We start from the raw sequence: 57,428 nt of genomic DNA on the forward strand, positions 1-57,428 counted from the left end.
AACAATTCGAAGAGGAGCTGCCGTCGAACAATGACTATATTAATGCGGTGATGAATCCGCTGAAACCAATCTTCACCCCTTCGAATATTGGAGCGCTGACGACGAAGATATTAGGAGACTTGCAGCAGAATCGCGTATCGTTGTCCATTATGGAAGAGAAGATTAAGAGCCAGATCAATCTTGTGTTCAAGCTATGTGAGGAAGATGCGACGATTATCGAATATCAGCAGAATCAATTTGCTCTTATCGCAGCGTGTGGAAGATGTGGTGATCGTAGATAGTATCATCAAAAATTCTCTGCGGATCTTCGTTGGACCTGAGGATACGGGTCGTACGGCTACAGCATTAACGTGGGCGGGCGTAGTATCGCGCCGTCAGAATACACTGTTGCTCGACCTCACTGGGGATTCAAAGTTACGGCAGTATGGCGTGGAGCCGATGGCACTGGATACATTCTTGGAGCAGCGGCTGGAGCAGCAATTGGTCTGTGTTGAAGGGAATCTGAATCAGACGTTGGAGCGTGTCGATGAGGTCGTCGCTGAATTGAAGACGCGATTGAATTATTATGCGCATATTCATGTAATTCTAGATGCAGGACAATCGGAGTTACTCAGTCATCTTGCACCTTCCGCACTGTCTGTTCATTTCATCACAGATGGCACGACACGGGGAACGAAGTTATTGAAGCAGACCATCGAATCTTTCACGGAAGAGAATATTGCGAAGAAAGTGATTCTCATCGATCCGCCGATTGATCCGGTACGCATGATGTACGACCTATCAATCGATCCGTTACTTGCGAAACTAATTATTATTCCGCATATCCCGCATATTCGCGCATGTGCATACAATCATACAAAGCCTTATGAGAACAAAGAAGTCATGGCCGTATTCGAAGAAGTATTTCGGTAAATTAGCAATAGATCAAAACGTCTAAAAGGAGATGTGATAAATATGTTTAAGAAAACGTTGATGGCAATTATTGTTGGTACCACCGTATTTACCTCTGTTGGTGTGGCGAGTGCAGCGACTTTGCCGCCTGTACAAAAGCCTTCTTTGGCTATTGATCTTATCGTAGATGGTAAGAGGGTTACTCTACCAGATACAGAGCCGTATATCGACAATGCTGGTAACACAATGGTTCCTATTCGTTTCGTTAGTGAGAAGCTAGGGGCCGATGTTAAGTGGGATAATGAGAAACAGATCGTAACTATCATTCATAAGGGAAATACGATTGTTATGCCGGTTGGCTCGAAGAAGGTTACGGTGAACGGTAGTGAAATCATCCTCGATACGATGGCTATTAAAAAAGAAGGACGTGTAGTAGTTCCTCTTCGCTTTGTGAGTGAAACTCTCAATGCTGAAGTTAAGTGGGACGGTGCATGGAGTGCGGTGAATATCACTAGCCCAGATTATCAAAGTAAGATTGATAATGGCACTGTGACACTAGATCGCTGGGGCCGAGAGTTGCGTGCTAATCAAAACTCTGACGAATGGATTCTTATGAGTGATACTCCTGATAATGTGTATAAGATTGGAAAGTATAAGATCTATCATATGACAAGTACTTCGCCAGCTACAGAGTTTGGAGACAGATTTACAAAAGACGAGTTAGATCGAATTGTGAAGAATGTAAAAGAGTATTACAAGCTAGCTCTTAATGTTGATTATAGAACTTTTAACTATAGCATATATTTCAATAATCTATTTAAGTTGCTTGGACACAATGGTTACATTAACCCTGCAGGTTCTCAAAAATATACGAGTTTTGTAAAAGAAAATAAATTAATTGTTGAAGGGTATGCATTCCCAGACCCTACAACAATCTATGATTATTATGGTACCAGTTTCATCAGAACTAAATTTAAGTTCCGGGTATTAAATGCCACAGATCCCAGTCAGTTTAGCAGGGATAGCTTCGATCCTTCCGAAGTGTCAGAATCCCCCGAATGGGTGAAAGTGGGTCAGTGGTATGAGACCTATTCTGACGTATCCCTATTTACAAATAGTCAAGATTACCGTGCTACACTTAAGACTGGTAATACAGAAAATATGTTTCGGAAAGGGTTTTATGTGCATAAGGAGTTGACCATAATTGTATAAGAAAATAGTAAACGTATTGCTATGGAGTATCTACTAACTGTAGTCCAATGTCAGGTACGAAAGATGTAGTTAGATTTAGAGCAGATGCTTAAAGAAAAGAACCGATATTTTTGACTGGGACGTGATAGAAATGGAACAAATCAAAGCGATAAAAACCGAATTAGGTGAAATCTATGGTAGAGACGCAATCTACCTTGATGATATTCAATTTAATTATCCAAAGAATGAGGTTACATTAATTGGAGAAATTAATGGACTATTATGTACGGAATCAGATGATGATGAGTTTATAGGATATGAGCTGCTATTCAAGAAAGTTTATTATTTTAATATGATTGAGTTAGATGTAAGTTTAGAAATGTTTGATACCTCATACAATGAAAGTAGCAGCTTTGCGGAGATATCCAATACAAAAATACTTAAAGATATAAAGAAGGCAAGAGGTCTGGAGTTAAAGCAATATGTCATATATACATATGACGAGGTTTTCGTTATCGCATGTCAAGAATTTGAATTAAGTTTGGGATCGAAGAAATGAAGTCGAGAAAGTTGCATCTTAGCGATATTCTCGCTAAATATTAATCTGGACGACATGATAGGGTATTCTTGTTGTGGAGGTGCTAGATTATGAGCAATATCCTGGGACAACTTTATTTTGGAGATATCAGACCTGAAGAAGTATCTAACGCCGTAGAACATCTCAAAAAAGGACTTACTTCTCCCAGTTTCAAGTTGTATAATCATGGAAGAAGCTCACATAACAAAAAGCCTCAGTCTAAGATAAAGAGCGATCTCAGGCTGGGGCTTTTCGCGAAGATAAGGATATCTTCATATCTTACTCTACTCATTTGTAGAAGGCACTTTAAAATAAGATCTAGATTGGCGTTTTCTAGTTTCTGGAGAAGGCAATTCAATGAGTTCAATAAATTCATTTCCGGTATAGAACACATAGATTTCTCGGGCAGGATCTGATGAATGGAATTTCCTGTAGGAGGACCACGCGTGTATGGGGTTGCCGTATTCGGCGATTAGAGACATTTCGTCAATAGTTCTCTTTTGATTATTTGATTGAGTAGCCAGAGCTTCCACTAGAACCCAACGGTTGGGACAGATCTCACGGATATTAGTCCATTTCATGTATGCACACCTCCGGAAAAGAACTTATAAATTTATTGTACAACCCTGCTGAAAAACAAGCAATGATGATGAATTTCATGAAAGTAGGCGAAAGTGTGAACACTGATGTCATTATTGTCCACGGATCACCTGGGACTGGAAAGACAACATTATCCAGGAAAATGCATGATTATTTTAAATCACCTTATTTTGAATTTGGCTGGATTCCGGAATTTCGTTCTTTAACACCTTCCATTGAGATTATACAAAGACAGGAAGAGCAGTTGACTTTCGAGAACCTAATCTTGGTAGCGAAGAACTATAATCGACATGGTTTTAAGAATCTTATAATTACGGACCTTGACGATGTTCGAATGCGCTCATTCGAAGACGGAGCACACTTCCAAACGAGTATCGTGTATTGAATTCTACGGATGACGTTGAAGCTACATTCCAAGAGTTATTAAGGCTACTAGAGTGTCATGTTCCGTGGGTGAGCTTATGAATACGACAGATATCCGCTACGAACGGTTCAATGAAAGGGATTTTACCACTGTCAAAGAACTATTAAGCTATGATGTTGTTGCGGGGGAAGACCTTCTTCGGGTTCTTGCTCAAGCTCCGGAATTGTTCATTACCGCATATATGGAGGATAAACTGGTTGGACTTGCCCAAGTGAACGAGCCTGTACCTCAGTCATACCTGAATGTGTATGTAGCTCCACAGTTTCGAAGGCAGGGCATCGGTTCTGCAATTGTAGAGTATGCGGAAGGCGAATTAAGGGCGGGCGGAACCCAAAAAGTCAGAAGTTCCTTTCGCGCCGATCACCCATCCTCTTTAGCATTTGCGCGCAAGCTGGGTTATGGGGAATACTTTTCATCAGCTTTAATGCAGCGGAGTGGTGAGCTGTTCCCTGTAGAGGAGCTTCCAGTGAGGACGTATACGGATGAAGATTATTTGGCTAGTCATCCTTTGTATGCTACGGCTTTTCATGAAATGAGGGTTCGTGTTGGATGTTTCCCAGACTCTGTGATTGCCCAGCCCAGCGAAAAAGAGCGAAAAGAATGGCAAAAGGATGCGGAAGATCGCTTTGTCTATGAAATAAACGGGGAAATCGTTGCCTATAGCCATCTCTCTGGGAATGAACTCAGCAGCATATCTGTCCGTACAGACCTTCAGGGACGCGGGATTGGCAGGAAAATGGTTATGCACTTATGCAACCTTATCTATCAGCGTGGTAATGAAACCGTTGAACTGTCGTGTGTTGTTGGGAATGAAGCCAGAAAGCTATATGACAGTCTTGGCTTTGAAGAGAAGTATATCAGGGATTTTGTGCGGAAAACACTATAGTGATTCTGTGCCAAGTACGGACGCTGTAGCACTAAGAGAAACTGCTAGATCGAAAAAAGAGTACGGTCTTTAGTCAATTCAATAATCTGGAGGGGATAGTATGTCATGGAAAGCGAAGCTAATAGCAATTATGATTGCGTTTTTGATCTGCTTTGCAGGCTATGGTTTGATCTTTAGATTCAAATCAGATTATTTGATTTATGCCATCTTATTCTCCATCATTCCAATACTAAGCATACTGGCATTCGATTCCGGGACAAAAGTGGAAGAGAAACGGTACAATGACAAGAATAATTATTGGAATACATAGCTAAATCAAAAAGGATATAGGTTTCCTTAGAGAAGAAAATTCTACATCCTTTATTACTTCATTTATTGACAGTTAAAATTCTCTCCACTGATCAAATACTTCTCAGTTAGTGTAGTAAGCAGTTGAATGCCAACTTCATTATGTCCACCCTCGGGGATGATGAGGTCAGCGTACTTTTTGGAAGGTTCGATGAAGGCTTCATGCATAGGTTTAACGGTTCTTAAGTATTGGTCATATACCGACCGAATGGAACGATCACGTTCTTCTATATCTCGGAGTACCCGTCGCAGTATGCGTACATCAGGATCTGTATCGACGAACACTTTAATGTCCAGCAAGGCTCGAAGATTTTCATCGTAGAGGACGTGGAGACCTTCAAGAATAATAATATTGTTCGGTTTCAACTCAAGCGATTGTGAAGTAGAACGTGCATGAACCGTGAAGTCATATACAGGGGCGTGGACGGTCTTGCCTTCCACTAAATTTTGAATATGTTCGACTAAGAGCTCATTGTCAAAAGCAAAAGGATGATCATAGTTAATCTTCTCCCGCTCGGCAAAGCTAAGATGGGAATGATCTTTATAATAGTTATCTTGAGATATAAAGGTGACTTTGTCTGAACCAAGCCGGTCAATGACGGAATGGGCGACGGTGGTTTTACCTGATCCGGTACCGCCGGAAATACCAATAATCAGCATATTGATCCAAAATCCTTCCTAGTCTGATAGTGTATACAATTTTAATATTGTAGCATAGAGGTCGTCTTTTTTCACCATGAAACAATAGTATAGTTTAGCAATAATTAAGATTTCCCTTCATTTTTTGTCGGAATATGGGTAAGGTTTATGTAGGAACTATTCCGAGCGAGAGCCTGGATAACCAGAAAGGGAGTATTTATGATTACACTAAAAGAGATCGATCGAGACAATTTCTACGATATCATTGACCTGAGTGTGGCTAAGGAGCAAAAAGAGTTTGTAGCGTCGAATATGTATTCGCTGGCGCAGGCTAAGGCATTTCCAGAGTGCATCTGCTTAGCTATTTATCATGATGAAATTCCAGTCGGATTTACGATGTATTGTATAGATGAAGAGGATCGCGAGTATTGGATTTACCGCTTAATGATAGATGCTAAATATCAGTCGATGGGATACGGAAAGGCTGCGATGGAACTGCTTATTAACAGGATTAAAGAAGACCCTGGGCATCGGATGATCTACATCAGCTTTGAACCGGAGAATATCGGGGCTAAACATTTATATGAACAATTGGGCTTTAAAGCAGACGGCCGGGTGATTGAAGGGGAAGTGGTGTATAAGCTGGAATATTAATTCAGAAACGGTTCTTGAACGGTAAAAAAGGACATAGAGCTTTCCCAGGGGGAGAAAACGCTATATCCTTTGTCGATTCCACTTGTGATGGTTGGTCAACAGTTATTCATTTTCATGACTAAATTGCCACTCAATTCCGAATTTGTCCTGCAGGTTGCCGTAACATTTGCTCCAGAACGTTTCTTGCAGCTCCATTTTAACCGTGCCGCCATCCTTCAGCTTGTTAAAACAGCTTGTGATGTGATCGAGGTCCTTGCTTACATAAGCGAGGCCGATGTTATTTCCTTGAATAAATGGCGAACCCAGAAACATATCAGAGAACATGATATTGCTGTCATTGATGTTAAGTCGCGAGTGCATGACTAAATTTTTGGCTTCTTCAGGAAGAGGGTATTCAGGATTAGGCGGGGTATCCCCGTATGTCATAATTTGCGGTTGCTCTGTTCCGAATACTTCTGCATAATACGTTACAGCCTCACGACAGTTTCCATTAAAGTACAGATATACATCAACAGCCACTAACCTCACTCCTCATCGTGGTTTTATCCGTTGCTTCAAAATTATATCATGTAAATTTGAAGGATCAAAATGTGGTGAAATTTAGCCTGAAATACACTTATTTTTCGCAAAACTTAGCTTGAAGTCAGGAATAGATGTGCATATACAACTATTTCCTTACTAAATCGTGGGATTGAAGGACAAATCATGCAAATAGTTGCACAACTGCAATTATATCTCCTGTTGAGGGCATAAAGAGGGCAAATAGTTGCAGATATGCACTTAAGGATTAGATTTAAATGTATAAGGTTACTAGATAGATATATTTTGGTGTGCTGAGAACTGCTTTTGGTCATACTTTGAAACCGAAGGGGGAGGCAGAATGGAGCAAGGTATAAGAAAGCCTTGGAAGTCATCAGTGCTTTTAATTGTATTGTTTATTTTCATGATTGCAGGATGCTCTCCTTCACAAGAGGCTCAACAGCTCGGGAGAGAGAAGGATCAGGAATTTGACCAAGGAAGTGGAATGGAATTTACCAGCCTGTCTGAACAAAAAATCACGGATCTTGCCAAGCTCAGTAAGGTATGGGGTGTGGTGAAATATTATCATCCCAAGGTGGTATCTGGAGATGTAAATTGGGATTATGAGCTGTTTCGGGTGATGCCCTCTATTTTAGAAGAAGATTCGGATGCTAATTCAATTCTATATAGTTGGGTTCATTCATTAGGCAGCGAGTCTATTCCTGGAGAGCTTGAGCAGCAATTCCAATTTTCCGAAGAGTCCATACAGTTTAGGTCATCAACAGATTGGTGCAAGGATGCGGAATATCTCGGAACGGATTTGAGTCTCGAGTTATCGAAGCTTCTGGATTCCAATATTTCCGCACGAGATAATGCATATGTCAATTTTAAGTCTGATCCAATTTTACCGTCTATGGACAATGAAAATCCATACCCAAATATGAATTTCAATGATACGGGCTACAGATTGTTAAGTTTATTCCGCTACTGGAATATTATCGAATATTATTATCCATATAAAGATGTGATCGGTGAGGATTGGGATCAGGTGCTGCTGGAGTTTATCCCCAAGATGATCGAAGGATCGGATTATGATTCCTATTTCACGACCTTAGCAGAGCTGACTACTAGAATCCATGATTCCCATGCTTTTTTGATAGGCAAAAATAAAGAGACAATTACCGATGATTTAGGAACTTACCGGCTCCCTGTAAACTTTATCGAGATAGACAATCAGATCGTGATCAGCAAAGTCATTAACCCGTGTGGACTTGAAGTCGGAGACATTGTATTAAAAATAGACGGCAAAAATATAGATGAGTTATTAGAAAGTAGAAGAACATACATCTCGCAGTCTCGAGAAGACACGGCTAGCTTATTTTATTTAGATTTATTTCGAACTCAACAGAAGAATACGGATGTTACTGTAATCCGGCAGGGGAAGACGATGGACATTAGTGCAGTAGGCAGTCAACAGGATATTCAGTTCCAGGTTGATACGAAATCACAAGCCATGGAGAACGATGAGATCTACTATATCAATGCGGGTCTCTTAAAAGATGGCGAGATTGATAAAATCATGAAGAAATGGTGGAACACCAAAGGATTGATTGTAGACCTTAGGAATTACCCCTCTAGCTCACTTACTTATGAATTAGCCCAATATCTGATTCCTTCTGAAAAGGAGTTTGCATTTGTGTCAGCTCCCAATCATGCCATACCGGGTGAATTTTATTATCTTGAGCCCCTTGTCTCAGGAGGATCCAAAGCCACCAATAATGAGGTCTACAAGGGGAAATTAGTGATTCTAATCAATGAACATACGATTAGCCAGGCAGAATTTGCGACGATGTCGCTCAGAAATACAGACAACTCCATCGTTCTTGGCAGACCGTCTGCCGGCACCGATGGTAATATGCGTGTCATTGTACTTCCAGGAAACATAAAGACGGCCATAAGTGGAATCGGCATATTTCATCCGGACAAATCCCCAACGCAAAGAATAGGATTACAGCCGGATATTCGCCTTGATCCGACCCTTGAAGGAATCGTGGAAGGTAGAGACGAGTATATTGAGAGAGCTGTGGAATTGATTAAAGAGGGGGATTAAGTTTACTAAGAAGAGTTACTAACAGAAGGGGAGGATCGTTCGATGAACGGAGTTCTTGGAGCACTGGAAGATTTCAATACTTATATGGAGCAGCAATTGAATGTATGGAAAGTTCCCGGGGCAGCGGTTGCTATCATTAAGGATCAAGAGATCATTCTGGCGAACGGATATGGATATCGGGATAAGGAATCAGGGCTTAAGGTTACGCCCAATACGTTGTTTGCGATTGCGTCGTGTACGAAGGCATTCACGGCTATGGTAGCGGAGCAATTAGCAGATGAGGGTATGTTAGATTTAGATGCGCCAATCAAAAATTATATGCCACATTTTAAAATGTATGATTCTTTTGCGACGGAACGAATTACGATACGAGATATGCTTTGTCATCGTTCAGGGCTGCCAAGACATGATGCCATTTGGTATAATTCTAAGCTTACTCGGGAGGAGATCATAGAACGGCTTGAGTATTTAGAGCCTAATCAGGACTTTCGAGCGAAGGGGCAGTATCAAAATATAATGTACATGGTTGCAGGTTATCTCGTTGGGAAGCTAGCCGGATCCTCATGGGAACAGAGAGTTCAGGAACGAATTTTTGCTCCTTTGCATATGAAGTCCAGTTGTTTTTCAGTAGATGAGATGCAGCTTCGAGATGATTATGCACTGGCTTATATTGATAAAAACGGCGAGACTCAGCAAATCCCTTTTCGGAATATGGATAGTATTGGTCCGGCTGGTTCGATCAATAGTAATATTATCGATATGGCTAACTGGATTATGCTGCATCTTAATAGAGGCATGTTAGATGGAAAGCAGATCGTGTCGGAAGGTAGATTGGACGATATGCATACTCCGCATATCCCATGTGAGCCAAGCTTATGGGGGAAGAAGGAACTGCCATTAAGTTGCTATGGCCTTGGCTGGTGCATTGAACCCTACCGCGGACATCAAATGCTTCATCATAGTGGGGGGATAGACGGATTCACGTCGTTGGTGTCTTTTTTGCCGCATGATAATATCGGTATTGTCATTCTTACTAATAAGCTCGCATCCCATTTGCCTAAGGTCGTTACCTATAATATTGTGGATCGACTATTAGGACTTAAGGAAATCGATTGGAGTGGACAAATACAGAAGGATCAAGAGAAATGGGAAGAACAGCTTAATAAGCAGCATGATAGTAATGAGCCGTCTATTAACAATATTGAATCGAATCCTCCTCATCCTCTGATAGAGTATATTGGAACGTATAAACATCCAGGCTATGGAACAATGTATGTCGAGCTTGAAAAGGAACACCTGCAATTTAGATATAATTCTATGACTTTACCCGTGACCCACATCCAGGGAGATCTGTTCGAAACACTTTATGAATTACCTATGAAACTAAAAGCTTCATTTCATGCAGATTCGAATGGAAATATACATAGTTTATCGTTACCACTCAATATGGAAGTAGGGGCGAAGGAAACAGTATTTGCGAAAATGTTTGCAGATCGTTGAAAGGGATACAAATGACCAAGTATACTCATCTAGGTGTCTATGGAATTCTCATTGAAGCTGGAAAAATATTGCTCATAAAAAAGTCCAGAGGTCCACATAAAGGCAAGTGGGACTTACCCGGGGGAACAATTGAATTCGGAGAAGAACCTTATGAAGCATTAATTAGAGAGTTTCACGAGGAGACGGGACTGACGGTGATGGACAAGATGCATTAGAAGCTAGATGGATACCAATAGGGGAATTAGAAGGCCTCGAGGTAACCCCATTTGTTAATGAGATTTTTAAACAGTTCTAATTACTGTCTACTAAATTTCTCGAAATCTGACTCCAACCGAAATACACGCTTGTTCAGAGCGGCAATCTCGGAATCTTTATCTAAAATATTATTATGAATCCTGTCTAGAAGTGCAGAAATATCTTCTGGCTGGCTATCTCCAATACGCAAAACAGCTTGAAGGATATTGTCAATCTGGAGAGACATATGCTTCTGGTTTTCACTCAATAATAGTTGGTTCTGGTTTAATTGTCGGATATCACTCTTTATAGATTTAATTTCTTGAAGAATCTGGCTTAGCATTTGTTCCAACCTCATCATGAGGATATTATAGCATAATTTCTGGCTTACAAGAGGCGTAAGTCCACCAACAAGGAGGCTTGTTATGAGCAATAATCTTAAACTATCTTTAGTCGAAAAAGAACCCGATGTAACGATCTTTTGGGAGTTATTTAACAATTACATTAATGAGCTATCTCTTAACGTGTCTTTAGGGGATGAGTTTGATTTAGATTACTTCTATTCTGATGAATATAGAGGTGCAATCGAGGAACTAAGAATAAGGAATATAAACCCACTAAGAATATTATTTATACAGGAAGAGGCTATTATTGGCTTTATCATGTATGTTACTTATTTTGATGAAGGCGGAAAGTGTTTTTTAATGGAATACTATATTGAACCGAAATACCGCAACCAGGGCTATGGCAAATCAGCTTATCTAAGGGCCGAACAGTATATTAGGCATGAAGGAGCTCTATACATCGAATTAACACCCACGAACGAAGCTAACGAAAGGTTCTGGAGCAGCGTTGGATTAGAGAAATCAACAGATATGGATGAGGATAACAAGCACTATTACAGAAAATCACTTGAAAGGTCAGGCTGTTGAAAAAGCACCAGCAAGTCTCCCGAGCTCTACGAAACATATTTCGGTAAAAATACGCCATTTAGCCCCTTATGTGCAACAATAACGATACCTAGTTTCGTCAGAGTATGAAATGCCTCCTTTTGACGCAAATAACGATACCTGGTTACATTACAACGTAGAGCTTCCCTTAGAGCATCCTCTCTTTTATATACAGATCAGCCTATACCGACTTCCCAAGCGAGGTGATGAAGATGTCAAAGCGGATATTGTTTACCGGCGGGGGCTCTGCAGGTCATGTGACGGTGAACATGGCTTTAATTCCTAAGTTTATGGAAATGGGCTGGGATGTTAAATATATGGGCTCGAAGCAAGGCATTGAAGCAGAGTTAATTCAGAATATGGATCATGTGGAATACATCGGAATATCAACGGGAAAGCTGAGGCGATATCTGGATTGGGAAAACCTGAAAGACCCTTTTCGTACGATTAAGGGAGTTCTGCAAGCCTATCGATTGATAAGAAGAATGAAGCCGAATGTCGTATTCTCAAAAGGTGGCTTTGTTTCCGTCCCTGTAGTTATAGGAGCTTGGCTAAATCGCATCCCTATTATCATTCATGAATCTGATATCACCCCTGGGTTGGCCAACAAAATTTCTATTCGTTTTGCCTCGAAGATCTGCGTAACATTCCCCGAGACATTAGAACATATCAACAATGACAAGGTATTACATATTGGTGCCATTGTACGTGAACAATTCATGCATGGCAGTGTACTTAGAGGATTGAACCTGTGCCATTTTACAAGACATAAACCGGTAATTGTCTGTATGGGAGGAAGTTTGGGGTCCCAGCGGATTAATGAGGTGCTTCGAAGAAATTTGCATCCATTGATGGATAAGTTCCAGATAGTTCATATATGCGGTAAAGGACAAATCGATCCATCCTATGCTAATTACCGTGGATACAAGCAATTTGAATACGTACATGGAGATTTGGTTGATATTTTGGCCATGGCGGACATCGTAATTTCGCGAGCAGGCTCGAATTCAATATTCGAGTTCCTATCCCTAAAAAAGCCCATGCTACTGATCCCCCTTTCCAAAGAAGCGAGTAGGGGCGATCAAATACTAAATGCTCTATCGTTTAAGTCATCGGGCTACTGCGAGGTTTTATTTGAAGAAGACATGAATGACAATTCTTTTATAGACGCTATTAATAAATTATATGACAATAGACACGAAATTATTGATAAAATGGAAAATAGAAGTAATAAGGGAACTCTCAGAAAAATGATTGATTTGATTGAAAGTACGTCCATATAGGGTTAAGAGGTGTCGCTAGGGGGGGGATGAGTTGAGGAAGTATTTTGTAATTATTGCTCTATCCGTAATGCTTGTTGCTTGCAATTCTGGACCCAATAACAATCATAAACCGACGGATTCATCACACTCCAAATTGTATTTCCTACAGGCCAAAAAACAGGGCTATGTCGTTGCAGGGCCCCCTGGTTTAGCGAATGTGGATAAACTTGAGAAATTCTATGAGGAGTATTTGAATCAGATAAGTAGCACTGTTGCACTTGCTCATTACACTGATGAAGGCGATCCAATATATGTCGATCTTGAATTTAATGGAGAAGAGATTCTATATACGTATGATAACTCTTGGGATGGGTTCGGAGGACAGAATAAAGGAGTACGGAAAACGACCTGTACACAAATGAATAAACGTACCGGGCCGCGAGGAGATCGTAATGGAACAGAATATTACTTAACCTCTTGTAAGGAAGACATTGGTTATAGCGATCCAGACCGTGAAGAGTATTTCCTGATGTTCATCGATGATAAGGAAAGAGAATAATCAAAAAGGTAGAGAACTACGACAGGTGGAGGCCGACATATTGTGATGAATATAAATACTTATGATGTGTTACATGTTTATGACACGATCGATTTATACTTAGCCAGGAGTAAGGTGACGATATGAAAGAATACATGAAAGAAATGAGAAAGCTAGTGGGAACTCGTCCCATCATCATGTGCGGCTCGAGTGTAATTATTAATAATCCAGCTAGGGAAGTTCTAATGATCCATAGAACGGATAATGACACTTGGTGCTTTCCGGGAGGGGCCGTGGAGTTAGGCGAGAAGGTTGAGGATACGGCGGCAAGGGAAGTGTTCGAAGAAACTGGATTAATTCTAGATAGCTTGAATTTGTTCGGTGTCTTTTCCGGAGAAGATCTGCACTATAAATACCCGAACGGAGATGAAGTGTATATCGTGGATATTGTATACCAGAGTGACTCCTATAAAGGTGAAGTAAAATTGAACGATGAAGGAAAGGACATCAGGTTCTTCAAAATAAATGAGCTGCCCGAGAGAATCAGTCCTCCCGTGCGGCCGGTCGTTGAGGCGTTAAGAAACAGAAGAAGCTAGAGAACAAGAAGAATTGAGGTGCTGGTTTGCAGAAACCTTTTGAAGAAATCTTGTCTTCAGAAGCCGAGATCAGAGATCTCCTGGGTTCCCCCAGTGAGATGGTCATGAAAAAAGTCATACATCACTTGGACGCTCATTGTCGAAATTAAAGGATCATGTGAATTCATCTGAATATACGGAAGAGGTTATACGGAAAGGGTTAGAGGAGAGCTACGAGAAGAGATTATATTGAATTAAGTCATTAACCGGAGGAGACATGATTATGATCACATATTCAGATGTCAAAGAACAAAATGCCCACGATGTAGCTGAAGTCTTTAGAAATTCTGGAATCAAGCGACCTTATGAAGATGTTGAGAGAATCCAAAGTATGATCGACCATTCAGATATTATGATTACCGCTTGGTCTGACGGTAAAATGGTTGGGGTTGCCAGAGCGATAACTGACTATTCGTTTTGCTGTTATTTATCTGATCTGGCGGTGGACCAAAGATATCAGAAACAGGGAATTGGAAAAGAACTGGTACAACTTGTACGGACAAAAATAGAGGATCAATGTTCATTAATACTAATTTCCGCCCCAACAGCAGTTGAATATTATCCTAGTTTAGGATTTGAACGATCGGATAAAGCATTTTTGATAAGAAGAGACCGGTGAGCAAATCAAAGTGTTGATATCCAGAAACATATCAAGTGCTCCTACATATTCATGAATTACTGAACGTATCCAACGTTAAGGAAGGGGAAGAGTGATGGAGGCAGGCTTTTTGATTAGACTTGGAGCCACGTTATTAGACGCAATTCTCATTGGAATTGCTATTGCCATTGTTTCTTATATTATTACGGGTGATCCGGATAGTGGGCTAGTAAGAGACATGTTGAGGCTTTTATACGGATTATTGGTTCCTATTCTTTGGGGAGGATATACGGTCGGAAAGCGTATCTGTGGCATTAAAATAAGAAAGGTCGATGATTACTCTCCCCCTGGACTTGGAACCATGCTGTTACGCAACATTGTTGCAGGAGTAGTTTATACCCTGACTCTTGGTATTGGTCTGATCATCAGTGCATTTATGGTGGGTATGCGGGAGGATCGGAGAGCGATCCATGATTTTATTGCGGGAACAGAAGTTGTATATGATAAATAAACCAGATTACACTAAACCATCATGAGCCCCGATTTTAAAAATTATGATGAAGGAGGATGCCCTTTTTGCTGAAACCAAAAAACAATGTAAGAGTCGGGTGGATATGGGTTACTGCTTGCTTAATGATAATAATACTTGGCAGTAATCACTTGTATGGCTACTCATTCATAGACAGCTTCTTGGATGGTATTGGGATTGGAAGCTGGACTAAAGAGGGGAAGCTAGGCTTGCACATATCAGCAGTCATTGCGCTCCCCCTGCTATTGTTTTGCTTCATTCAATCAGTACGCTATATGAAGAAAAGATATCCCAACATCGCTATAACTTTGTTTATTGGTATCTTCGTGCTAAGTAGCATATATCCAAAAATAACAGAACATGTTGTCAGATTCAGTGAATTTTTAATCGGGTAGAATAAGTGGCAAAGAGGGGATGATGATGCAGCACTCCATTTTTAGGCTATTGACGGATCATATACTTTTTACGGGAGATTTACAGCAAGATATCCAATCGTTTTTAACTGCAAATCAGTGTGAAGACATTGCAAAGCACTGTATGGAGGTTGGGAATGAAGCAAAAAGAATTGCATTGATGTTCGGGGCTGATCCTGGTTCAGCAGAAATTGCAGGCTGGTTGCATGATATCAGTGCTGTGTATCCAAACCATGAAAGAATAGAAGTAGCGAAACAATTACAGATTGAAATATATCCCGAAGAGGAGATATTTCCAATGATTATCCATCAGCGACTATCAAAGGTTATGGCTAGTGAAATCTTTAAAATTGATGATCAGGAAATATTAGATGCAATAGGATGCCATACGACGCTGAGATCAGATGCAACATTATTGGATCAAGTATTGTTCGTCGCGGATAAAATTTCATGGGACCAGAATGGAACTCCTCCTTACTTAGAGAAGCTTAATTGTAATCTGGAAGTATCACTAACTCATGGAGCATTTGCTTATGTCCATTTTTTGTGGACACAGAGAGAGAACTTGAAAGTAATTCATCCTTGGTTAAGAGAGGCATATGAAGACTTAAAGGGTAAAGTTCAGTTAGTGTAGAACTAATCTACAACCACTATAATTAAGGAAGATCTCCAGACTGTTTACAAGACAATAGTTTAAGGAGTTGAGCTCCATCCTTTAAGCCTTGTTTATAGATAAAATCCTGAGAAATCGAATGAAGATAATTCACAAGGTCTTCATATTGGAATAACAAATCATGGGCATCTTCCGGTAAGGTTGTTTTTAAGATGTTGAAATAATCCGTACATTTATGGGACAATGTTTTAAATTGATCATGGTGTGATTTTAGGTATGTGCTAATATGATTTGATCGTTCATCAGTAAGTTGTTGAAGTGTATTTTCTAGAGTATTCATCATATTCACCTCTTTAATTTAACTCTATAAGGTTATTATATAACCCTATAGGGTCAAAGTAAAGATTTTTTTAGAATGCAACAATAGAGGAGAGAATAGCATGGTAAAGTGTCATTTGAGAAGGCTTATGGCAGATCACAAAATTGATGATATTACGCAGCTTATGAAGTTATCTGGTCTAAGTCGCAATGCAATTAATAAATTATATAGAGAAGAAAATATAGAAACAATCAAAATGGAAACTCTCTTTAAATTATGCGACACTTTCAATTGCAGTTTATCGGATCTTGTTGAATACATACCGAAATCAGAGGCTAACAAGTGAGGGAGGCTCCCAAGGAATTATTGCTAGTGATTGAGATAACTAAGAATTTTGAGATTATTCAAGGGAGCATTTTGGATCATAGCAGTATGAAGAACGTTTATGCTCCTGCAAGCAGCGTAGACTCACTAAAAAAATAGGTCATCCCCAACCCAGTCGAGATAAAAGCTGTCTAAGGCTGGGTTGTTTTCATAGAATGGGAAGGAGAATATTTCAAAATCGATCACAAAATATAGGAACGTACATTCCCTTTTATGTGGTATAATTTCCCCATGGATTATAGGAGGGAAAATATGAAGCAATCGTTGATTTCTGAATTAGAGGGATTTATCGGCTTTGTCAAAACTTTGGACGCCTTATCAGATGAAATTTGGGATGCGCCACTAAGCAAAGGTAAATGGAGTATTCATGACATGATTACGCACATTATGAGATGGGACGAGTATTTCAATAATTTTACATTTCCGATGCTAACCGAGACTGAGCTTTCTGAACTTCGAGAACACCCGGATTATTTAGCATTCAATGAACAGTCTATTAGATATGGAAAGGGAAGAACCAAGAATGAAATTATCGAGGAAGCCATTAGGAATCGCCAGCTGATGGTATCTAATCTGAGCAAGCTCGAGGACAGTAAGTTTTCCGTGGTCTATCCAGGAGATCGGGGATTCACGATTGAATCCTACTTGACGGAGTTTTTCGTGTCGCATGACAAGCACCATATGGAACAAATCCAAGCTTATCTTATGAAAAAATGATATAGAATCAAGGGAGTAGGGATGAAGAAAATAATTATTGTTTTAGCGAGTGTTTTTCTACTTTCGAATGCGATTTGGGGATTTATGTATTTTAAAGAAGCCAAGGAACCCTTAAACACAAATGTGCAAATTTATAGCTTGAGTGGTGAGGGGGAGAATTGGGATGTGATCAATTACAAAATTATTGTCTCGTCGACTAGCATTCTACGTGGACATGGAAGCTTGGTATATAAAGGGGAGCCCCAGAATATCGAGAATAGCTCTTATTATATGTTCGAAGCTCAAGAAAAAAACAAGGACAATATCTACCAAACGGTCTATGTAAAAGAGGTAATATCCAATAACGGTTCAGTATCCATTCTGAACAATATTAATGATATAGGTTCTATGACAAGTGTGTATTCCTATGATGAATTGGAGAAGGATAGACAGAATTATGCAAGCTCTACCTTAACCATTACCTGGAATGATAATGAAGGCAAGCTTCACTCGGAAACAGTTGATCTTGATATTGATAATGAGATATTTCTAAAATAATGCCGGGATGATCCCTGAAATCAAATGGGCTGGGAAGCAATTAACATAACGGAGTGATTAAAGCTCGAACATATCAACAATAAATGCGTCAGTACGTCTGAGGTTGCAACAAGGAAATTAATTTAAGCCCCCCTTAAATAGGAGGAGACCATGCCAAATCATAGAGTTGTCACGATTGAAGAAATTAATAAGCTAGTTGGTTATCTTGAATATTTTCAGGATCCGAACCGTGTTTTGTTCACTGAGGTCAATGGATATATCCTTGAAAGTGAAGAAGTAAGCAAATTTCGCCGAGATCTGGATGATACAGGATTTCTAGTAGTTTTTGACTGGACTAGCTGGATTAATGACAATGAGGTATTCAGGGATATAGATAACAATATTCAAGAGCATATCAGGAATGCAGATCTGGATACCCTTAGACAATTAATGACTAGTTATATACGCGGAGACAGGTTTAATGAGGGGTTATTTATTCATGTGATTCAAAAGGGACATATATCAAATATATTATTAAGACTTCAGGAATTAGGGAGATATAACGATGAACTCTAAACCAATGACAATTAATGATTATCTGAACAGCGTAGACAAGTATGAGAAGGAGGCATCGATAAGAGATTTTAATGTGAGACCGCTTACACGTAGCAACTGGGAAGAAGCCGTTAAAATAACTCTGGAGGATCAACAGCGACAGTTTGTCCCTTCGGTAATGGAGGGAATCGCCTATGCCTATCTTAAGCCATGGGATGAAGCGCTCGATCCCTATGTATTAGAGCTGGAAGGAGAAATCATCGGATTTTTCTATTTAAGCTATACTCCAGACAGTACAGATAATTATTGGATTGGCGGCTTTCAAATTGATAAGTTCTATCAAGGTAGGGGCTACGGGAAGCAAGCCGTGGGAGCCATGATCGACTTCATCATTGAGCGGCATCCCAAGTGTGAAGTTATTTCATTAACCGTTGAACCGGAAAATATTAAAGCTCAGAATCTGTATAGGAGTATGCTGTTCACGAGTGAGAACGAGACTAATCAGAATAACGAGATCATATACAGACTGCAGGTGAAATGAGGGGCGCCAGAGCGACCGATTTAGTGCTTATATGCAATTATATTCGTCCTTTACGGCCTGTATTGAGAAAATAGCTGCTTTTATACAATTATTCGGATGGTTTTCCGGTAAACGGGGGCTTAGATCAAGGAATAGTTGTATTTTTGCAGCTATTTTCAAATTTCGGGCTATTTTCCTGGGAATAGGTGTATTTCTGCAACTATCGGTCACCAGCCAACTATCGGCCATCCCCCTTCCTCCTAAAAATATATACGGCATGATCCTCGGATGGAGGCAGGATAAGTGACGAGAGTCGCTCGTTATATTCCATCGTGAACTCCTCATTGTCCGCATTTTGATAGGCTTCGAAATCCCCGGTAACTGCCGGGTTCTTCGTTCCAATGACGATGTATAGCTGAACGGAGCTTGTCTTGAAGACATGTTTCTCATATGTATTTTTGGCGACGGGCCAAGAGCAGATTACGACCTCGGGCGAGTATTTTCGCAGGGCTGTTTTGGCGTCCGCTTTTTCTACGAAATCCGGATAAGAGATATAATGCTGCCAGCTATAATCGTCAGTAGCTATACAGTTGCCATCAACCCGGCTCTCATTCAGAAATTTGCTTAATGTACCGTCTCCGGCGGCAATTTCAAGGCACTTCCTTCCGCCAATCAGGCTCGACAGCTCCTGAATCAACGGCTTGGAGTAGAAGCAATAGATCCCTTTCTGATTCACGAGCGGCATTAGCCTGTTCTTATGTCTCACCAACCTCCACCACAGCTTGAAAGCTCTTAAGGATACCGGCTTCCGCTGCAAATCCTGCTGGAATAGCAGCCTCTGCAGGATGGCTCCATCCCAGAGGTTAAGCTTCAACGGCTTGGCCGTATTTTCTGCAGCAGCGGCAATCGCAACTTGTTCCAGTAGATAAATGGCAAATCGCGATTTTATAATCACCGGCAAAAAGGTTTCTATCGTTTTTTCATTCATACCACTCTTATGTATTTTGGTGCTGGCCAGCTTGGCATTGGACGTATACTTTGCGATAATCGCATCGACTAGTTTGCCTTCTTGATTGCTCTTCAGTAAAGCGAGTTCTTTCAGCACTTCATCCTTGTACTCTGGATACCTCTGCAATAGAGATTCTACGTGAATTTCATTCGCAAGAATTTGCTGTGCCTCCCGCTTGGAGAAATAAGCCATGAACATCCCCAACCTATCATGTAATTTAGATAGTATTATATCCCCTAAATAGTTCCAGTAAAGTGATGAAGATTACATTTCGTAGAGGGTTTGCGCAGGCAACAACATGAATTTAACAGGAAAATTAAACAAAACTTAAACTACGCCCTCTTGTAAATTAACCTTTTTACTCTAGAATCAGAAGGGTAGATTGAGGGATGTTCCCATGAATGTCCAATGAATCAGCATGATAGGGGAGACATAAAATGTACAAGCAATCCAATTTCAGCAGGTATAACAAGCATAGACTATGGAAGCAACTGGTGGCCGGGGGGCTCGTCTTCACGATGACGATGGCACCTGTTCTGTATGATGGGGCGGCGGTAGCGTCGGCAGCCTCAGGAACTGGGCAGCTGAACCAGCAGCAGAATAATTCGGCCGCAGCCACAAATCAAGTCAGCCATAGTCCGCTGAAATATGAAATCAAGGCCAGCCTTGATGAGAAAAAGATGATACTCCAAGGGCAAGAGACCGTTATATATAAAAACCGTTCGAATGATCCATTGAAGGAAATCGTATTCCATACGTATGCAGATGCGAATCGTTCTGAAGATACACAGCCGGAAATGTTCAAAAAGACGAACGAACAAATCAAACAAGAGAGTCCGGAGCGGACAGCGCAGGATTTCTTGGGAGGTATTGATGTTAAGGAAGTGCATATTTCCGGGAAATCCGCTTCATTTAACAATCAGAGCCAGGCTCTGACGGTTAAGCTGGACCAAGCACTGGAACCGGGCCAATCGATCACCCTGCAGCTCCAATTTGAGGTGAAGCTTCCTTATGGCTCACAGCGCCTGTCCTATTATAAGGACATTATAAACGGAGCGCATTGGTTCCCGGTGCTGTCTGTCTATGATGCTAACCAACACGTCTGGGATACGAAGCCGTACAGCACGACCTTTGAATCGGACTACTATGAGTCCTCAGATTATCAGGTGACATTGAACGTTCCGGACAATTATACGGTGTCCATGCCAGGTAAATTGACCGAACAGCCGGCGGAATCAGGGCGCAAGACGGTGACAACGACAGCCGATAATACCCGTGAATTCGTCTTCTTTGCCAGTCCGAACCTGAAGTTGGAGAGCGTTACCCGGGATGGTTTAACAGTAGAGTTTTATTATTTTGACGATAGATCAGGCAAGAAGCAGCAAATCGATCAATATATCGATCAGGCCTTTAAAGCGATTGAATTCTTCAGTGAAAAATATGGAAAATACCCGTACCCTGAATTTAGAATTGTGGAGTCCTATGTCAAGGGAGTGGCTGTGGAGTTCTCCCGGGTCATTCAGCTGGGATTACTGGAGGAGAATCGAAGCGCTGGGAGCGACAGCACCTTCATTCATGAGATCGCCCATCAATGGTTCCATGCGCTGATCGGCAATGATTCGGAGACGGAGTCCTTCTTGGATGAAGCCTTTGCTGATTTCTCCATGACGTATTTCTTCGAGCATTCCGAGGATAAATCGAATGGCTTCAAGGCGGTACAGCTGGATGAAGGCAGCATGGATATTGCGATTGATTCTCCTAACGATACCGTTAAGGACTTATGGGATGCCGTCTATTACAAGAAAGGGCGCCAAGTGATCTATGAACTCTATCGCATGCTTGGAGAAGAGAAGTTCGATCAGGCGATGCAGGCCTATTTTCAGGAATTCGTATATAAAAATGCTACCATCGACGGGTTATTGCAGGTGGTCGGAGAGCAGGCAGGGGACGAGGCCAGAGCTTCGCTTGCGAAGAATCTGCGTGAACCGGGCTATACCCTTAAGCCGGAATACGGAATGAGCGACGAAGAGAAGGACGCTTATATGAGAGAGCAGTTCAAGAATATCTATCATGGAATATTCCAGGATAATACGGTAGCTCCCTCCGAGACGATGAGCCGGCTCATCGACAAGGCGCTTCAGGGCGAGCCGCTCGCGATTGTGTTAAGTGATCAGGGCTCCAAGGAAGCGATGAAGCAGCAGGAAGAGCTGGCTACACAGCTGACAGTATACCTGCAAATGCTGGGCGCTGAGCCGACTATACTCAAGGATCGTAAGGACGTAAAGAGCAAGCTGGAGACCGAATTGGCCAAGAGTAATGTAATCGTGCTCGGACGGGCCGCTAACAATCCGTTCGTACAAGCGTTGAAACCAGGGATCATTAAGCAAGCTTCAGCGATTAATTTCCCATGGCAGAAGATGATGGGTATCAAGGATCAATCCGGTGCTTATGTTATCAAGCATCCTTATAATCAGCAGCGTCTGGTGCTCCATTACTATTGGACGGAAGATCAGCTGAACATCAAATCCGCAGATGCATTTAACGGACACATTATGCAGTCTTTATCTTTCAGCAGCAGCTTCTATCAATATTATGTACTGGATGGTAACGGTAAACTGAGCCAAGAGAAGATGGTGAAAAATCCAATCTCCGAAGCATTTGGGGAGTAAATCAGTTTATAGTAGAGGCGCTATACAAAAGCCATAGGCAAAGAGGCAGCCAAGAACATTTCTGTTCTAGCTGCCTCTTTGCTTTGTTCAATGGCCAGGCTCCTATTTGCTCATAGAACTTAACGTACCAGCAATGAGCTGAGCATAAGCCTCGGAACCGGCCTTGGTCAGATGCACACCGTCCTTGGCGAAATATTCATCATGGTTCTCGCTGGCACTGTACCAGTCGATCAATGTGCTGCCAGGCAGCTTTCTAGCGAGCTCGGCCAGCAGCTTATTGACCTGTCCCTCCCACTTGCGAGGGACGCGGGTATTGATTAGAACGATATGATCGACATTCTCTAGCGAGCCCAGACATTTCTCCAACTGTTTCTTGTTGAATGCCCCGTTCGTGCCCAAGCCGACCATGACGGTGCTGCCCAGCTTGTGCCGTCGCTGCAGCTGCGACAATAGCTTGGAGCCCGCGGACATCTGCCGTCCTATTTCGGCATCGACCTTGATGCCGGGCAGCAATTCCTCCAGATAAGGCTTACCATCCAGCATGACGGAGTCTCCAAGAGCTGTAACCTGACTCCAGTCGGACTTGGATGCTCTGACCGTCTTGGTAGTAGGAGCCTTCTGATCGGTCTTGGACTCGGCTGCAGGAGCCTCTTGTTTAGTAGATGTAGACTTATTTCCGGATTCCGCCCCGGCCTTCGCTGTCTCCGTTTTCTTCGCCGGCTTCGAGCTGTCTGCGCCCGCCGCTTCATCTTCCTGCTCCGCCGACTGTCCATCCGAAGCAGAAGAGGACTCAGAGGTGCTAGTCTGCTGCTTGGCAGCAGGAGAAATCGGTAGCTTCTCTTCCTCATGATTCTCAGACTGAGCCAAGGCGGGCTCGGAGACCACTTCCTCTGCTATGGAGGCGGTAGCTGGTACATGCAGCAGCATCCCAGATACGAACAGAATTACAATCGTTGCAGAGAAAGTGCTAATAGCCCAACCTTTTACAGATAGCTGTCGCAGGGACCGAGGATATTTCAGCAGCCGCTTGAGAGCAGAAGCAAGCTGTCCGCGGCGAATCGGTTCCTCGACATATTTATACGACAAGGCTGCAAGAATAACACTAGCAACGACCTGCATCACGGCCAGCTTCCAATTGTAGGCGCCTGTGTTCACCGCTGGCTTGGTCAGTACGATAATCGGATAATGCCATAGATAAATGCCATAGGAGCGCATGCCGATCCAGCGCAAGGGTCTGAGGCTGAACAGCTTGCTGATCCAAGTGAACGGATGAACGAGCGCGATAATGACCATCGCCGTGGCTACAGCCGCCAGTGCGAACCCGCCGCGATAGAGGAAGTCATCGAACTCGCTGATCTGCAGCAGTAAGGTGACTATGATAGCTAGGCCAAGCCAGCCGATCCATTCAATGGCTTGCCGGGTGCGCAGCGTAGGATTCGTGATCACTCCAGTGCTCGGCATAATAAGAGCCAGTGTCGCTCCAATGAGCAAGGCAAAGACACGTGTATCGGTGCCATAATATACTCGGCTCGGATCGCTGCCCGATTGATATAACAGAGCCATGGCCAGCATCGAAGCTAAAGCCAGTAACAGAGTGATCGTGACCATCTGAATCCGTTTGGGTGTGAAGCGCAAGCCCAGAGACAATAATAATGGCCATAGTATGTAGAATTGTCCTTCCACTGACAAGGACCAGAGATGAATCAAAGGTGTCGGTGTACTATACTGCTCGAAGTAGGAGACTTGATGGAAGATAAGCCGCCAGTTATTCGCGTAGACCATCGCGGAACCCACATCGCCGCGCAGGGATTGCAGCAGGCTGCGGTCGAACAGCGTCGTCCAAGCGACGAGAACCATTAACATACAGATGAGAGCGGGAAACAGTCTTCGGAAGCGCCGCAGCCAGAAGCCGGATAAGTCAAGCTTATGCCTGAGCTTGCGTCGTCCGATGAGTAGATTCGTGACCAGATACCCCGATAGGACGAAGAAAATATCGACGCCGAGGAATCCCCCCGAGATCCGGGTAATATCCAAATGATATGCGATTACTGCGATGATAGCCAGGGCGCGTAGTCCGTCCAGCCCGGCGATATAGCGGCCTTTTCCAGCTTCTAGCGGCTTAGACATCATTCAGATCCCCCAAACCGCTTCGCCATAATATGCTCAATCATTAACAGATGCTGCTTGGGATCCTGCTTATATAATAATAACCTTAATATTTGCTGTGAATTTGTACATCTTACTCTGTTTTGCCTCACTTACGACTCATCCTCTCAAGTAGCTGTCACAGTTGCTGTATTGTCATTATAAAACCTTGTGGAACGTGTTTAATTACAATCAGATTACGATTGGAATTCAAAATTTTAACACAATTGCGTGCATTTTTTTACAGGAAAGTTCAGGATAAACTGTGGCGATAATTTGACAGCCGCTACTTGTAGCTCGATCCACACAAATTCCACATAAATGCGCATTACAATTTGAAGTGGAGGTGGAGATGACGATGAAGTCAAAAATAGTGATAGGTTTAGGTGTTGTTGTATTAACACTCGGGATTGGAACGGCGGCGTATGCGGCAGGAGGCGGTCAGAGCTGGGGGTCAACCTTCCGTGACCTGCTTCCTCATATGAGACAGGTCCATCCCGATCTATCCGATCGGCAGTTAGAGCAAATGTATCAGAATTGCCACGGCAACTCGGGACAGAATAACTCAGGCTGGGACGGGCAAGGCATGATGCGCTCGGATAATGGGATGCAGTCCGGCGGAATGATGGGATTCTAATCAAAGGTAGAAGAGAGGTTCTGCAACATGGAATGGTCCTGGTTAATCTTATTGATCTGTCCATTAATGATGATCTTCATGATGTTCGGTATGAAGGGCTCACATGGACATGGCGATGGGCACGGGCATGATTATGGTCACGCTGTGAATGCAATGGATCAGGGAGTACAGCAGCAGTTACGAGAGCTGAGAGCGCAGAATGAACAATTGCGGAGAGAGGTTGACCATCTGTCCCGGAGTGCCAGATAAGAGAGTATTCATCCGATTCGAAGCTCGAAGCCATCCGAACACAGATGAATAGCGCTATACTATAATAGGAATAGCTAGGCGTAAGGGATGGTGAGGCTGATGTCCAAATTACAAGTATTAGTCGTTGACGATGAATGGAATATGCGTAATTTATTGCGGATTTATTTGACGAAGGAGGGCTTTGAGGTCAAGGAGGCATCCAGTGGCCACGAAGCTCTCTCCATGATAGAGAAGCATACTATTGATCTCGTGGTGCTAGATGTGATGATGCCGGATATGGACGGCTGGCAGGTCTGCAAAGAGATTCGCAAGCAGGATAATGTTGCGATATTGATGCTTACAGCCCGCTCCGAGACGAAGGATAAAGTGTATGGCCTGGGGATCGGCGCGGATGACTATTTAACGAAGCCATTTGAGCCGGAGGAGCTGATCGCCAGAGTCTTCTCGTTAATTCGCCGCTCGGTCATTACCCAATCTTCCGCACAACAAGAGCAGGTAATGGATTTTCCTGATTTTCGAATTTTGCCGGATGCTCGTGAGGTCTATATCCATAATCAGTTAGTGGAGTTCACTCCGAAGGAGTTCGATTTGATTATCGCCCTGGCCGGGAATCAGCATCGGGCATACAGCCGCGAGGATCTGGTCAATCTGATCTGGGGCTATGATTATGACGGAGATTACCGCTCGGTCGATACCCATGTGAAGAATATCCGCGAGAAGCTGCAGAAGGCAGGACTATCCTATAGTCCTATTCAGACTGTATGGGGAGTAGGCTATAAATTCAATGCAGCCGGAGCAGTCCATGATAAGAAATAAATTAGGCATGAAGTTAGGGCTAGTCATTATCGCCGTCTTTATCATTGTGCTGAGTACCTTGGGGTTTACGATCGATCGCATGTTTACAAACTTCTATAATACTGAGATGAGCATTGAGGTGGATGAATTAGCGACGCATTTTGCCATGATGGCGGAGTCCCCGGATGCGCCGACAGAACAAATGCTGCTCAAGTTTGCTGATTTCTCGAATGTCAGTATTTTCTATGTGAATGAACAAGGGCAGGTGCAGGCTTATTCCGGCGCGGATGAACTGGCCGGGGCCTCTTTTATAGAACAGACGGATGTATCGGCGATCTTCTCTGGCCAGACCGTGCGGCTGAAATATGAAGCTGCGAGTGGCAATCGGTATATCATTACTGCCAAGCCGATTATCGATCAGCGGACGGAGGACAATCAGATCCAATCAGCGCTCTATGTGCTGTCCTCGTCGAAGCATATGGATGATTCTATCGTAGCGATGCGCAAACTGCTCGTCTTATCGGGAGTCGGCGCCTTTCTGCTTGCGCTGGGAATTACCTGGATCATTGCCCACTTGCTATCGAAGCCGCTCGTCCAAATGCAGCAGGCGACTCGCAAGATTGCCGTCGGCGAATTAGAGACCAGACTGGAAATACCGCGCAATGATGAGATTGGCTCTCTGGCCGCGGCGATTAACAATTTAGCGGAGGAACTGCAGCAGTATAGGGACACAAGACAGGAATTCTTCGCTAATATTTCTCATGAGCTACGCACACCGATTACCTATCTGGAAGGATACTCCAAGGTCATTAAGGAGGGGCTGTACAGCACGGAGGAGGAGCGGGATCAATACCTGGATGTACTCCATCAGGAGGCCAAGCGGCTTCAGCATCTGGTGGACGATCTATTCGAGCTGTCGAAGATGGAGGAGGGCAAGGTCAGTCTTTCACTGGAATGGGTTGATCTGGCCGAGGTGATTGATAATGCGGTCCAGAAGGTCGATTTAAAGGCGCGGGATAAGGGCCTAACCCTGACTGCTTCCTTGAATCGGGGCTCAGCCTGGATATATGGAGATGGGCTGCGGATCGAACAGGTGATCATCAATTTGCTGGAGAACAGTGTCCGTTATACAGAGCAAGGTGGCATTAGCATTACTTTGGATCAGACAGATCGCTTTGTCTATGTGATCGTGCAGGACACCGGCATAGGTATTGCTGAAGAGGAGCTGCCCTATGTTTTTGATCGATTCTATAGAGTAGAGAAATCCCGTTCCAGGCAGTATGGAGGCACCGGGCTAGGACTTTCCATCGCCAAGAAGCTGGTGGAGCTGCAGGGCGGGGAAATATTCGTTCGCAGCAAGCTTGGGGAAGGAACGAGCTTCGAGATCAGGTTTCAGCGTGAGGAAGAGGGGGGAATGGCATGAGGCGGGCGGAATGGTTGATAGCAGCTGTGATGATTGCCATGGGCCTGGCCTGTATGATAATCTCAGCCAATGTGTCCCGTGACATGTCTATTCTCCAGATCTTTAGATCCATGGGAAAATATTGCTTAATGATGATGGCGGCAGCCGGGATCGTCGGCATTATTTACTCATTCATCCATCGTTCTGGCAGACGATAAGCCTTGGCAGCGCTGGAATGATACTAGATGGGGCTGAGTGAGGGGTGACCGTAAAAGGTGGGAGCAGGTAGATATCAGGCCTTGCTTCTTTATCGGTTTACTAGTAAACTGATGGGGAGCATACTTCTAATCATGAATGAGCAATCGTATACAGGTGGTGACGAAGATGAATAAGCGCGGATTTACAGATGACAACAAGACAGGCTTGCTGATCTGGCTGCGGCTGGCTCGATTCTATCAGCGAAGCAATCAGCTCTCTAACGAGCTGCTGCAGCATTTCGGAATCACTGCCGCCCAGTTCGATATGCTCGCCCAAGTGATGATCTATCAGCCGGTGCCTCAGCTGGAGCTGGCGGAGCATCTTACGATCAGCCGCGGGGGCGTCTCGCATATGCTGGCCCGGTTGGAGAAGGAGCAGCTTATTGTCCGGGAGCAGCAATGGAAGGTGAAATATATCTCACTGACTGCCAAAGGGAGAGCCCTGATGGACCAAGTGCTGCCCGTTCAATCGGATTTTCAGGCCTCGATGTTTGAAGTGTTGGATGAGGCAGAGCGCAAGACCTTTCTGGACCTGATGACCCGGATTCACAGACATAGCCTGCGTAAGAAGGTCGATGCCCCGGTGTTGGAGGAACAATAGTGTCACGCTGGAAGCAGTTAAATCCGCGGACGGAGGCGCAAAGCATCAATATAGTTGCCTAATAGCACTTATGAGCGAGTCGGCTGTGAGTTCGCTGGCTAACTGGCACGTACGATTATCAGTTTACCAGTAAACTAAATAAGGGGAGGTTACTTTTAATGGCGACGAATTCTGTATTCCAACGTGAAATTGCTGAAGTCAGAACTGTGGAACTGGATACGGTAAGTCCGATTCATTCGGCAGGACCCGTGCTTGAGATGGGAAAGTGGGAGAAGAATGACCCCTTCCTGATTATGATGGAGGATAAGTTCCAGCGGGGAGCCTTCGATGTCCATCCACACCGTGGATTGGAGACCGTTACCTTCGTCATCGACGGCTCGATTGAGCATTATGATAGTCAGAGCGGAGACGGAGGTGTGCTCGGGCCGGGTGATGTGCAGTGGATGACAGCCGGGAGCGGCGTAATGCATAATGAACAGCCCTCTGAAGGAGTAACCGCTCATTCGCTGCAGCTATGGGTCAATCTGCCCCGTGATAAGAAGATGACTGCGCCGCGCTATCAGAACCTGAAGGGCGAAGAGATGCCGGTACGTCAGGAGGAAGGGGCATCGATCCGGGTCTTCTCCGGCTCTTCGCAAGGCGTCGTATCGAAGACACTGAATCATGTTCCAGTCACTATGGTCGAGGTGAATATGGAACCTGGAGCGACCGTGAGTCAGGACTTACCGGGAAGCTACAACGGCTTTATCTATATCATCAAAGGCTCAGGCGTATTTGGCAGCAATAAGAAGGAGGCTCATCAAGGCCAGATGATGTGGCTGGAGCGGGGCAACGATGGCGAGCTGAGCGAGATCGAGATCACCGCGACGGAGCCGCTGCGCTTCGTCTTGTATGCAGGAGAGCCGGTGCGTGAGCAAATCGTCGTCCACGGCCCGTTCGTGATGAATAGTGATCGAGAGATCGTCGAAGCCTTCCGCGATCTGCGGGAGGGCACATTTCTGAAGCACGAGTGACTTATTATACAATATCAGATTGGAAAAAGAGAGCCTCTCCCGTATCCCAGGAGGGCTCTTCTCAGTTATGCAACATTCACTGGCCATCCCCGGTTTTGGTCACCTTAAGCCAGCCTTCGGCATACGGCTCGATATTGACAGTATCGCCGGGAGCGAGACAAGCATAATTATTCATATTATGCACGTTGACGACGGTGATTTTCTGAGTATCTGACAATGCAATCTCATTGTGACAGCGGCTGATGCCTTGCTCGTCAGCTTCACAATTGGCATCCGACAGTACCGTTCCCGCAGCCGCCTTCACTCTCAGACTGCCTTCCAGCAAGTAAGTGACATATTCATTGTTCTTCCCGTTTTGCTGCCAGTCCAGATCCGGCTCATTGCTCAGAACCACGGGCGTTGCCGCGACTGGAGGAACCTCCTTGGTGATATCCAGCATCCAGATCGTAGCTCCCATGCCCAGCAGGACTAAGATGATCAGTACGCCAGCGATTAAGCTTTTCTTGTTCATTTCGACCTTCTCTCCATTTCATAGAATTAATAGACCTCTGCATCGATCTCCGTTCATGAACTTTAAGCAGGTCATATCCTCGCTCTTTTCGCACTTCAATATATTGGGGTTCCCAAGTCAGCTGAACCGTTCGGAATATCTCATTGTCGACTTTAATCGTGGCGTAGTATCCTCCGGATATCTGGTCAGCCCCCTCGGGGCTCCCATTCATCCAGCGGATTCCGATGAGGATCAGGGCAACGGTCAGGACGCCGGCGATCAGCAGAAGGTCGCCTTGCTTGAAGCTTCGTTTGAACATTGGAAGTCATCCCCAGGTAGCAGTCAATTTCTCACGATATTTTAATATGAAAATATGTGTTTTCTGTGTGGAAAATGTGAGTTCCGTGGTTTGCAATCAGATGTTCATTCACATATGATGGGGCTATGAATGATTAGATAGAGAGGAATGTGCCAAATGGAGAGAACACAGAACAAGCTGACGAAGCCTGAGGCCATGATCTTCGACATGGATGGGACCCTATTTATGACGGAGACGCTGCTGCTGCCGGCCTATCACCGGACCTTCGAGCGTCTACGGGAAGAGAAGCTGTATATGGGAGAGACTCCGCCAGAGCAAGCGGTGCTTAGCTGCCTGGGCATGCTGCTAGACGACATATGGCGGAAGATCATCCCCGATGCCAGCGAGGCGGCCCGTCAGCGGGCCAATGAATTGCTGCTCGAGCTGCAGCTGGAGGATCTGAAGCAGCATCATTCGAAGCTGTATCCGGGTGTGTTGGAAACATTAACCGAGCTGAACAGACGAGGGGTAAGGCTGTTTGTGGCCAGTAATGGACTGGAGCATTATGTCAAGGGTGTGGCCAGAGCACATCAGATCTTTCCGCTATTTGAAGCGGTTTATAGCGCTGGCGAGTATGAGACCGCCTCTAAGGTCGATCTGGTGAAGCTGCTGCTGGATCAGCATAAGATACATAACGCATGGATGGTCGGGGACCGCTCATCTGACGTTGAGGCTGGCAAGAAGAATGGTCAGACTGTCGTGGGTTGCGCCTACGCCGGATTTGGCAATGGACAAGAACTGGACGGAGCGGATGTATTGATTGCGGATTTCAAGGAACTGCTGAAGCTATATGATGAAGCTGAATAAAGGACTAGGCAAGAGGGTGAAATGATTCTGAAAGAAGCGGTAGTGTTCGCCTTTGTGATCGGAAGAACATTTCACCCGGCTGCCTCACTCCGGGAAAGATCTATTTCCCCGAAAGAAAGTCGCTCCTCGTTAAGAAGGGGCGACTTTATGTTTATACATCCATAATGCGTATTCCAGCGGTCTGATGATGGAGCGATGATAGGCCTCCGGATCTCCGGATTGGATGAATACCTCACGTGCGGGCTTGGGATTGACCTCGAGAATGAATATTTTGCCGTTCCGATCAATGGCCAAATCCAGCGCCAGCTCGCAAAGCGCATCATACGTATCTTCAAGATACGTGGCGGTATCGATGCTTAGCTTCTCCGCAGTCCGGCGAATTTCAAGTCGCTTCTCTTCATTGGACGAAATCTGCTTAAGCAGTGTATTCATCGGCACCGCCTGCCCTCCGCCATGCAGGTTGGAGGTGATGCTGCGCGGGGGGCCGACCCGTCCGGCGCAGCCGGTTACCTCCCACACTCCCTGGCCATTCTTCTGCACGAGCATGCGGTAATCATGAACCCGGCCGCTAGGCAATTCGATTTGGATTCCTCGCTGCGCGACGAAGCGCTTACCGCCCCGCCAGCCGACCAGAAAAGGAACGAGCCGCGATTTATGAACCTTCTGAGCCGGGATGATCTTGCGATTCAGTCTTCGCCCCTGAATATAGAAGTGATCCTTGCCGACCCTCTCGATCTTCAGAATTCCCCTGCCGCCGGTGCCGTTGATCGGTTTGACATAGACGGTCGGATAACTTTTTAACAGGGAATAGATGTTTCCGGCGTTATGGAATAGCGTTGTCTCAGGCAGATAAGGCCGGAAGCGGGATTTGCGCAGCAAGGTTTGATAGACCGTCCATTTATCGCGAAGCGGGCGATTCAGGAAATTCAGATTTTTATAGCGGGCGCGGAATGCTTTCAACTGCTCGAAGCGGATGCTGCGCTGAATTCGGCAGCGGTCAAAGATCATATGCGGGAAGCTCCTCCATTTGCGAGACCATTTCCGCTGTTTGGGATCATAGATCATCGCATGAACCAGTTTTCGCTTATGATCGATATCCATGGGAGTAAATACGAACACATCAAGTCCGAGCTTCTGTCCTTCGACAATCATTCTCTGATAGATGTGCCGTTCCTCCAGCTGTCGCTTATTGTTCAAATATAATGTCAAAATTCCAAGTACGGGTTGTGGCACTTGCATATTCACCTTCTTTGAGCGAGGTTGGCGGCGGCAGAATGCTGCTTGCCGGCGGTTGAAGCTAAGCCCTGCCAGGAGTCTTGCAGCAGCAGTCCGAGCTTGCCGTCACGGAATTTAATCAGGCGTCTACCACATAGCCCGGCCCGAAACCCCATCCGCAGGCTATGGAGGTCTCCCAGTGCAATCCTGCAGGTTAGCGAACCATGGGCAGCGAGCTGATGCCTGAGCAATGTCGTACCCAGACCGAGACCGCGGTATAGCGGGTGGACCACTATGATGCACATGCCCTGGCCATAGCCTGTTACACCGGAGCAAGCGGCGATCCTTGGCCCATCCTCGGTCTGAACGGTGACCAGTTCAAATGAAGTGCCCGCCTTGCTTAAATCCCGATGATTCAGCTTCAGCAGCTTTTGATATATATTACTGTAGGCACGCTTGCCGCCATATTTGCGAATGAAAGCCATAAGATCGCTTTGTACTCTTTTCCAGTCCAGGTCATTGTCCGGCTTCAGAGTGATCCAGTTCATCTAGGGTCCTCCCTCCCTGCGGTCCATTATTTCTCCTGATGTGCTAAATAATTGCTGAATTGAAACACACGTTCCAGCGATTTCTTGCGGATATGCGGTTCATCGAATTTCATCGGCTTGGCATTAGCCTCGAAGAACCATATTTTCCCTTCTGTATCGATGCCAAGATCCATGGACATCTCTCCCAGCGTATGCCCACAGCCTCTTTCCACCTGCTTGGCAATGAGCAGAGCGCTCGATTTAAGCCGATTGATGAGGAAGGAGGTCATGTCGGAGCCGAAGGCGGGAACGAGCATTTTCTCCGGGTCCTCCACGCTGCCTCCTTGCGGGACGTGAGTCGTGATCCGATGCGGACCAGCCAGGCGGGCGCCGACTCCGGTAACGCTCCAGACGCCCTTGCTGGTCTTCTGCACCAGCAGCCTTAGATCAAAATGGCGATCCATATAGGAGGTAAGGTGGATGCCCTGCTGCATGATATAGGGCACCCGTCTAATCTCGGCTCTGATCCTTCGCCACATTCCCGTCATTTTGTCGGTCGAATAGATTACATTTCTTTTCTTGGTACCCTGGATGATTAACTGATAAGGCTTCGGGTTGTCTTGATTGTATTTCAGCAGCATGATGCCTTTACCTGCCTTGCCGCTCTCCGGCTTCAGGTACAGGGTGCCGTATTGCCTGAGCATCGTGTGTAGAGTACGCGGGGCGCGCATTCTCTTTGTATCAGGCACAAGATTTCGGGTGGAACGGCTCTTCTTCAACCAATCGAATAATCGCCATTTGTTGAAGAAGTAGGGATTGAATAATTGGATCGAAGGATGCTTGACACATTCATCAATTTTACGCCTTACCTTCGGTTTACTTTCGTCCTCGCGTAGCGGAATCCGGTTATAAATGACATGGGGCAGAGGGAACCACAGCTTCCTCCAAGCCTTTTCTTCCGGGCTGTAAGAGTAGCCCTGCACCTTTTTGGCTGACAAATTTAGGTCTTTTGCTGTGATGATGTATACGGGAAAGTCAAGCTCCCTGCCAGTCTTGACAAGATCTCGGAAGTTGGCACGGTTCCCTCGGAATTGTCTAGCTTTGTCATGTACCGTTAGTATTGCTACGACAGGCTTCTGGTCAGCTAAAAGATGACTCATTAGCCTTCCCTCCTCCGAAATTTGCTCAGATACAAGCAATGTTCCAAAATATGCTCAATCGAGGCTCTGCCTTCTGCGCGAAGTGAGGGATGCTTGAAGATCGATCGGCCTGGCTTGGCGTTCGCTTCGAACATCCAGACGCGTTCATCCTTATCGATCCCAATATCGAATCCGATCTCTCCGAGTAGATGCTGATGATGCGATTCAAGTGCTTCGGCGAGATTGATGGCGACGGCCTTGGCATTTCTGAGGACATCATCTGCTCTTGCGCCGAAGGCTCTGCCGAGCGCCTGCTCCGGGGTTAATAGCGAACCGCCGTTCTTCAGATGAGTCGTTACACTGCCTTTGCCAGCTTTTTTGGCTCCGATGCCGACGACGACCCACTGGTTACGCCCATTCTTATGCATATGGAATCTGAAATCGATCGGGCATCCGTCGATTTCAATCAGGCGGATTCCTTGCTGGGCGACATATCCGCGTAATGTGCGTCCATGTCTGCCCTGGAGTGTGCGCATCAGGCTCCCGAAGGAATTGAAACGCAGGAGGGCGTTACGCCCGCCCTTGCGGTATCTGGCATAATATCCGTTCTTCGATACATGTGACAGACGGTAGATACCGTTGCCAAGACTGCCGCTGCTCGGTTTATAGTAGATGAGCGAGTGGCGTTCGAGCAGATCTTTGATTTGCTCGGATGTCGGGCTGTTGATCGATTCCGGTACGAATCGATTGACCGACGAATCCTTCTCCAATAAACGGTAGATATCAGATTTATTGAAGAAGCTCCAATTGAAGAAGGGGATTCTGCGCCGGATGAACCTCTCACGCAGTTGGTTGATGGAATGCGTCGTCTCTGCGCGGCGGCTTGGCAACCGGTTGTATACGACATCGGGCAGCGGGACTCTCTTGCGAGAGAACCGTCCGTTCTCGCCGAGGAAGAAGCCGTTGATGGTCTCACTATCCCAATTGATATCTCTCGGTGTAAAGGCGAAAATGTACGACTGCTTGCTTCCGATCGTGAGCAATTGCTTGATGAATCCGGTTCTGTTCCCGAAGGGATGGGTTGAGGAAGAGGTTGGGCCGTCGGATAGCACGCCGATAAGCGGACCGATTTGAACCTCGCCTTCCTGGGCGCGAAAATACACTCCGCCTGCCTTCGGTATTTTAATGCCCTTGCGGACCCCGGAGGCCAGATATAGATGCTTTCCTGCTTTGTTGATCGGCTTGACGGTGGCGGGAACACGTTCTCCGCCTAATCTGAGATGTACCGACTTTTTCCCCGACAGCTTCAGGTTTTTCATTAAGGAGCCGGACACGTAGACGACCCGTTGAGGCTGCTGCGTGAAATGGACGTTGCCAAAAGTCAAACTCATGAATTTTTTCCTCCTAAAAATACGTGGTTCAAAAAGTCAGATATTGGGGTCTAACGGTTTTTTCCGAGCCACATTCAGGATTTGCTATGCAATAAATAGCGAGCGTACCCCATTGGATTTTGAATTGATTTTCTGGCGCTTCGTAAGTCGCCGATTTTTACAAATGAAGTGCGCCCTGGTTTAGAGTTGACCTCCAAGATCCACACTTTTCCATTCCTATCGACGCCGAAATCTATGCCCAGTTCTGCCAGACGGCCGCAATGAGCTTCCAGAGCTTCCGGGATTTTGGCAGCTAGCTCTTGAATTAATGTGGCGATCTTCCTTCCAGTGTGGCTTCCATACTCGCTTATCAAGTAGGGAATCGCCTTATGGGCTGTTCCTCCGCCATGCAGGTTGGAGGTAACGGACTCTTTACGACCGACTCGTGCGGCCATGCCCGTGTTCTCCCAGCGTCCGGTCTCGTTCTTCTGCATCAATACTCTGATGTCGAATGGCTCGCCCTCTGTATTGCTAAGCTCCAGATAGGGCTGAATGAGAAAAGGGCGGCGGCCAATGAATTTATCGATCCATTCCAGGCCCAGCTTCAAGCTGGGGGAACGGCGGTTTATCAGATTGTTGTTACCGGCTCGCCCGGTGATTTGAATTTCATCTCCCGCTCCAAGCATCTTTACATGCAAGGTACGCCTGCCTTGCGTACCCATTTGCGGCTTCAGGAACGCTTCCTTGCGATGAGAATTCAACCACTCGGATAACCCGGCGGGATCTTGATATTTAACAGTTTCTGGTAAATAGGGAATGAAATGTGGATACCTGCTTAATGTCCGATAGACTGACCATTTTCCCGACAGACTTCGGGTTAAATAAATGAAGGGATGGCTCTTCTTCAGTAAGGACAGTGTCTGCTGCTTCTGATTTAATTGCCTGCGGTCACGGGAGAAATACCTGTCATATATGATATCCGGCGGTAAGAACCATTTTCTCCCCCAGCGTCCATCTTCATAGAAGTAACCTGCTACGAGTCCGCTTTCCAGATTGACGGATACCGGGCTGAACACATATACCTCCAGACCTTGCTGTTCTCCCGTAATGCACAGATTCCGGCAAAAGGCCGGCTCGGCGAAGGGGACAGTTCCTTCACTTTTGGCAACCAGAATGCCCACTGCACCTTTTGAAAGCTTAGCCAAACTACTCCCCTCCTTAGAATCCGGACAAATAACGGGCATACTCAATCACTTGCTTCACGGAGGGACGGATTTTGCTTCCGCCCATCGGTGTGTTATCATTCTTGGATGGTTTGGAATTGACCTCGAGCAGCCAGATTCGTCCATGGTGATCGACGGCCAGATCGATACCCAGCTCACCGAAATGGGCTGAAATTTGCGCATCCACACCTCTGGCAATATCGAGCGCTGCCTTGCGCAGCTGGGCGCTAACCCGTGATTTGACCCCGATGGGCAGCGAGCTTCGGGAGACGGCTTCCTTGACAGTGCTGAGCGATCCGCCACGGGCCAGATTAGAGACGAAATGCTGGCTGCCAGCTGTTCGCGCCACGATCGAGGTGATATTCCATGCCCCGCTGCGGTTCTTCTGCACGAGGGCGCGGAAATCCACCGGGCGCCGATCACTCTCGATCAGAACAAGCCCCTGCTGAATCTGGTAGCGCGTCGTCTTCATTTTGGGTGATAATGCGGAATATAGCTTGGTGAGCGAAGAATAGACCTGTCTTTTCGTTCCCCCGACTAATGCGGTCATCGATTGATACCCTCCGCCTTCAAGCCGGGAGATACGTATGATCCCTTTACCCAGGCTTCCTTTGATCGGCTTCAGGAATACGATTGGATGCTTGCCGCACATCATCTTCAGTGTCGGATACCCGCGGAACAGATGAGATTCAGGCAGGTAGCGCGATACGGATACATCCCGCCCCAGCGCGTCGAATACTTCGGTTTTATCGAGAAATTTTTCGTTGAAGAAATGGCTTCCATATCGGGATTTTACTTCTTTCATGAAATGCTGTACGCTAGGTTTATTCTCTAATTTGCGGGTGGTCAATCGATTGTAGAATACGTCTGCAGCCGGCACTGTAATCTGCTTCCATGAATCACCGAAGACCCAGGCTTGCAAAGATTTCGATGTAGTTCCAATATGATTCGGTGTGAAGAAATAAACATACACTCCCTGACGCTGGCAGGCTTTCACGAGTTCTCTGCAGAACATCGTAATGGGACCGAAGGGTCTATCCGAAGCTCCTGCGTAATCTCTGCTGATTAATACTCCGACCAGTGGACCAAACTGTAGAGTGGTGGAGTGTGGACGATAGCTGAGCCGTAACGAGGAACGTGGCAGAACCCCCATTTTGCCGGCCAGTTCTTGGCTGATTCTTACGCCATCGAATCTGGCCAAGGGGATGACTTTGACGGTGTGCCGGAATGAGCCGAATGCGAGCTGTATAGGGTAATGGATCGGGATTCTCCATTGCCGGATCAGCTGTTCGCCCAGGACAAGATAATCATTATCCAGCAGATTCGGACTCATAATCTGAACCTTTATTTTTTTGGAGGGCATGAAGCGTAAGTCTCCTTCCAAGCTTAAGCTTGATATCCTGGATGCTAATAAGGGTATCTGCGTAAGTGCATGTAATGCATCATATGAGGACATAGAATCCTTGGTGATTGACCCATGTTTGATTTCATTAGCCTATTTCGGGATTTTAAGGAAGGCGCATTGGGGGGCCAAGGAGGAAGGAGGTACATACAAGTGAGTAATTGGGTATATATCATCGTAAGTGTGCTTGTCGCTGCCTTCGTCGGCGGGATCACGAATCATTTTGCGATTAAGATGCTGTTTCACCCAAGGAAGAAAATAATGATTGGCAAATTTCGAGTTCCATTCACTCCCGGGCTGATCCCGAAGCGCAGAGAGGATATCGCGGAGTCACTCGGGAATGTGGTCGCTGATTATCTGGTTACGACGGAAGGGCTACAGGAAATGGTGCTCAGGCCTTCCTTCAAGCTGCAGGTAGAGGAATATTTCCAGGGGTTGCTCCATAAATGGAGCGACAGCCCGCTCACTCTGAAGGAAGCGGCATTGACCGTATGGGATGAAGACAAATGGGATACCTTCAAGCTGAAACTTAACGGTGTCGCCAATACCATGCTGGAACGGGGAATCGATCTGGTATGGGATCAATATGGCTTTGGTGAGAAGGCGCTCAAAGAGGTGATTCCCGGCTGGACGGAGGAGAACCGCGAGCGCTGGAGCGATATGGCGGCTGAGGCGCTGCTGCGGACGATTGAAGAGGAGCTGCTCTCTTCTGGAGGACAGCGGATGCTGTCGAAGATGGCGTCTGGCATGGCCGACCAGGCCGGAGGCTTCCTCGGCACGATGGCGGCGATCTTCATGGACGAAGACAAGCTGGTGCGCAAGCTTACCCCTGTCTTAGTCCGGGCTCTGCGGAGCGAGGACACGAAGGCGAAGGTGGCGCGGGCAGTGAAGGACAGGCTGGAGCAGTATGCGGAGAAGTCTGTGGGCGAGTTCTTGGAACTATTGACTGGAGGGGAAGGCAAGGAGTGGCTGAAATCCCAACTCGGCAAGCTACCGCTGGATAAATGGGCAGGTATGGCCGGGGAAGCGAAGATTTCATCCTTGCTGGCACCATGGACTACGCAATTAGAGAATGCGATTCCTCCAGCGACAGATCGTATGCTAAGAGGAATCGTGCGCACCATCCCGCTAGCCATGCAGGCGATCCAGCTGCCTAAGCTGGTGCATGAGCAAGTGCAGAAATTCCCAATCGAGCTGCTGGAGGAAGTCATTCTCAGTGTGTCCGGCAAAGAGTTCCGCGCCATCACTTGGCTTGGCGTATTCCTCGGCGGGCTGATCGGTCTGTTCCAATCTCTGTTCATGCTATGGTGGCGCTAGATAGTGGTATTCCTGTAAAGTTGAAGTTACTGCCCGCTGGGGCTCAAAGTCTGCCGGGGTGTGGGGGTTCACGCCAGCAAAGCCTGCAAATATGCAGGAATTTCGCAGCTTTGACCACCCGGGAGAGTAAATTCCTGCGAAAATGCATCTTTTTTCCTCAAATCTGCCTCATTTCGGTGAAAAAGAGCTAAAAGCCTGCATATTTGCAGGAATTCGCTAAGAACCGATGGTTTTATGCGCAAAAGCCTGCATTTTTGCAGTTTTCGAACCTGCCCAGGGGCTAGCACGAGGAATCTGGTACAGGTAAGTTAACAGGGAAAGTTAGTATGGTGCGGTTAATGTGGTGGTTTGCACGGTAGTTCAAGAAGACCAAATATCGTAGGAGTAAATGGAGGAAATAGAACATGATTATTTATGATAAAGCGAATGAGTTGGCAAAAACGTTGCGAGAGAGCCAGGAGGTAGCCGATATCAAATCAGCAATGAAGCTGATCGAGCTCGATGTGGATAGTAAGCGGATGCTCGATGAGTTCCGTGCCCAGCAGGAGCAATTGCAGCAGCGGATGATGGCTGGGGATATGCCATCTCAAGAAGAGATGGGCCAGATGGAGAAGCAGTTCGAGAGCCTCAGCCTCAACCTGAACATCCGTCGGCTGTTCGATGCGGAGCGCCGCTTGAGCGTCATTATCCAGGACGTGAACAAGATTATTACGGATAGCCTGCAAGACTTGTACGGCCCATCGATCCAAGGCTAAGGCGAGCATCAGTAGCATTTAAGTATCGTCCTAAGTACCAGCATCACCAAAGCATACAGGGTGGGAAAATTAATCTTTCATATTATTCTCGCTTCCTTCATAGAGTAGAAATATAGATTCCATGTACGAGCCTATGGGATGCTGTCTATTCCAAGAAATGAAGGAGCTGTAGATAAGATGAAGGTTGTCAAGAAGAAGAGTAAATGGAAACACGCTGTGTATCTGATTCTAGCCTTGGCTATGCTGGTATATGCTGTTCCGCTGATTAAGCTGTCGCCAAGCGAAGGTTGGGTATTCTGGTTCGGGATCGTCTGGGCGGCCTTTGCCCTGCTTGTGGTGGGAGCGCATTTACATTTCCTGTTAGGGGTTAATGAAGAGAAGCAGCGTGCCCTCGATGCCGTCCGCCGCGCCAAGCTGAAGGAGTGGCAGAGCAAATGGGGAGCCGAGGATCGGCAGAACCAGAGCCATAGCCTGTAAGCAAAACGGTCCAATCTCAACAACAGGTCGCTAACGAAACAGGGGCGCTATTGCTGCGAAATTACGAGCATTTGAAATCCAACGAAACACCAGATCGTTATTCCCGCAAAACAGGGGCGAAGCTGCTCCAAATGAGCATACTAACGATAGCAGGTTTCGTTAGAAAGTGAGAAGGCGTCAATATGCCTAAATAGCGTTACCCAGTTTCATTAGATCCATCTCTAGTAAACGCGAATCTTCCGGTTGATTTTAAACAGGAGGGTTCGCGTTTTTGTCTATAAAATGGTGTTTCCAACAAAATCGATCAGGCCAACAATCCAGAGAATCTACTATAACGAGATTTTTTACTGGTAAAAACAATTGCATTTTACCAAATAAATATTGTAAAAAATAGCGCTTATCAGCCTATTAATCATCCGTTTACCTATAATTTATACCTCAAATAACAGAATAAGGGTAATTTATGATGAATTTTACCGATAAAATGTATTGACTTTTTACTAAGATAAAAAATATAATTAAAAGCATAAAAACGAATACGCTTTCATAACAACTTCAGGCAAGGAGGTGCGGTCCGGCAGTAACTTTTATCCGTCATAAATCGGCTGTGTGGAGTGATGTTCAGGATTCAGCGTAGTGCTTAAGATTTGTAAATCAAATTTAGGGGGGCCTTACATGCTGAGAGTAAAAGGAACAGGAAAATCATTATTGATTACGATGCTGCTAGTTTGTCTGACTTTAACGGCTTGCGGAGGAGGATCTGGAGGAAAGGCGGCGGATCAGGGCGGTAAACAGACGATTCGATTTGCTACTTGGGATTCGGAGGATAACCTGACTCTGCAGCAGGAACTGATCGATCAATTTAATGAGACCCATACGGATATTCAAGTGAGTCTGGAAGCTTATGGTAGTGATTATGATACGAAGATTACGGCTGGAATGGGAGCGAAGGACGCGCCGGATGTGATGTACATGTGGAACTATCCGACATATAAAGATGCGCTGGAGCCTTTGGATTCCTATATCGAGCAGGAGGGTGGCAGCTTCAAGGACAATTTCTATGAGACATTGTGGAATTATAACTCGGCCGATGGGCAGATTTTAGGCTTGCCAGTAGGTTATACCACCCATGTAGTCTACTATAACAAGGACTTATTCGATGCAGCTGGAGTTCCTTATCCACAGGATGGATGGACATGGGCGGATCTGCAGGAGGCAGCCAAGAAGCTGAGCGACAAGGCGGAGAATATTAGCGGCTTCGCGTTCTCGGGTAAGCCTGACCCTTATGATTTCGAGATGTTCCTATGGGGCAATGGCGCTTCCTACATCGATGATCAGGGGAATCTTGAAGGAAATCTGAACAGCCCTAAATCGATCGAGGTATTAACCATGTTCCAAAACATGCTGAAAGAAGGCTATGCGATCACGACGGAAGGCTCTGGAGCAACGGAGATGAAGTCGGGTAAGGTAGCGATGTTCACCAACGGTGCATGGTCTATCGCTAGTCTGCGGGAAGCAGGCATTAACTTCGGAGTAGTTGAATTACCTAAATTTAAAGATGGAAGCGCTGTCAGCGTAGTATCCTCCTCAGGCATCTCGATGTCGAAGGAATCGAGCAAGAAGGATGCCGCCTGGGAATTCATTAAATTCTGGACGAGTGAAGAAGCGAACAAGGCGCGCATAGATTACGAGCTTCCAGTATTGAAGACCGTAGTCGAGAGCGAGCAATTGCAGAATGACGATATGAAGCGAGTGTTCTATCACATGCTTGAGATGAGTGAGAAATACACACCAGCTTCCTTCAAGGTAGACAACTGGAGTGAAATATCCGAGAATTTGCAGCTGGCATTCGAACAGATTTTTAATCCGAGCACCTTGATGGACCCGAAGACAGTTCTGGATGACGCGGCGCAATAGCAATACAATACGGAGGTTAGCTATGGAACAAGCAGCCAAACGCTTCAAAAGATCCCGCAGATTAGGGAAATGGACCCCTTACTTATTTATATCTCCTTGGATCGTCGGGATCTTGCTGTTTACGGTAGGGCCGTTGATATTTTCGCTAATCATGAGCTTCTTCAATTGGCCCGTCACTTCCAAGCCGAAGTTCATCGGGCTGGACAATTACTCCAAAATGTTCACAGATGATCCTCAATTCTATAAGTCATTGTGGATTACATTGAAGTTTGCGGTTTTCTATGTCCCGCTCAGTCTGGGCATCTCATTGATCCTAGCCCTGCTCATCACGCAGCATGTGAAGGGCGTCAAAATATTCCGCACCATCTTCTACCTGCCAGCAGTCGTATCCGGCGTTGCGGTATCGATCATTTGGGGCTGGATTTTCAATACGAAATACGGCATTTTGAACTATGCCTTATCTCTGCTCGGCATCGAGGGGCCCAAATGGCTGGTCGATCCGAATAGCGCGATTATCTCCATCGTCATTGCCAGCGCGTGGGGTGTCGGCACGATGATGCTGATCTTCTACACGAATATTAAAGGCATTTCGCCCGATTTATACGAATCGGCAGCGATTGACGGGGCAGGGCCCTTCCGCCAGTTCAGAAGCATCACCTTGCCGCTGATTACGCCGACCTTATTTTTTAACCTGATCACATCAACGATCTCTGCCTTACAGCAATTGACCCTTGTCCTGCTGTTAACGAACGGCGGGCCGCTCAAATCGACTTATTTCTACGGGCTATTCGTATACAACAATGCGTTCAAGCATCATAAGCTCGGTTACGCCAGTGCGAATGCCTGGTTCATGTTCATTATCATCCTGTTGCTAACAGCGTTGATCTTTAGATCTTCCTCAGTCTGGGTGTTCTATGAGAATGAAGTGAAGAATAAGCCTGCGCGGGGAGGAAAGGGCAAATGAAGACTTCAGCCTGGTACAAAACCATTATATATTCTCTACTAGTGTTGTTCTCGGTCTATTTTTTGTTTCCTTTTATCTGGATTGTGCTGACTGCCTTGAAGACTGAAGCGGAGGTTTACCAGTATCCGCTGGTGTTCTTCCCGAGTGAGTGGAAATTCTCCAACTTCATCGACGCCTGGAATGCTCAGCCCTTCAGCAAATATTTGCTGAATTCCGTAACGATCACAGTATTGACGACCATCGGGCAGATTATTTCCTGCTCCATGATCGCCTATGGCTTCTCCAGATATGAATTCAAGTTCAAGAATGGACTTTTCATCCTGCTGCTAGCGACGATGATGATTCCCTGGGACGTTACGATGATCCCGCTCTACATGCAGTTCAACCTGTTCGGCTGGATCAATACACTTAAACCGCTGATTATACCTGCCTTTTTCGGGTCGGCCTATTATGTCTTTCTGCTGCGGCAATTCCTAATGGGGGTGCCCAAAGAACTGGAGCATGCGGCCAAGATCGACGGGGCGAATGACTTCCAGACATACTCGAGAATATTCATGCCGATTATGAAGGCGCCGTTAACACTGATCGCCGTCTTGAACATGCTCAGCGTGTGGAATGACTATCTGGGACCACTCATCTTCCTGCAGGATCGCTCGAAGTACACATTGGCCTTAGGTCTGGCTGCGTTCAAGGGTGTTCATGAATTGCAGATTATTCCGATTATGTCGATTACGATCTTGATGATTATTCCGCCAGTTATCGCTTTCTTATTTGCACAGAAATATATCGTTGAAGGGATTAGCGGTGCTATTAAATAACAGCTGTCATGCTCTGCATAGAATGGTATTGGGGAGGATATTGGCATGAGAAGAACCTATAAACGTTGGGAGGATATTCATCTATCTCATATTAATCGTAAAAAAGCGCACGCAAGCTTCTGGCGTTACCGCTCGAAGGAGCAGGCGCTAGGTATGCGGAAAGAGGACAGTAACGGTTATTTGAGCTTGGACGGCGAATGGGAGTTTCTGTACTTGGAGGCGCCTGAATTGTCGCCGGCAGGCTTCTATCAAATAGATTATGATTCTAGTGAATGGGATCATATTGAAGTTCCGTCCTGTTGGCAAATGAAGGGATATGGGAAAATGAGCTACACCGACCTATACTATCTATTCCCGATCAATCCTCCGTTTGTGCCAACGGACAATCCGACAGGAATCTACCGGCGCAGCTTCCAGCTCAGGGAGCTGATGGCGGGACAGCGGACGATTTTGAAATTTAATGGCGTGGACAGCGCCTTTGATCTGTGGATTAACGGGCAGCATGCCGGCTATAGCAAAGTAAGCCGTCTGCCAGCGGAATTTGATATTACACCGTATATTACCGCAGGCGACAATCAAATAACGGTTCGTGTGTATCAGTGGTCAGACGGAACTTATTTGGAAGATCAGGATATGTGGTGGCTGAGCGGAATCTTCCGCAGCGTTGAACTCTATCAGATGCCGGAGACGGCGGTAGAGGATATCTACGTGGTGACGGCATTCGATGAGAGGTATCGCGATAGTGAGCTGCAGGTGCAGATTAAGCTGGATCGCCGCTCGGAGCAGACGAGAGAGCTTAAGCTTGCTTGCGAGCTGCTCGATGATCGAGGCGCACTCGTAGCGCAGATGGAGCAGGGGCTGGAGGTTACCGTCGGAGCGGCTCAGGAGATTACGCTGAAACAGCTGATCTCCGCTCCGAAGCATTGGACGGCCGAAACCCCATATCTGTACTCGCTGCTCGTAACACTGTATGAAGGGGATCAGGTCGTAGAAATCATTCCTCTGCGAATCGGCTTCCGCAGTGTTGAAGTGAAGGATGGCAATATCACGGTGAATGGGAAGGTCATTATGCTAAATGGCGTGAACCGCCATGACCATGACCCGGAGCAGGGGCGCACGGTTAGCGAGGCGCGCATGCGGCAGGATATCCTGCTCATGAAGCGTCACAATATCAATGCGGTACGCACCGCCCATTATCCGAATAACGAAGTCTTCTATGACTTGTGTGACGAATATGGATTGTATGTGATTGATGAGGCCGATCTGGAATGCCACGGCTTTGAGCTCATCGGCCGTTACGACTGGCTGTCCGACAATCAAGAATGGGAGCGCGCCTATGTCGATCGTGCCGAGCGGATGGTGCTGCGTGATCGCAATCATGCTTCGATTATTATGTGGTCGCTGGGCAATGAATCGAGCTTCGGCAGTAATTTTGCGGCGATGTCTCAGGTGTGCAAGCAGCTTGATCCAACGCGGTTAGTCCACTATGAAGGGGACCGCAAGGCGATTGTGACCGATGTCTATTCCACCATGTATACGCGGCTTGAGGCGCTGAAAGAGATCGGCCGGGATGAGGCAGGCAAGAAGCCGCATATTATGTGCGAATATGGTCATGCCATGGGTAACGGACCGGGCGGTCTGCAGGAATATCAGCAGGTATTCCGGCAATACCAGCGGCTGCAGGGCGGCTTCATCTGGGAATGGTGCGATCACGGCATTCAGCGGACCGATGAGCAGGGACATGTGTACTATGCTTATGGCGGAGATTTCGGGGATGAGCCTACGAATGGCAACTTCTGCATCGACGGCTTGATCTACCCGGATCAGACCCCTTCCCCGGCGCTGCTGGAATATAAGAAGGTTATCGAGCCGGTGAGGACGAGCGCCGTTGACTTGAAGCGGGGCTTAATCGAAATCGAGAATACGTATCAATTTATCGATCTATCTCACTTACAGCTGGAATGGCAGATTATATATGATGATCAAGTGTTTGACCAGGGCTTTGAGCCGCTTGGGGATATCCAGCCTGGCGAGAGGCGAGAGCATCAAATTCGCTACACGCTGGATGAGGTGTTGCCGAATACGGATTACTACTTGAACCTGAAATACAAGCTGAAGGAGAGCGCAGCTTATGCCGAACCGGGGCATGTTGTAGCCGATGCGCAGTTCAAGCTTCCCTATGAGCGGTCGGAGTTAACTGTACGCCAAGCAACAGGTGAACTCAGCATCATCCGGGATGCGGTTTATACGACGCTCTCGAACCCGAACACGAATGAGAGCTTCGAGGTAGTGTTCGATCATGTACGCGGCTATTTGCACAGCTATCGTAGAGACGGGGTGGCATGGATAGAACGTGGCCCAAGGATGACGATGTGGCGGGCGCCGATTGATAATGATATGTACAAGGTAGATGATTGGAAGAAGAAATATTTTCTCCATCTAAGCAGTGAGCAATTGATAGGCTTCAATGTGCAGGATCGCGGTCAGTATGTGGAAGTGAATATCGAGACGTATTTCAGTGCATTGAATCAGGCGTTCGGCTTCGAGACGATGTACCGTTATATCGTATATGCGGATGGGACGATCCGGCTTCAACTCTCGGGAGAGCCTATCATTCACGGCAAAGAGGTTCCGGCTATGCTGCCGCGGCTGGGCATGGAGTTGCATGTACGTCAAGGACTTGGACAAGTGACCTGGTATGGCAGAGGCTTCGGAGAGAACTATGTGGATAGCAAGCAAGCTGCCATGATGGGAGTATACCGTGCAAGTGTAGCGGAACTGCATACGCCTTATGTTTATCCGCAGGAGAATGGTAATCGTACAGATGTAAAATGGTTCAGCCTGGCGGATCATGAGGATTCGCTGCTGTTCAAGTCCCGTCATCGCTGTGAGCTTACCGTCCATGATTATACGACAGAGGCGCTAGAACGGGCGAAGCATAGACATGAGCTGGAGACAGCGCCTTATCATGCCGTTCATATCGACTATATGCAGACCGGGCTCGGCAGTAATAGCTGTGGGGAAGAGCAGCTGCCGCCATACAAGCTTGGCTTGCAGCCGTTCGAGATCGAGGTGGAATGGTCGGCTGTAGCCGCCGGAGCTGAAATCCGTGCGAGCAAGCTTCATTATACTGATGGGGAGTGAGGCCATGAAGATGAATATTGCCGATATTCCATTCAGTCGCTATGGTTCTTACTTTGCTTTTTCCTTAGATCGGAAGACGGGGAAGCTGCTGCTGCGGGATCTGCACGGCGGGGATGAAGCGCCGAGCAGCATATTTGAGATACAGCTTATACAGGATGGCGTGCCGGTTGAGTATGAACTCGATGTAACGGAGACGAGGCTTCGTCTCCTGCATCGAGTGCAGCCGCAGCGATACGCCGAGCTGTGCATCAGCGACGAGGACGTGATTCGCGGAAGGCTGCAGGGCGTATCCTTGCAGCTGACAGCGATCAAGTCCCGTTATGATAGTCTGATGCCGTACGGCGTGGACTCAAGACAATGGGAGTACCATCTGTACACCAAAGAGATCAAGCTGATGTTCACTCTGCTTAGCGGGGAGATCGATGTTGATGCGCCTTGGAGAACGGTGGGCAATGAGCGGATCGTCATCACCTTCCATCCGCAGAGCGGAGAAGGCAGCTTCGCGATCGAGAGCTACAGGACGGTCTGGCCGGGACGGGAGTATGATGATTATCCGGCGGCGTATGAGCGGGTGAGACGGAATTATGAGCAGTGGCTGCAGCAGATGACATCTGTACCGGAGCGCTACGAGCCTTCGCGGTGGTTGGCAGCCTATATTACCTGGTCCTGTGTCGTGCATCCCGAAGGACAGCTGACGGATTATGCGATGTATATGTCCAAGAACTGGATGTTCAACATCTGGAGCTGGGATAATTGCTTCAACGCGATGATGCTGAGCAAGCAGCAGCCGGATCTGGCGCTGGCCCAGCTAGAGATCTTCATCGCTCATCAGGATCGCAGCGGTATCTACGCGGATTTTATTAACGACAAGTTCGTCTCCTTCAATTGCTGCAAACCGCCGATCCATGCCTGGGCCTTCCAGCAAATGAGGAAACGCAACGCCAGGCTGAATGATAAGACGATTCTGGCCCGCATGTACGATAGCTTCAAGCGGGCGACGAACTATTGGCTTGAATGCCGTCGCAGTGATTCCTCGCGCCTGCCGGTGTACAATCATGGTAATGACTCGGGCTGGGACAATGCTTCGATTTTTCATGAAGGGATTCCGGTGGAAGCGCCGGATCTGGTGGCCCATCTAATTAGGCAAATCGATATATTAAGCGATTTGGCCAGCGAGCTGGAGCTGTGGGATGAAGCTGAGCAATGGAGGGAGCAGGCGGATGAATTGTATCATCTTCTGATGGAGCGTCTGTATGTCGAGGGTTCTTTTGTAGCCAGATATGCGCCGGAGAATCGTGTGATTGGGCAGCAGAGCAGCTTAATCCTCCTTATGCCCTTAGTCATCGGCTACAGGCTGCCCCGTAATCTGTGCGACAGGCTGGTGCAGACATTAATCGAGAAGTTCGACTCGCCTTATGGTTTGTGCACAGAAGCCTATGGGAGTTCATTGTATAAGGAGAACGGCTATTGGCTCGGTCCGATCTGGGCGCCCGTGACCTATTTGTTCATTGATGCACTTCAAAATAATGGATATAATGAATTTGCAACCGCATTAGCGAAGAAATTTATGGAACTGACTCTGGTCGGCGGAATGGCGGAGAACTTCGATCCATTCAGCGGCAAAGGCCTGGTAGATCCTGCCTTTACTTGGACATCGAGTGTATTTCTGCTGTTAGCGGAACAGTTCGCTATTGGCGGTGAAGGATAAGGAATGAGAAAATACGCGGGTGAACTCGGACTTGTCCTCGTCGCGATCATTTGGGGGACAGGATTTATAGCTAGTGCTATCTCGCTTGAATTTTTATCGCCCTATCAGGTGATGGCCATCCGCTTTCTGATCGCTGCCTGTCTCATGGCCTTGATATTTATGAAGCATTTGCGGTTGCTGACGCGGCCGGCGATAATGGCGGGCATTGTGCTGGGTGTCTTCCTGTTCTTTGCCTTCTTGCTGCAGACCTTGGGACTGCAATATACGACGCCTTCCAAGAATGCTTTCCTGACGGCAGTGAACGTGGTGATTGTTCCGTTTATCGGGTTTCTTTTATATCGGAGGGGGCTGGATAAATATGGGCTGATCGGTGCGATCTTAGCGATTGTCGGCGTGGGCATTCTATCCGTGGAATTGAACGGGACTTTTAATACTGGAGATATGCTTACCTTGCTCTGCGCGGTCTGCTTCGCCTTCCACATCTTCTTCACCGCTGAATTTGTCAAGCGATATGCACCGATAGGACTAACGATTGTGCAGATGTTCACCGCGTTTGTGCTATCCTTGCTAGTCATTTTGGTACGGGGTGAGACGATTCATTTTGCTCTGGATGGCCGAGGGTTGTTGGCTGCGTCTTATTTAGGCATCTTCAGCACGACGGTCGCTTTCCTGGTGCAGACGGTTGCCCAGAAATATACGACCGAGACGAAGGCGGCGATCATCTTATCGACAGAGGCGCTATTCGGGACTTTATTCTCCATACTGATCTTGCATGAGCAGCTCACTGTACGTATGATTATCGGTAGTATATTAATTCTGGCAGCGGTGATTACAGCGGAGACGAAGCTGGCTTTTTTACAAAATAAGATGAGTAGGCGGTATAATGGCAACGATTAAAGATATTGCGGATATAGCCAATGTTTCAATAGCAACGGTGTCGCGGGTATTGAATTATGATGAGACATTGAATGTGACCGATGAGACGAGACAGCGGGTGTTTGAGGCTGCTGAGCAGCTCTCTTATCAGGCGCCGAGCCGTAAGAAGCGTAAGCGAAAGTTCAAGATCGGACTATATTATTCATATTCACTGGAAGAAGAGCTGGACGACACTTACTATCTCTCGATTCGTGTTGCACTGGAGAAGAAGCTGGAGCAGGAGGGCCATAAGATATATCGGATTCGCAGCGGTGATCAGCCTGAACGGCTGAGGACCATCGACGGGATCATCTGTCTTGGCTTTTTCGTCAAAGAGGATATCGAACGGGTATCGAGCTTTCAGAAGCCGGTCGTCTTCATCGATTCCTCCCCAGATACAGATCGGTTCGATTCGGTCGTAATCGATTTCCATAAGGCGACGAGGAAGGCGCTCGATTATTTGCTGGAGCTCGGACACACGAGAATCGGCTTCATCGGCGGTGTAGATACAGATCAATTCGGCAATCATTATTATGATTTGCGGCAGGAAGTGTTCGAGAGCTACCTGAAGAGCAAGGGGCTCTACCGTGGTGAATATATTAAGATTGGCGGCTACAATCCGAAGGACGGCTACCTGCTGCTGAAGCAGCTGCTGGAGCTGGAGGAGAAGCCGACAGCGGTATTCGTGGCGAATGATACGATTGCGGTCGGATTGTACAAAGCCTGCTCCGAGCTGGGCTATCACATCCCGGAGGATATCAGCATCATCGGCTTCAATGATATCTCGGCTGCACAGTTCATGGTACCTCCGCTGACCACGATCCGTCTGAATACGGAGTTCATGGGCGAGGTGGCCGTGTCGCTGCTGCAGGACCGCCTGATTAGCGTCAGGGACATCTGCCTGCAAATTACGGTCCCGACGAAGCTGATCATCCGCGAGAGCGCCATCGGCGTGAAGTGAGATTGAGTTGTGGCGGCTGCGCGTGATTTCTAAGGAAACTACAGAACGCTATTTGCCCTAAAATAAGCGCAGCTCGATTCTAACGAAACACCATATCGTTATCTGACCCAAATCCCGGCTATAAGTGGCTATTTCGTCGAAATAAGGCTCCTCCGTTTCGTTACAATTTCTAGCGGCCCTTTTTGGCGCAAATAGCGATACCATGTTTCGTTAGAGCTCGCCGAGATCTCGCAGCACCTGCGATGGCGTACTGAAACCATCAGAGAAGTCGCTTCTGATGGTTTTTGTGTGTCTGAGTTGTTTATAATGGACTTCACCGACTTTTTCGCTTTTCCATTTGAGAAATAATAACACTACTAAAGCAGCAATACAGCCCCACCAGATGCTTAACAAGAGTTCATCTAATGAGCTCGGCCGCTCTCCCTCCAATATACGCTGGATTTCGCAGAAAATGTGCAACAGCCTGCATATCCGCAGGCTTTCCCTATGAACAGGTGGTTTCAGGTGATAAAGCCTGCCTATTTGTCCTATTTGCAGTTTTCCGTATTACGACGAAGGTCAAATAAGGTCAAATTAGACATTTTCGCAGCAAAAGCTTGGGGAAATCCGAAAATTTGCCCGATTTTGAGCTATATTGAAGCTTAATCGATTTTGTCATTCCCGGGGTGGAGGCATATAATATAGATGTAAGGTCAAATAAAGTCAAAGTCAAAGAAAGGGGAAATGAATTATGTTTGATCTGATTCCTTTTGGAAGACGCAGAGAGGATGCTTTTGGTCAGCTGGTCAAATCCTTCAACGATGTGTTCAATGATGATTGGTTCGCACCGTTCAAGGGTCCGGGAATGTCCTTCAGGACAGATATTCGGGAAACGGACCAAGCCTATTTGGTGGAAGCGGAACTGCCTGGTTTTCAGAAAGATGATATCGAAATCAACTATGCAGCCCCTTACTTAACCATCAAAGCTGTACGTAGAGAGGACAATAGGGTCGAGGATCTTGACCAGCAAGTTGTCCGTCAAGAACGTCATTACGGGGAGTATATCCGCAGATTCTACGTCCAGGATATCGACGACAGCAATATAACCGCAACCTTGAAGGATGGAGTCCTCAAGCTGGAAGTTCCTAAACAAGCAAATGCCAGCGTTAGACGGATTCAAATTCGCGATGACAGGGACATTTAATGGATCGGGCTAAGGCCTCTCTCGCCATTCAGTTGGTGGGAGGGGCTTTTTTGCGTCCTTACAACTCCTACCTGGAAAATAAAAGAAAACCAGAATGAGTTGATTTTTTCACTTTTACAATAGGGAATTAAGTGTATAATAGATACAGAATAGTACAGATTCGGATCGGGGGTATAACAGTTGGAGGGGCATGAAGAGAGTATTACAAAGCATGAGCAGCTGCTTCAATATATTGAGGGACTAAAGATCGGCACGAAGATATCGGTGCGTAAATTGGCCAAGACGATGAGCGTGAGTGAGGGAACGGCTTACCGTGCGTTAAAAGAAGCGGAGAACCTGGGGATCGTCATTACAAAAGAGCGAATCGGTACAGTCCGTGTCGAGAAAAAGCCGCGTAATCTGTCCGATCAACTGAGCTTCGAGGACGTTGTTGAAATCGTGGAAGGCCATGTGCTCGGCGGGGCCGAAGGCTTAGGCAAGACACTGCATAAATATGTAATCGGTGCGATGAAGATCGATGCCATGGCGCGTTACATTGATGCGGGCAGCCTACTGATCGTCGGGAACCGGGAGAATACCCATTCCCTGGCGCTGCAGCAAGGCTCTGGAGTATTGATTACTGGCGGATTCGGGACGAGCCGTGAGGTCAAAAATTTGGCGGATTCCCTACAGCTTCCGATTATTTCTTCCCGTCACGATACGTTTACGGTCGCTTCCATGATTAACCGAGCTCTCTTCGACCGTCTGATCAAGAAGAAAATTATGCTGGTCGAGGATATCGTCGTCAGAAAACCGCGGGTCAGTATGCTGAAGCTGAACAGTACGATTGCTGATTTTGATGAATTGTCGATTGAGACGGGGGCGCAGCATTTTCCGGTGGTTGACGAATGGAATCGGGTGGTCGGCATCATCAGCCGCAAGGATGTTGAGGATCTTAAAGGGGATCAGAATATTGAGAAATGCTTAATCCGTCATCCTATTACAGTCGGCATGCAAACTTCACTGGCTTCCGCGGCACAGATTATGGTATGGGAGGGGATTGACTTCCTGCCGGTCGTGGACCGCAATCGTAAGCTGGTCTCCTCGGTAACGCGCAGAGAGGTACTGCAGGCGATGAGAGATGCGCAGAATCAGCCACAGATGGGTGAGACGTTCGAGCATTTGATGTGGAATGGATTTGCCGAAGAGCGTGACCAGGACGGGAAGCTGTTCTTTCACGGGATGATCACGCCGCAGATGGCTACTAATTTAGGGACGATCTCTCATGGAGTGCTGAGTTCGATAATGACGCAGGCTGCCTTGACCTTTGCCAAGGATATCAGCGGAGGAGACTATGTCGTCGATAATCTATCGACCTATTTCGTCCGGCCTGTCCAGATTGAGAATCCGGTCGTGATCAGTCCGGTCCTCTTGGAAATTAGCCGCCGGGCCTGCAAATTGGAAATGCTGATGAAATACCAGGACAATATGGTGGCGAAGGCGATGCTAACTCTGCAATTCATCGACCATGCGTAAGTTACTCTGCTCTTTGGCGGGCGAAGATCCCATAATTACGGATGCCGGCAAAAATATTAAAGGCGCCCAGCACCATAAATACTGCACCTACGATAACGCGAATGGTGGAGCCGCTGAACATGAACATTTGAATCATCGCAAGAAATAATAGCATGAAGCCCATGCTGATATTGCTCTTGGCCTGCGTAATGCCGCGCTTATGGGTGTTGACAGAACGGCGCGCCTTGAGGCTGAATACGATGGAGCATATGCTGGAGGCGATCAAGCCTGCATATAAGACGTACAGAATACTATCGACCATAGAATTGGCCAGCTCCTTTTCTAGTGAGTATTAATTAGTATATTATGTAAAAACGAATGTGATTTATTTCATTGTATCATGAAAAAACCGTTCTGGAGCATGAAATATCAACTTCGCACATATGGCCGCATATCGACCCAAACCTGCAGTACGCCTTCGCTGACCAGCATGGTTTTAATTTGGATGCTATAATCCTTGTCGCGGACGGAATATATTTTTCTGTTCAGCAGCGTTCGGGCCATTTTGGCATCGGAATCAATATCGAAGATATTCCTGCCACGCAGCACCTCAAGCTCGTCCTGCAGCATCTGCACGACCTCCTTGACGGCTAGAGAATCCAGAGGCGGATCGCGTTCCTCCACTCTAACTTTGACCTCTTTAACGACAGTGGAGCGGTTCTGGTATTTTCGCAGCGTCTTATTATCTTCCTCCGCTTGATAGAGCTGGATCTGCAAATCCTTATTCTCAATCCACAGCTGATTATAGCTTGCTTGGAACACCATATTATAGGCGATACTGCCGATGACCATCCCGAGCAGGAATACCCCGACAAATTGCATGAAGCGCTTGAATCCCTGAAGAGTAGGCCATTTTCTATCCTTCATCCCCTGCCGCCTCCGCACATCCAGCGGACGATCTCCGCTCCGATATGAGCGCCGAGGAAGGCGAACATCAAATAGGCAATTTGCTTGATCGCCGGAGAGATATTTCCGTCAAAAAAATTACTCTCTATCACCCGCATCGGATCGATCGTTCCGCCTACGGCTGCGGCAAGCGCCCAGATTTTGATTCGGCCCGCAATTTCAAGCATGCTCTGCGTCGGTGGCTGAAACGCCATAACAGCGCCGATTCCTCCAATCAACGCTCCTCCGACTACAATGCCAAAAGCAACAAAAAAGTCTATGGTGGCCTTGGTTAGAAATGTACTCATCTTCTGTCATCTCTCCTTTCGCCGGATGGCTCGTCCAGGCTATGATTTCATGGATGGGCGGATAGCTCCCATACCTTCACTACTCTCATTCTATGGGCGCAGACTGGGGTTGTATGATAAAATCTTTTAATAAAGAGACAGATTTATAGATCAGGTTGGTTAAGTACGGATTCGTATAGAAAGGAAGGAGACGCATGGACAGCTTTGTTCACCTGCATGTACACAGCGAATACAGCTTGCTCGATGGAGCCGCCCGGCTTGAGGAACTGGTCAAAAGAGCCGCAGGCTTCGGTATGAAAGCGCTGGCGCTGACAGATCACGGAGTGATGTACGGTGCGGTTCCTTTTTATAAATTATGTAAGGCAAATGGAATCAAGCCGATTATCGGGTGCGAAATGTACTTCACGACCGGGTCGCGCAAGGAGCGGGGCAGCCGGAAGGACCAGCCGATTCATCATCTGATTCTGCTGGCGAAGAATCTGCAGGGATATCAGAATCTGATGCGATTATGCTCGATTGCGCAGCTGGAAGGCTTTCATTATAAACCGCGGATCGATTGGGAGGTGCTGGAGCGCCATGCTGAGGGGCTTGTCTGCCTGAGCGCTTGTCTAGGTGGTGAGGTGCCACAGCATTTGCTGCACGGCCGTTATGAAGAAGCGAAGCGGGCTGCTCTGCGCTATAAGGCGGTGTTCGGTGAGGACTTCTATTTGGAACTGCAGGATCACAGCATTCCAGAGCAGAAGATGGTGAATCCGCAGCTGATTCAGCTGGCTGAAGAGACGGGCATCGCACTGGTGGCGACCAATGATGTCCATTATCTGGAGCAGACGGATGCTGAAGTGCAGGATGTGCTGATCTGTATCGGCACGGGCAAGAGTGTTGAGGACGAGGATCGTCTGAAAATGAATACGAACCAGCTCTACCTGAAGAACGGGGCTCAGATGGCCGCGTTGTTCCCGCATGTGCCGGAAGCGATTCGCAATACAGCGGTGATCGCTCACAAATGTGAGCTGGAGCTGGAATTCGGCAAGCATATTCTGCCGGCTTACCGTCCGATCCCTGAGGGGATGGATGCGGCAGCTTACCTGAAATCTCTCTGCCAGCAAGGGCTTGCCGAGCGCTATGGCGGTTTGCCGGAGTGGCAGAATGAGGAGGCCCAGGATACACTGCAGCAGCGGCTCAATTATGAGCTGGAAGTTATCGCGAATATGGGTTTTTCGGATTATTTTCTGATCGTGTGGGATTTCATCGCTTATGCCCATCGGCATGGTATCGCTACCGGGCCGGGGCGGGGGTCCTCCGCGGGCAGTATCGTCGCTTATGTACTGCATATCACGAATGTAGATCCTTTGAAATATAATCTGTTGTTCGAGCGTTTTCTCAATCCAGAGCGGGTGACGATGCCGGATATCGATATAGATTTCAGCGATGAGCGCCGGGATGAGGTTATTGCTTATGTAGCTGACAAATATGGACCTGAACATGTAGCGCAGATTATTACCTTCGGTACGATGGCTGCGCGGGCGGCTGTGCGTGACGTCGGCAGGGCGCTGGGTGTTCCGTTCGGTGAAGTGGATAAGGTAGCCAAGCTTATCCCTGGCAGCCTGGGGATGACGATTGAGCGCGCGATGAAGGAGAGTCCGGATTTGAAGGGGCTGTATGATTCACAGCCGCGTATTCAAGGCCTGCTCGATATGGCTAAGAAGGTAGAGGGGATGCCCCGGCATGCCTCGACCCATGCGGCGGGTGTGGTCATCTCCCGTGATCCGTTGACAGATGCGGTGCCGCTGCAGACAGGAAGCGAAGGGACGGCGCTGACGCAGTATTCCATGGAGAATCTCGAAACGATCGGATTGCTGAAAATGGACTTCCTCGGTTTGCGCACTTTGTCGATCATCGAGCGCTGCATGAGATGGATTACGGAGGAGAGCGGGGATGCCCCGGATTTTCGCATCATTCCTGATGATGACCGGAAGACCTATGAAATGCTGGGCCGCGGTGAGACGACGGGGGTATTCCAGCTTGAATCGGCGGGGATGCGGCGGGTGCTACGTGATTTGAAGCCGTCGCAGTTCGAGGACATCATTTCTGT

General features: G+C 46.7%; 61 protein-coding genes (2 of these 61 running past the window's edge). 44 read left to right on the plus strand and 17 right to left on the minus strand.

Annotated elements, in window-relative coordinates:
• The 4 genes from BFJ94_RS01560 to BFJ94_RS01575 all read left to right on the plus strand — a co-directional run.
• Window positions 1-281, plus strand: partial view of a hypothetical protein gene (locus BFJ94_RS01560; RefSeq protein ID WP_120460562.1) — the 3' portion only. 67 nt of this gene lie to the left of the window's left edge; the window shows 281 of its 348 coding nt (coding positions 68-348); its start codon lies beyond the left edge, outside the window; its stop codon occupies window positions 279-281.
• The gene (locus tag BFJ94_RS01565) at window positions 205-912 is read left to right on the plus strand and encodes a hypothetical protein (RefSeq protein ID WP_205571015.1); all 708 of its coding nucleotides are present in this window, start codon (window positions 205-207) and stop codon (window positions 910-912) included. The genes BFJ94_RS01560 and BFJ94_RS01565 overlap by 77 nt, the downstream gene beginning before the upstream one ends.
• A gap of 42 nt (window positions 913-954) precedes the next feature.
• Window positions 955-2,103 (plus strand): copper amine oxidase N-terminal domain-containing protein, encoded by a 1,149-nt coding sequence (locus BFJ94_RS01570; protein WP_120460567.1) that lies wholly within the window; start codon window positions 955-957, stop codon window positions 2,101-2,103.
• A gap of 130 nt (window positions 2,104-2,233) precedes the next feature.
• On the plus strand, window positions 2,234-2,641 hold the full coding sequence (locus BFJ94_RS01575) for a hypothetical protein (RefSeq protein ID WP_120460569.1): 408 nt from the start codon (window positions 2,234-2,236) through the stop codon (window positions 2,639-2,641).
• Between the two features lie 302 nt (window positions 2,642-2,943).
• Here BFJ94_RS01575 and BFJ94_RS01580 read toward each other — a convergent pair whose 3' ends face one another.
• Window positions 2,944-3,240 (minus strand): hypothetical protein, encoded by a 297-nt coding sequence (locus tag BFJ94_RS01580; protein ID WP_188831397.1) that lies wholly within the window; start codon window positions 3,238-3,240, stop codon window positions 2,944-2,946.
• A 480-nt stretch (window positions 3,241-3,720) separates the two neighbouring features.
• Between BFJ94_RS01580 and BFJ94_RS01590 the strand changes: the two genes are divergently transcribed.
• A complete protein-coding gene (locus tag BFJ94_RS01590) occupies window positions 3,721-4,569 on the plus strand; it encodes a GNAT family N-acetyltransferase (protein ID WP_120465042.1) in 849 nt (282 codons plus the stop codon).
• A 372-nt stretch (window positions 4,570-4,941) separates the two neighbouring features.
• Here the strand turns inward: BFJ94_RS01590 and udk are convergent, their stop codons facing one another.
• Window positions 4,942-5,577: a uridine kinase gene (udk, locus tag BFJ94_RS01600; protein ID WP_120460575.1), complete on the minus strand. Its 636-nt coding sequence runs from the start codon at window positions 5,575-5,577 to the stop codon at window positions 4,942-4,944.
• A gap of 198 nt (window positions 5,578-5,775) precedes the next feature.
• Between udk and BFJ94_RS01605 the strand changes: the two genes are divergently transcribed.
• Window positions 5,776-6,210 carry a GNAT family N-acetyltransferase gene (locus tag BFJ94_RS01605; protein ID WP_120460577.1) on the plus strand — a complete coding sequence of 145 codons (435 nt, stop codon included), beginning with the start codon at window positions 5,776-5,778 and terminating at the stop codon, window positions 6,208-6,210.
• A 102-nt stretch (window positions 6,211-6,312) separates the two neighbouring features.
• On the opposite strand, the gene BFJ94_RS01610 is transcribed toward BFJ94_RS01605, so the two are convergent.
• Window positions 6,313-6,729, minus strand: coding sequence for a VOC family protein (locus tag BFJ94_RS01610; protein ID WP_120460579.1), 417 nt, complete (start codon window positions 6,727-6,729; stop codon window positions 6,313-6,315).
• Between the two features lie 361 nt (window positions 6,730-7,090).
• On the opposite strand from BFJ94_RS01610, the gene BFJ94_RS01615 reads away from it, so the two are divergent.
• From BFJ94_RS01615 to BFJ94_RS01625, 3 genes are all read left to right on the plus strand, one after another.
• Window positions 7,091-8,839, plus strand: a complete 1,749-nt coding sequence (locus tag BFJ94_RS01615) for a S41 family peptidase (protein ID WP_120460581.1) — start codon at window positions 7,091-7,093, stop codon at window positions 8,837-8,839.
• An 84-nt stretch (window positions 8,840-8,923) separates the two neighbouring features.
• A complete protein-coding gene (locus BFJ94_RS01620) occupies window positions 8,924-10,339 on the plus strand; it encodes a serine hydrolase (protein WP_229716869.1) in 1,416 nt (471 codons plus the stop codon).
• A gap of 11 nt (window positions 10,340-10,350) precedes the next feature.
• Window positions 10,351-10,554, plus strand: a complete 204-nt coding sequence (locus BFJ94_RS01625) for an NUDIX domain-containing protein (RefSeq protein ID WP_229716868.1) — start codon at window positions 10,351-10,353, stop codon at window positions 10,552-10,554.
• Window positions 10,555-10,634: 80 nt separating this feature from the next.
• Here BFJ94_RS01625 and BFJ94_RS01630 read toward each other — a convergent pair whose 3' ends face one another.
• Entirely contained in the window at window positions 10,635-10,916 is a 282-nt protein-coding gene (locus BFJ94_RS01630; protein WP_120460586.1) for a hypothetical protein, read from the minus strand.
• A gap of 82 nt (window positions 10,917-10,998) precedes the next feature.
• Between BFJ94_RS01630 and BFJ94_RS01635 the strand changes: the two genes are divergently transcribed.
• From BFJ94_RS01635 to yqeK, 7 genes are all read left to right on the plus strand, one after another.
• Window positions 10,999-11,505 carry a GNAT family N-acetyltransferase gene (locus BFJ94_RS01635; protein ID WP_120460588.1) on the plus strand — a complete coding sequence of 169 codons (507 nt, stop codon included), beginning with the start codon at window positions 10,999-11,001 and terminating at the stop codon, window positions 11,503-11,505.
• Between the two features lie 230 nt (window positions 11,506-11,735).
• Complete coding sequence (gene murG / locus BFJ94_RS01640) at window positions 11,736-12,806, plus strand: undecaprenyldiphospho-muramoylpentapeptide beta-N-acetylglucosaminyltransferase (protein WP_120460590.1); 1,071 nt, start codon at window positions 11,736-11,738, stop codon at window positions 12,804-12,806.
• 31 nt (window positions 12,807-12,837) lie between these two features.
• Entirely contained in the window at window positions 12,838-13,344 is a 507-nt protein-coding gene (locus BFJ94_RS01645) for a DUF4362 domain-containing protein (protein WP_120460593.1), read from the plus strand.
• Between the two features lie 122 nt (window positions 13,345-13,466).
• Entirely contained in the window at window positions 13,467-13,919 is a 453-nt protein-coding gene (locus tag BFJ94_RS01650) for an NUDIX hydrolase (protein ID WP_120460594.1), read from the plus strand.
• Between the two features lie 262 nt (window positions 13,920-14,181).
• Window positions 14,182-14,577, plus strand: a complete 396-nt coding sequence (locus tag BFJ94_RS01655; RefSeq protein ID WP_120460596.1) for a GNAT family N-acetyltransferase — start codon at window positions 14,182-14,184, stop codon at window positions 14,575-14,577.
• 94 nt (window positions 14,578-14,671) lie between these two features.
• Window positions 14,672-15,067: an RDD family protein gene (locus BFJ94_RS01660; RefSeq protein ID WP_120460599.1), complete on the plus strand. Its 396-nt coding sequence runs from the start codon at window positions 14,672-14,674 to the stop codon at window positions 15,065-15,067.
• Between the two features lie 432 nt (window positions 15,068-15,499).
• Complete coding sequence (gene yqeK, locus BFJ94_RS01670; protein ID WP_439116391.1) at window positions 15,500-16,132, plus strand: bis(5'-nucleosyl)-tetraphosphatase (symmetrical) YqeK; 633 nt, start codon at window positions 15,500-15,502, stop codon at window positions 16,130-16,132.
• Between the two features lie 22 nt (window positions 16,133-16,154).
• Here the strand turns inward: yqeK and BFJ94_RS01675 are convergent, their stop codons facing one another.
• Window positions 16,155-16,454, minus strand: a complete 300-nt coding sequence (locus BFJ94_RS01675) for a hypothetical protein (RefSeq protein WP_120460606.1) — start codon at window positions 16,452-16,454, stop codon at window positions 16,155-16,157.
• Between the two features lie 97 nt (window positions 16,455-16,551).
• Here BFJ94_RS01675 and BFJ94_RS01680 point away from each other — a divergent pair, with 97 nt between their 5' ends.
• The 5 genes from BFJ94_RS01680 to BFJ94_RS01700 all read left to right on the plus strand — a co-directional run bounded on the left by BFJ94_RS01680 (window position 16,552) and on the right by BFJ94_RS01700 (window position 19,143).
• Window positions 16,552-16,776, plus strand: a complete 225-nt coding sequence (locus BFJ94_RS01680; protein ID WP_120460608.1) for a helix-turn-helix domain-containing protein — start codon at window positions 16,552-16,554, stop codon at window positions 16,774-16,776.
• A 290-nt stretch (window positions 16,777-17,066) separates the two neighbouring features.
• A complete protein-coding gene (locus BFJ94_RS01685) occupies window positions 17,067-17,531 on the plus strand; it encodes a DinB family protein (RefSeq protein ID WP_162944119.1) in 465 nt (154 codons plus the stop codon).
• A gap of 21 nt (window positions 17,532-17,552) precedes the next feature.
• Window positions 17,553-18,068: a hypothetical protein gene (locus tag BFJ94_RS01690; protein ID WP_120460612.1), complete on the plus strand. Its 516-nt coding sequence runs from the start codon at window positions 17,553-17,555 to the stop codon at window positions 18,066-18,068.
• Between the two features lie 150 nt (window positions 18,069-18,218).
• On the plus strand, window positions 18,219-18,623 hold the full coding sequence (locus BFJ94_RS01695; protein ID WP_120460613.1) for a DUF6508 domain-containing protein: 405 nt from the start codon (window positions 18,219-18,221) through the stop codon (window positions 18,621-18,623).
• Complete coding sequence (locus tag BFJ94_RS01700; RefSeq protein ID WP_229716865.1) at window positions 18,613-19,143, plus strand: GNAT family N-acetyltransferase; 531 nt, start codon at window positions 18,613-18,615, stop codon at window positions 19,141-19,143. Before BFJ94_RS01695 ends, BFJ94_RS01700 begins: the two co-directional genes overlap by 11 nt.
• Before the next feature lie 217 nt (window positions 19,144-19,360).
• On the opposite strand, the gene BFJ94_RS01710 is transcribed toward BFJ94_RS01700, so the two are convergent.
• On the minus strand, window positions 19,361-20,323 hold the full coding sequence (locus tag BFJ94_RS01710) for an SAM-dependent methyltransferase (RefSeq protein WP_120465044.1): 963 nt from the start codon (window positions 20,321-20,323) through the stop codon (window positions 19,361-19,363).
• A 245-nt stretch (window positions 20,324-20,568) separates the two neighbouring features.
• On the opposite strand from BFJ94_RS01710, the gene BFJ94_RS01715 reads away from it, so the two are divergent.
• On the plus strand, window positions 20,569-22,800 hold the full coding sequence (locus tag BFJ94_RS01715; protein WP_120460617.1) for a M1 family metallopeptidase: 2,232 nt from the start codon (window positions 20,569-20,571) through the stop codon (window positions 22,798-22,800).
• A gap of 102 nt (window positions 22,801-22,902) precedes the next feature.
• Here the strand turns inward: BFJ94_RS01715 and BFJ94_RS01720 are convergent, their stop codons facing one another.
• Complete coding sequence (locus tag BFJ94_RS01720) at window positions 22,903-24,930, minus strand: acyltransferase family protein (RefSeq protein ID WP_120460619.1); 2,028 nt, start codon at window positions 24,928-24,930, stop codon at window positions 22,903-22,905.
• Between the two features lie 373 nt (window positions 24,931-25,303).
• Here BFJ94_RS01720 and BFJ94_RS01725 point away from each other — a divergent pair, with 373 nt between their 5' ends.
• The 7 genes from BFJ94_RS01725 (at window position 25,304) to BFJ94_RS01755 (ending at window position 29,899) form a co-directional block, all read left to right on the plus strand.
• Window positions 25,304-25,582, plus strand: coding sequence for a hypothetical protein (locus BFJ94_RS01725; protein ID WP_120465045.1), 279 nt, complete (start codon window positions 25,304-25,306; stop codon window positions 25,580-25,582).
• A 27-nt stretch (window positions 25,583-25,609) separates the two neighbouring features.
• The gene (locus BFJ94_RS01730) at window positions 25,610-25,831 is read left to right on the plus strand and encodes a DUF2933 domain-containing protein (RefSeq protein ID WP_120460621.1); all 222 of its coding nucleotides are present in this window, start codon (window positions 25,610-25,612) and stop codon (window positions 25,829-25,831) included.
• 99 nt (window positions 25,832-25,930) lie between these two features.
• The gene (locus BFJ94_RS01735) at window positions 25,931-26,647 is read left to right on the plus strand and encodes a response regulator transcription factor (RefSeq protein ID WP_120460623.1); all 717 of its coding nucleotides are present in this window, start codon (window positions 25,931-25,933) and stop codon (window positions 26,645-26,647) included.
• Window positions 26,634-28,049, plus strand: a complete 1,416-nt coding sequence (locus BFJ94_RS01740; RefSeq protein ID WP_120465046.1) for a sensor histidine kinase — start codon at window positions 26,634-26,636, stop codon at window positions 28,047-28,049. Before BFJ94_RS01735 ends, BFJ94_RS01740 begins: the two co-directional genes overlap by 14 nt.
• Window positions 28,046-28,246 carry a hypothetical protein gene (locus BFJ94_RS01745; protein ID WP_120460625.1) on the plus strand — a complete coding sequence of 67 codons (201 nt, stop codon included), beginning with the start codon at window positions 28,046-28,048 and terminating at the stop codon, window positions 28,244-28,246. Before BFJ94_RS01740 ends, BFJ94_RS01745 begins: the two co-directional genes overlap by 4 nt.
• 166 nt (window positions 28,247-28,412) lie before the next feature.
• Window positions 28,413-28,886: a MarR family winged helix-turn-helix transcriptional regulator gene (locus BFJ94_RS01750; protein ID WP_120460627.1), complete on the plus strand. Its 474-nt coding sequence runs from the start codon at window positions 28,413-28,415 to the stop codon at window positions 28,884-28,886.
• A gap of 158 nt (window positions 28,887-29,044) precedes the next feature.
• The gene (locus BFJ94_RS01755; RefSeq protein ID WP_120460629.1) at window positions 29,045-29,899 is read left to right on the plus strand and encodes a pirin family protein; all 855 of its coding nucleotides are present in this window, start codon (window positions 29,045-29,047) and stop codon (window positions 29,897-29,899) included.
• A 76-nt stretch (window positions 29,900-29,975) separates the two neighbouring features.
• Here BFJ94_RS01755 and BFJ94_RS01760 read toward each other — a convergent pair whose 3' ends face one another.
• Window positions 29,976-30,410, minus strand: a complete 435-nt coding sequence (locus tag BFJ94_RS01760; RefSeq protein ID WP_120460631.1) for a hypothetical protein — start codon at window positions 30,408-30,410, stop codon at window positions 29,976-29,978.
• A 55-nt stretch (window positions 30,411-30,465) separates the two neighbouring features.
• Between BFJ94_RS01760 and BFJ94_RS01765 the strand changes: the two genes are divergently transcribed.
• Entirely contained in the window at window positions 30,466-30,753 is a 288-nt protein-coding gene (locus tag BFJ94_RS01765; RefSeq protein ID WP_162944121.1) for a hypothetical protein, read from the plus strand.
• 111 nt (window positions 30,754-30,864) lie between these two features.
• On the plus strand, window positions 30,865-31,554 hold the full coding sequence (locus tag BFJ94_RS01770; protein ID WP_120460635.1) for an HAD family hydrolase: 690 nt from the start codon (window positions 30,865-30,867) through the stop codon (window positions 31,552-31,554).
• A gap of 129 nt (window positions 31,555-31,683) precedes the next feature.
• Here BFJ94_RS01770 and BFJ94_RS01775 read toward each other — a convergent pair whose 3' ends face one another.
• The 6 genes from BFJ94_RS01775 to BFJ94_RS01800 all read right to left on the minus strand — a co-directional run bounded on the left by BFJ94_RS01775 (window position 31,684) and on the right by BFJ94_RS01800 (window position 38,391).
• Window positions 31,684-32,787, minus strand: a complete 1,104-nt coding sequence (locus tag BFJ94_RS01775; RefSeq protein WP_120465047.1) for a YheC/YheD family endospore coat-associated protein — start codon at window positions 32,785-32,787, stop codon at window positions 31,684-31,686.
• A gap of 8 nt (window positions 32,788-32,795) precedes the next feature.
• Entirely contained in the window at window positions 32,796-33,317 is a 522-nt protein-coding gene (locus BFJ94_RS01780) for a GNAT family N-acetyltransferase (protein ID WP_120460637.1), read from the minus strand.
• Window positions 33,318-33,343: 26 nt separating this feature from the next.
• Complete coding sequence (locus BFJ94_RS01785) at window positions 33,344-34,456, minus strand: YheC/YheD family endospore coat-associated protein (protein ID WP_120460639.1); 1,113 nt, start codon at window positions 34,454-34,456, stop codon at window positions 33,344-33,346.
• Window positions 34,456-35,826: a YheC/YheD family endospore coat-associated protein gene (locus BFJ94_RS01790; protein WP_120460641.1), complete on the minus strand. Its 1,371-nt coding sequence runs from the start codon at window positions 35,824-35,826 to the stop codon at window positions 34,456-34,458. The genes BFJ94_RS01785 and BFJ94_RS01790 overlap by 1 nt, the downstream gene beginning before the upstream one ends.
• Window positions 35,827-35,900: 74 nt before the next feature.
• Window positions 35,901-37,010, minus strand: a complete 1,110-nt coding sequence (locus BFJ94_RS01795) for a YheC/YheD family endospore coat-associated protein (RefSeq protein WP_120460643.1) — start codon at window positions 37,008-37,010, stop codon at window positions 35,901-35,903.
• Window positions 37,011-37,023: 13 nt separating this feature from the next.
• The gene (locus BFJ94_RS01800; RefSeq protein WP_120460645.1) at window positions 37,024-38,391 is read right to left on the minus strand and encodes a YheC/YheD family endospore coat-associated protein; all 1,368 of its coding nucleotides are present in this window, start codon (window positions 38,389-38,391) and stop codon (window positions 37,024-37,026) included.
• A gap of 192 nt (window positions 38,392-38,583) precedes the next feature.
• On the opposite strand from BFJ94_RS01800, the gene BFJ94_RS01810 reads away from it, so the two are divergent.
• From BFJ94_RS01810 to BFJ94_RS01865, 12 genes are all read left to right on the plus strand, one after another.
• Window positions 38,584-39,747, plus strand: a complete 1,164-nt coding sequence (locus tag BFJ94_RS01810; protein WP_120460649.1) for a DUF445 family protein — start codon at window positions 38,584-38,586, stop codon at window positions 39,745-39,747.
• A 404-nt stretch (window positions 39,748-40,151) separates the two neighbouring features.
• Entirely contained in the window at window positions 40,152-40,502 is a 351-nt protein-coding gene (locus BFJ94_RS01815) for a YlbF/YmcA family competence regulator (RefSeq protein WP_120460651.1), read from the plus strand.
• A 177-nt stretch (window positions 40,503-40,679) separates the two neighbouring features.
• Window positions 40,680-40,979: a hypothetical protein gene (locus BFJ94_RS01820; protein WP_120460653.1), complete on the plus strand. Its 300-nt coding sequence runs from the start codon at window positions 40,680-40,682 to the stop codon at window positions 40,977-40,979.
• A 675-nt stretch (window positions 40,980-41,654) separates the two neighbouring features.
• Entirely contained in the window at window positions 41,655-42,896 is a 1,242-nt protein-coding gene (locus BFJ94_RS01825; protein ID WP_120460656.1) for an ABC transporter substrate-binding protein, read from the plus strand.
• A gap of 22 nt (window positions 42,897-42,918) precedes the next feature.
• Window positions 42,919-43,860, plus strand: a complete 942-nt coding sequence (locus BFJ94_RS01830; RefSeq protein ID WP_120460658.1) for a carbohydrate ABC transporter permease — start codon at window positions 42,919-42,921, stop codon at window positions 43,858-43,860.
• On the plus strand, window positions 43,857-44,678 hold the full coding sequence (locus BFJ94_RS01835; protein WP_120460660.1) for a carbohydrate ABC transporter permease: 822 nt from the start codon (window positions 43,857-43,859) through the stop codon (window positions 44,676-44,678). Before BFJ94_RS01830 ends, BFJ94_RS01835 begins: the two co-directional genes overlap by 4 nt.
• A gap of 45 nt (window positions 44,679-44,723) precedes the next feature.
• Window positions 44,724-47,822, plus strand: a complete 3,099-nt coding sequence (locus BFJ94_RS01840; RefSeq protein WP_120460662.1) for a glycoside hydrolase family 2 TIM barrel-domain containing protein — start codon at window positions 44,724-44,726, stop codon at window positions 47,820-47,822.
• Between the two features lie 4 nt (window positions 47,823-47,826).
• The gene (locus BFJ94_RS01845) at window positions 47,827-49,530 is read left to right on the plus strand and encodes an amylo-alpha-1,6-glucosidase (RefSeq protein WP_229716861.1); all 1,704 of its coding nucleotides are present in this window, start codon (window positions 47,827-47,829) and stop codon (window positions 49,528-49,530) included.
• Window positions 49,531-49,533: 3 nt separating this feature from the next.
• Window positions 49,534-50,427, plus strand: a complete 894-nt coding sequence (locus BFJ94_RS01850; protein WP_120460664.1) for a DMT family transporter — start codon at window positions 49,534-49,536, stop codon at window positions 50,425-50,427.
• On the plus strand, window positions 50,414-51,406 hold the full coding sequence (locus tag BFJ94_RS01855; RefSeq protein ID WP_120460666.1) for a LacI family DNA-binding transcriptional regulator: 993 nt from the start codon (window positions 50,414-50,416) through the stop codon (window positions 51,404-51,406). The genes BFJ94_RS01850 and BFJ94_RS01855 overlap by 14 nt, the downstream gene beginning before the upstream one ends.
• Before the next feature lie 730 nt (window positions 51,407-52,136).
• A complete protein-coding gene (locus BFJ94_RS01860) occupies window positions 52,137-52,589 on the plus strand; it encodes an Hsp20/alpha crystallin family protein (protein ID WP_120460668.1) in 453 nt (150 codons plus the stop codon).
• A 180-nt stretch (window positions 52,590-52,769) separates the two neighbouring features.
• Window positions 52,770-54,104 (plus strand): DRTGG domain-containing protein, encoded by a 1,335-nt coding sequence (locus BFJ94_RS01865; RefSeq protein WP_120460670.1) that lies wholly within the window; start codon window positions 52,770-52,772, stop codon window positions 54,102-54,104.
• Window position 54,105: 1 nt separating this feature from the next.
• On the opposite strand, the gene BFJ94_RS01870 is transcribed toward BFJ94_RS01865, so the two are convergent.
• The 3 genes from BFJ94_RS01870 to BFJ94_RS01880 form a co-directional block, all read right to left on the minus strand.
• Window positions 54,106-54,405, minus strand: coding sequence for a YtpI family protein (locus BFJ94_RS01870; RefSeq protein WP_120460672.1), 300 nt, complete (start codon window positions 54,403-54,405; stop codon window positions 54,106-54,108).
• 107 nt (window positions 54,406-54,512) lie between these two features.
• On the minus strand, window positions 54,513-55,010 hold the full coding sequence (locus tag BFJ94_RS01875) for a sporulation membrane protein YtrI (RefSeq protein WP_120460674.1): 498 nt from the start codon (window positions 55,008-55,010) through the stop codon (window positions 54,513-54,515).
• Window positions 55,007-55,336: a YtrH family sporulation protein gene (locus BFJ94_RS01880; protein WP_120460676.1), complete on the minus strand. Its 330-nt coding sequence runs from the start codon at window positions 55,334-55,336 to the stop codon at window positions 55,007-55,009. The genes BFJ94_RS01875 and BFJ94_RS01880 overlap by 4 nt, the downstream gene beginning before the upstream one ends.
• A 194-nt stretch (window positions 55,337-55,530) precedes the next feature.
• On the opposite strand from BFJ94_RS01880, the gene BFJ94_RS01885 reads away from it, so the two are divergent.
• Window positions 55,531-57,428: part of a DNA polymerase III subunit alpha coding region (locus BFJ94_RS01885; RefSeq protein ID WP_240431886.1), annotated on the plus strand (this coding region is incomplete at its 3' end). Its footprint extends 1,599 nt past the window's final position; the window shows 1,898 of its 3,497 annotated nt.

Origin of the sequence: Paenibacillus aceti, assembly GCF_003614185.1 — a bacterium.
Taxonomy (GTDB): Bacteria; Bacillota; Bacilli; order Paenibacillales; family Paenibacillaceae; genus Fontibacillus; species Fontibacillus aceti.

Coding starts and splice junctions, on each gene's coding strand:
- BFJ94_RS01565 (WP_205571015.1), top strand. CDS start 205: ATGCGACGATTATCGAATATCAGCAGAATCAATTTGCTCTTATCGCAG.
- BFJ94_RS01570 (WP_120460567.1), top strand. CDS start 955: ATGTTTAAGAAAACGTTGATGGCAATTATTGTTGGTACCACCGTATTT.
- BFJ94_RS01575 (WP_120460569.1), top strand. CDS start 2,234: ATGGAACAAATCAAAGCGATAAAAACCGAATTAGGTGAAATCTATGGT.
- BFJ94_RS01580 (WP_188831397.1), bottom strand. CDS start 3,240: ATGAAATGGACTAATATCCGTGAGATCTGTCCCAACCGTTGGGTTCTA.
- BFJ94_RS01590 (WP_120465042.1), top strand. CDS start 3,721: ATGAATACGACAGATATCCGCTACGAACGGTTCAATGAAAGGGATTTT.
- udk (WP_120460575.1), bottom strand. CDS start 5,577: ATGCTGATTATTGGTATTTCCGGCGGTACCGGATCAGGTAAAACCACC.
- BFJ94_RS01605 (WP_120460577.1), top strand. CDS start 5,776: ATGATTACACTAAAAGAGATCGATCGAGACAATTTCTACGATATCATT.
- BFJ94_RS01615 (WP_120460581.1), top strand. CDS start 7,091: ATGGAGCAAGGTATAAGAAAGCCTTGGAAGTCATCAGTGCTTTTAATT.
- BFJ94_RS01620 (WP_229716869.1), top strand. CDS start 8,924: ATGGAGCAGCAATTGAATGTATGGAAAGTTCCCGGGGCAGCGGTTGCT.
- BFJ94_RS01625 (WP_229716868.1), top strand. CDS start 10,351: ATGACCAAGTATACTCATCTAGGTGTCTATGGAATTCTCATTGAAGCT.
- BFJ94_RS01630 (WP_120460586.1), bottom strand. CDS start 10,916: ATGCTAAGCCAGATTCTTCAAGAAATTAAATCTATAAAGAGTGATATC.
- BFJ94_RS01635 (WP_120460588.1), top strand. CDS start 10,999: ATGAGCAATAATCTTAAACTATCTTTAGTCGAAAAAGAACCCGATGTA.
- murG (WP_120460590.1), top strand. CDS start 11,736: ATGTCAAAGCGGATATTGTTTACCGGCGGGGGCTCTGCAGGTCATGTG.
- BFJ94_RS01650 (WP_120460594.1), top strand. CDS start 13,467: ATGAAAGAATACATGAAAGAAATGAGAAAGCTAGTGGGAACTCGTCCC.
- BFJ94_RS01655 (WP_120460596.1), top strand. CDS start 14,182: ATGATCACATATTCAGATGTCAAAGAACAAAATGCCCACGATGTAGCT.
- BFJ94_RS01660 (WP_120460599.1), top strand. CDS start 14,672: ATGGAGGCAGGCTTTTTGATTAGACTTGGAGCCACGTTATTAGACGCA.
- yqeK (WP_439116391.1), top strand. CDS start 15,500: ATGATGATGCAGCACTCCATTTTTAGGCTATTGACGGATCATATACTT.
- BFJ94_RS01675 (WP_120460606.1), bottom strand. CDS start 16,454: ATGATGAATACTCTAGAAAATACACTTCAACAACTTACTGATGAACGA.
- BFJ94_RS01680 (WP_120460608.1), top strand. CDS start 16,552: ATGGTAAAGTGTCATTTGAGAAGGCTTATGGCAGATCACAAAATTGAT.
- BFJ94_RS01685 (WP_162944119.1), top strand. CDS start 17,067: ATGAAGCAATCGTTGATTTCTGAATTAGAGGGATTTATCGGCTTTGTC.
- BFJ94_RS01690 (WP_120460612.1), top strand. CDS start 17,553: ATGAAGAAAATAATTATTGTTTTAGCGAGTGTTTTTCTACTTTCGAAT.
- BFJ94_RS01695 (WP_120460613.1), top strand. CDS start 18,219: ATGCCAAATCATAGAGTTGTCACGATTGAAGAAATTAATAAGCTAGTT.
- BFJ94_RS01700 (WP_229716865.1), top strand. CDS start 18,613: ATGAACTCTAAACCAATGACAATTAATGATTATCTGAACAGCGTAGAC.
- BFJ94_RS01710 (WP_120465044.1), bottom strand. CDS start 20,323: ATGGCTTATTTCTCCAAGCGGGAGGCACAGCAAATTCTTGCGAATGAA.
- BFJ94_RS01715 (WP_120460617.1), top strand. CDS start 20,569: ATGTACAAGCAATCCAATTTCAGCAGGTATAACAAGCATAGACTATGG.
- BFJ94_RS01720 (WP_120460619.1), bottom strand. CDS start 24,930: ATGATGTCTAAGCCGCTAGAAGCTGGAAAAGGCCGCTATATCGCCGGG.
- BFJ94_RS01725 (WP_120465045.1), top strand. CDS start 25,304: ATGAAGTCAAAAATAGTGATAGGTTTAGGTGTTGTTGTATTAACACTC.
- BFJ94_RS01730 (WP_120460621.1), top strand. CDS start 25,610: ATGGAATGGTCCTGGTTAATCTTATTGATCTGTCCATTAATGATGATC.
- BFJ94_RS01735 (WP_120460623.1), top strand. CDS start 25,931: ATGTCCAAATTACAAGTATTAGTCGTTGACGATGAATGGAATATGCGT.
- BFJ94_RS01740 (WP_120465046.1), top strand. CDS start 26,634: ATGATAAGAAATAAATTAGGCATGAAGTTAGGGCTAGTCATTATCGCC.
- BFJ94_RS01745 (WP_120460625.1), top strand. CDS start 28,046: ATGAGGCGGGCGGAATGGTTGATAGCAGCTGTGATGATTGCCATGGGC.
- BFJ94_RS01750 (WP_120460627.1), top strand. CDS start 28,413: ATGAATAAGCGCGGATTTACAGATGACAACAAGACAGGCTTGCTGATC.
- BFJ94_RS01755 (WP_120460629.1), top strand. CDS start 29,045: ATGGCGACGAATTCTGTATTCCAACGTGAAATTGCTGAAGTCAGAACT.
- BFJ94_RS01760 (WP_120460631.1), bottom strand. CDS start 30,410: ATGAACAAGAAAAGCTTAATCGCTGGCGTACTGATCATCTTAGTCCTG.
- BFJ94_RS01765 (WP_162944121.1), top strand. CDS start 30,466: ATGAACTTTAAGCAGGTCATATCCTCGCTCTTTTCGCACTTCAATATA.
- BFJ94_RS01770 (WP_120460635.1), top strand. CDS start 30,865: ATGGAGAGAACACAGAACAAGCTGACGAAGCCTGAGGCCATGATCTTC.
- BFJ94_RS01780 (WP_120460637.1), bottom strand. CDS start 33,317: ATGAACTGGATCACTCTGAAGCCGGACAATGACCTGGACTGGAAAAGA.
- BFJ94_RS01785 (WP_120460639.1), bottom strand. CDS start 34,456: ATGAGTCATCTTTTAGCTGACCAGAAGCCTGTCGTAGCAATACTAACG.
- BFJ94_RS01790 (WP_120460641.1), bottom strand. CDS start 35,826: ATGAGTTTGACTTTTGGCAACGTCCATTTCACGCAGCAGCCTCAACGG.
- BFJ94_RS01800 (WP_120460645.1), bottom strand. CDS start 38,391: ATGCCCTCCAAAAAAATAAAGGTTCAGATTATGAGTCCGAATCTGCTG.
- BFJ94_RS01815 (WP_120460651.1), top strand. CDS start 40,152: ATGATTATTTATGATAAAGCGAATGAGTTGGCAAAAACGTTGCGAGAG.
- BFJ94_RS01820 (WP_120460653.1), top strand. CDS start 40,680: ATGAAGGTTGTCAAGAAGAAGAGTAAATGGAAACACGCTGTGTATCTG.
- BFJ94_RS01825 (WP_120460656.1), top strand. CDS start 41,655: ATGCTGAGAGTAAAAGGAACAGGAAAATCATTATTGATTACGATGCTG.
- BFJ94_RS01830 (WP_120460658.1), top strand. CDS start 42,919: ATGGAACAAGCAGCCAAACGCTTCAAAAGATCCCGCAGATTAGGGAAA.
- BFJ94_RS01835 (WP_120460660.1), top strand. CDS start 43,857: ATGAAGACTTCAGCCTGGTACAAAACCATTATATATTCTCTACTAGTG.
- BFJ94_RS01840 (WP_120460662.1), top strand. CDS start 44,724: ATGAGAAGAACCTATAAACGTTGGGAGGATATTCATCTATCTCATATT.
- BFJ94_RS01845 (WP_229716861.1), top strand. CDS start 47,827: ATGAAGATGAATATTGCCGATATTCCATTCAGTCGCTATGGTTCTTAC.
- BFJ94_RS01850 (WP_120460664.1), top strand. CDS start 49,534: ATGAGAAAATACGCGGGTGAACTCGGACTTGTCCTCGTCGCGATCATT.
- BFJ94_RS01855 (WP_120460666.1), top strand. CDS start 50,414: ATGGCAACGATTAAAGATATTGCGGATATAGCCAATGTTTCAATAGCA.
- BFJ94_RS01860 (WP_120460668.1), top strand. CDS start 52,137: ATGTTTGATCTGATTCCTTTTGGAAGACGCAGAGAGGATGCTTTTGGT.
- BFJ94_RS01870 (WP_120460672.1), bottom strand. CDS start 54,405: ATGGTCGATAGTATTCTGTACGTCTTATATGCAGGCTTGATCGCCTCC.
- BFJ94_RS01875 (WP_120460674.1), bottom strand. CDS start 55,010: ATGAAGGATAGAAAATGGCCTACTCTTCAGGGATTCAAGCGCTTCATG.
- BFJ94_RS01880 (WP_120460676.1), bottom strand. CDS start 55,336: ATGAGTACATTTCTAACCAAGGCCACCATAGACTTTTTTGTTGCTTTT.